The sequence below is a fragment of the Nocardia sp. NPDC047038 genome (assembly GCF_040644075.1).
GTDB classification, from domain to species: Bacteria; Actinomycetota; Actinomycetes; order Mycobacteriales; family Mycobacteriaceae; genus Nocardia; species Nocardia sichangensis.
Map to the genome: position 1 here is coordinate 57,672 of NZ_JBEYVQ010000019.1, position 50,750 is coordinate 108,421.

Consider the following 50,750-nt stretch of genomic DNA (forward strand, 5'->3'; position numbering starts at 1 on the left):
CGCCGACGATCCGCACAGCCAGCGGATCCGTGAACACCCGCGGCTCGTCGGCGACCTGATGGTGGGCCCTCGCTCGCGCTACGGCCATGGCGGTTCTACTCGGTTCCCCGACCTGCATGCCGCCACCCTACCGATCGAACCGGATCACCCACACACCAGGCGGTGACCGTCGCCGCTTGACGCACCACCACCTAAATGAGAGCATTGCTCTCAAGAAAGAGCGGTTATCACTGGAGGTAGTTGTGCTCGGCGCGGTCAAAGCGGCCAATCTCGGCCTGATGTTCTTGTTGGAGTTGAGCGTGCTGGGGAGCGCCGGATATTGGGGTTTCACCGTGAATGCGCAGTGGCCGATCAAGATCGTGGCGGGCATCGGCGCACCCCTGCTGCTCGCGGTGCTGTGGGGACTGTTCGCCGCAGGCGGCGGAACCAATGCCACATACCCTTTACACGGTTTCGCTCGAATGCTGTTCGAATTGGCCTGGTTCGGCACCGGCGCATTGGCGCTGTACGGCGCCGCGTCACTCACCCCGGCCGCGATCCTGTTCGTCTGCTACCTTGTCAACGGCGTGCTGCGCCTGGCATGGAACCAGGGGTGACGCGGCACCGACGCAGCTCCACGCCGAGAAGCCCGCCGAAGACCAGTTCCCCGCGGAGAACGGCGATTCGAATCCCGAGCGCGAGCCGGTCGTCCCATTCCGCGCTCCCGGTCGCGCGGCCCGCAGTCGGGCGCGCTGTCCACGATGGTTCACCGATCCCGGCCGCCGCTGGTGAGTAATGCCGCGCCGCAACACTATTCGACGAGAGGGTCCTCGACGACGGTGTCCAGGTGCGTCGACAGGTCGTCGACCAAGCGACCGAGCAGGCGAACGAGGTCGCGCTGATCGGACGCCGACCATCCCGACAGGGCCTGGTCGAACCATCCGTCGATGACTCGCAGATAACGGCCGATCAGCTTCTCCCCGGCCGGAGTGAGGGTAATCAATCGGGCGCGTTGGTCGTCCGGGTCCGGGACACGCTGCACCAAGCGGCGCCGTTCGAGACCGTTGAGCTGGCGCGTGACGTGCGGCCCGGCCACCTGCATCCGGGCCGCTATCTCCCCTACCCGCAACGGTCGCCCGGCGGATTCCAGGATCACGAGTATTGTGACCGCGGGCCGCTCCAGGGTGATTCCGGCTGCCGCCGTGGCTGTTTCGAACAACTGCCCACGACCCAGCGTGTTGCTCAGCTGCGCCATGCGCGGCAGCAGCCCCTTCAGCGCGTCGTTGTCGCCGCTCATTTCCCACCTTGTTCAGATACCTAAGTTAGGTATATAGTACTCGGCATCCACCCCTCGACAGCGACGACGTGCGGTCGAAAAATAGATACCTAAGGTAGGTAGATGAAAATGCGGACATCAACGGACATCCTGATCGTCGGCGCGGGCCCGACCGGTCTGGCCCTCGCGATCGACCTGGCCCGCCGAGGCGTCGGTTACCGCATCGTCGACCGCGCCGCCGGACCCAGCACGGCGTCGCGCGCCAAGACGATCCAGCCCCGGGCCTTGGAGGTCGCCGACGACCTCGGCGTGATCGATCGAGTGTTGGAGCTGGGGCGGGTGCATGTGCCGACCCGGCACTACGACCGTGACCGCGTGATCTCCGAGGCCGTGGAGGCCGCGCTGGGCGTACGCGGTCCAGGGGTGCCGTACCCGCCGGTGTGGTTGTCACAGCCGATGTTCGAGCAGATCTTGCGCGATCGGCTCGCCGAACTCGGCGGCCGGGTCGAGTGGGGAGCCGAGGTGACGGCCGTCGCGCAGACAGCTGACGCCGTGGAGGTGACCGTGTCCACGACCACCGGTGATCGGCGAATGCGCGCCCTCTACGTCGTCGGTTGCGACGGTGGGCGCAGCGTGGTCCGGGAGCGGATCGGCGCCACACTCGCCGGGGTGTCCTATGGCGACCACCGCTGGTGGCTCGGCGATGTGCGGATCGAGGGCTTGGACAATCGCTGCCAGCACGTGTGGATGAGCCCCGAGCACGGGATCCTCTCGCTGTTCCCGCTGCCCAGCACCGATGTCTGGCAATTCCAGGCGTCCATTCCCGCCGATGACCCCGATCCTGCCGCGCCGACGCTCGACCTGTTCCGGCGGCTGTTCGCCGAGCATTCCGGACTGGGGGAGGTCCGCATCGAGGACGCCGGTTGGTTGTCGCTCTACCGGATCAATGTCTGCCTGGCCGACCGTTACCGGGTCGGGCGGGTCTTCCTCGCCGGGGATGCCGCGCATATCCACTCCCCCGCCGGTGGGCAGGGCATGAACACCGGCATCCAGGACGCCTACAACCTCGGCTGGAAACTCGCCGCCGTTCTCGACGGGGCCGATGAAAGCCTCTTGGACACTTATGAACTCGAACGCCGCGCGGTCGCGCGGGCCGTCCTCGACGACAGCACCGACCGTATGCACGCACTCATGCGCTCCGCGGGCAACGGCGACGGAGCGTCGGCCGTCCGCAGGCTCACCGACGATTTCACCACCGGGCTCACCGTCGCCTACCCCGACAGTCCGCTCACCGGCCCCGGCCCGAGGACCGGCCGCGTTCGCACCGGTGACCGCGCTCCCGACGCCGTCGGTATCGAGGCCTCGTCCGGTCGCGAAGTCCGGGTGTTCGATCTGCTGCGCGGTCCCCATTGGACCCTGCTCACCTTCGACCAGGGCAACGCTCCCGACCGGACCGAAGCCCGCGGCACCGCAGCGACGCGAACGATCCGGATCACCACCGACACAGCCGCTACCGGGGCCGACACTCTGATCGATGGAGACGGCAGTGTCCACCGCAACTACGAGATCACCGGTGACACCGAGGTACTCATTCGTCCCGACGGCTACATCGCAGCCGTGTTCCGCGACGAACCCACGGTCGCGGGCCGGCGGCACCACTCGGCCGACATCGGAGAGGACGTGCGGCCGGGCGTGGAGAACCAGGACTCGACGCGATCGGCATATGGGGGATGACAGCGCAAACCCGTCCTGAGCGGCCCTCTCCCATCGCGGGTCGAGGCGGTTAGCCTGAGCGGGTGGGACCGATCGGGCTCGAGCATGACACCGGGTGGGATTTTCGCCGTTCGCCCGGTGACGCGCCGGTGGGCGGCACGGCGATGATCGGGTATCGCGCTCATGGGGCCGGCGGGTTGGACCTCCGAGTCACCGCGCTACCGGCGGTCACGGTGCTGATCGAGTTCGGGGAGAACGAACTGATCGTCGACAGCACGGCGGGCCGGCAGGCACTCAGCGGCTTCGTCTCCGGGTTTCCGCACGGGACGATGCGGGTGCGCACCGAGCGGGCCGAGTGCATCGAGGCGCGCTTGTCGCCCCCGCAGTTCTATTCGTTGTCGACTATCGATCCGGTCGATCTGGGCCGCACGGTCGTCGGCTTGGACGATCTGTGGGGTCGCGGGGCGCTGTTGCTGCGTGAGCGGCTCGCCGGTGCCGCGACATGGGAGGAGCGTTTCGCGCTGACGAATTCGTTTCTGCGGCAGTGCGCCGACCCGACCCGGACCCCGGACCCGGAAGTCGTCGCCAGTTGGCGACGCATCGTCGCGAGCCGAGGGCAGGTCTTGGTCGGCGAACTCGCCGGATCCTGCGGATGGAGCCGCAAACGGCTGTGGTCCAGGTTCGAAGCCCAGATCGGACTGACCCCGAAGCGGGCCGCGATGCTGGTCCGGTTCCGGCACGCGGTCGAAGGCCTGCTGACAGGCCTTCCTGCCGCCGACGTCGCGGCGACCTGCGGCTACACCGACCAGTCCCACCTCTGCCGGGACGTGTCGAGCTTCGCGGAGATCACGCCGGGTGCACTGACGGCGGAGCCGCTCACCGCCATCTCGAAACACCGCTACCGAGTGTGGGGAACATTCTTCCGGTGAACGGCTTCAGCTCCTATTGGGGCAGGCGGAGGGCCGATTCCGCGCATTCGACGCCCGATCACTCCCGACGGGAACGATCGCGTCGCCCGTTTCGATCCGGCTGACTGTAATGCTGGCCGCACCGGGGTGGGCGTGGTTTCCTCTGACCCGATCATCCGGTTCGAGCGAAAGGCCCTGGTATGTCCGCCGATCACACAGCCGGCATCGCATCCGCTCCGCAGGTGGTCGGGTCAGGCGGTCACGTCGGCGCGCCGGGCACCGTGATGGCGGGCAATGCCGGGCTCCACTCGACGGTCGACCCCGTCGCACAGGCGGCATAACCCGTTCTCGTGACCAGAGGACTCGTGCCCACAGAACTCCTGTCCGGCAAAGAATCGGTTACGGTCGAAAAGGAGCGCGAATTCGGCCGTGCGGCGATTCGCTTTCCGCGCGCCGCCGGAAATCGAACCCGCATTGTCCACGACTTTTCGCCGGCTCGCGCGGCTGTACACGGACAGGTACCGACCGGTCTTCGGCTGACGATGGGAATCCCGTGAATTTATGGAGCTATATCCGGGGGCGGGGCGAAGTCCTGGCGTTCCTGACCTATCAACACGCCTCCCTGGCGTTCCAAACCGTTCTGGTCGGAACCGTGGTCGCCGTCCTCATCGCGGTGGCGGTCTATCGGCTGCCGCTGCTGTCCGCGCTCTCGCTGACCACCAGCCGGGTCGCGCTGACGATTCCTTCGCTGGCACTGCTGGCGATCCTGCTGGTCCCGTTCGGGCTGGGGGTGGTCCCGTCGTTCGTGATGCTGGCGTTCTTCGCGGCGTTGCCGGTGGTCGGCAACGCGATCGTGGGGTTGCGGTCGGTGCCCGCCTCGGTCGTCGAATCCGCCCGTGGGATCGGCTTCTCGCGCCGGCGCATTCTGCTGACCGTCGAATTGCCGATCGCCTGGCCGGTGATTCTCACCGGAATCAGGGTGTCCACCCAGATGATCGTCGGGGTCGCCGCCATCGTGGCCTACGTCCTCGGACCTGGCCTCGGATCGCTGATCTTCAACGGACTCTCCCGCCTCGGCGGCGCGAACTCCCTGGAGATGGCGCTCACCGGAACCATCCTCATCGTCATCATCGCGCTGGTGTTCGACGCACTCCTCGTCCTGCTCGGACGCCTCACGATCGCAAAGGGACTGTCATGACCGACGATGTGACCACCAGGCCCGCTCCCGCGCCGACGCAACGCTCGGTGACCGGCGCGTCCATCACACTGGACTCGGTCGTCAAGCGCTACAAAGGCCAGGACAAGCCTGCGGTGCGGCGCCTCGACCTCGAAATCGAGGCGGGAGACATCGTCGCGTTCGTCGGCCCGTCCGGGTGCGGCAAGACGACCACTTTGAAGATGATCAACCGCTTGATCGAGCCGACCGAGGGCCGCATCTTCATCGGCGGCCGCGATGTCACCAGGGAGGACCCGGACAAGCTCCGGCAATCGATCGGATACGTCATCCAGTCCGGTGGCCTGTTCCCGCACTGGACCGTCGCCAGGAACGTCGGCGCCATCCCCCGGGTGCTCGGGTGGGACAGGAAGCGGATCGCCGAACGCACCGAGTACCTGCTCGATCTGGTCGGTCTGGATCCCGCCACCTTCGCCGACCGGCTGCCGAAGGACATGTCCGGCGGACAGCAGCAGCGGGTCGGCGTAGCGCGTGCGCTCGCCGCCGATCCGCCGGTGCTGCTCATGGACGAGCCGTTCGGCGCGGTCGACCCGATCACCCGGGTTCGCCTGCAGGACAGCTTGATCGCGATCCAGCAGGAACTCGGCAAGACCATCGTGATCGTCACCCACGACTTCGAAGAGGCCACCAAGCTCGGCGACAAGGTGCTCATCCTGTCCGAGGGCGGTCAGGTCGAGCAGTACGCGAGCCCGGAGGAGATCCTCACCGATCCGGCCACACCGTTCGTGGAGGAGTTCGTCGGGTCCGGCGCGAAGCTGGCCTATCTGACCGTGTCGCGGGTGCGCGACGTCGCCTACGACGACGTGATCACCGCGCGGATCGGCGAGTCGGCGCAGGGCGTGATCGACCGCGCCGAGGCCGCCGGACAGACCTGGGTCGTCGTCGTCGACGAGGCCGGGCGGCCCCGGTCGTGGCCTTCGCTCACGGAGCTGGCGACCAAACCGGAGGTCTCCGACTACCTGGATCGGCGGTTGCCCGTGGTCGCACGATCCTCGACGCTCAACGACGCGCTCGACGCCATGCTCGCCACCAGCCAAGGCGCCGCCCTGGTCACCGACGGCCGCGGCGCGGTCCTCGGCTCGCTCAGCATCGACACGGTCACCGACGTGATCCGGACCAAACTCGCCGAAGGCCGCGCCGACGCGGAGGACCTCTCCTACGTCACCTACGTCGACGGAACCGATCCGGCGCCCACGCCGGTGGTCGCCGCCGACGAGGAACCCGGATCGGACGAGCCGTCATGAGCCGTCTGCGCCGCCTGCCGATCGACGTGTGGTTCGAACCGATCGTCATCCTCGTCATCGCTGTCGGGTATGTCCTCTGGTACCGGTCGACGACATTCACCGCGACCGAGCGGGCGTCCCTCGGCTGGGACAACCTGCAGACCACGATCGTCCAGCACATCGAGCTGACCGTGGTGGCCACGGTGATCGTGGTGGTCGTCGCGATTCCGCTCGGCATCGCGCTGACCCGCCCGGCGCTGCGGCGGCTCGAGCCCATCGCGGTCAATATCGCCAATATCGGCCAGGCCGCGCCCGCGGTCGGGCTGCTCGTGCTGTTCACCTTCTGGCTGGGCACGGGATTCCGCACGGCGATCGTCGGTCTCGTCGTGTACGCGGTGCTGCCCATCCTGCAGAACACGATCGTCGGGCTCCGGCAAGTCGATCAGCGCACCATCGAGGCGTCCCGCGGCATCGGCTATTCCGCCGCGCGCACGCTGTTGCAGGTCGAACTGCCGCTCGCGGTCCCGGTGATTCTGAACGGGGTGCGCACGGCGTTGGTGATCCTCGTGGGCACCGCGACGTTGAGCACGTTCATCGGCGCGACCAGCCTCGGCACGCTGATCACCACCGGCGTCACCCTCTTCCTGCCCAAACTGCTGGTCTCCGGCGCGATTCTGGTCGGACTCCTGGCGTTGATCATCGACTGGCTCGGCCGACTGGTGGAACTGGCCGCGACCCCACGAGGTATCTCATGACGTCGCCACGAGCCCGGCTGGTCGCCCTGCTCTGCGCACTCGTCGTATCGGCGGCGGCGCTCGCCGGGTGCGGTCTGGTGAGCTCCTCGGGAACCTTCCACGACGCGCGCCTGCCCGGCGGTGACCGGCCGCTGGACGGCGCCGAGCTGGTCGTCACCTCCAAGAGCTTCACCGAGGGCGTGCTGCTTGGCAAGATCACCGCGACCTACCTGGCCGCGGCGGGCGCGAAGGTCACCGACCTGACCGGGGCGCCGGGCTCGGCCTCGTCCCGGCAGGCTCAGCTGGGCGGCGACGCCGATGTGCTCTGGGAGTACACCGGCACCGGCTGGGTCAACTACCACAACCAGACCGAGACGATCTCCGACCCGGCCGAACTCTGGCAGCGCGTGCACGACATCGAGAAGCGCGACCACGATCTGGAGTGGCTGCCGCCGGCGAACTTCAACGACACGTACGCCTTCGGCGCGTCGACCCCGACCGCCGAACGCCTGCGCGTGAAGTCGCTGTCCGACGTGGCCGCGCTCCCCGTGCCCGACCGTACGTTCTGCGTCGACGACGAATTCTTCAGCCGCTCCGACGGTTTCATTCCGATGCTGCAGAAATACGGTATCCCCTACAACGATCCGAACGGTGTCCCCTCCGGCAACGTCACGCGGATGGACGCCGGTGTCGTCTACACGGCCACGGCCAAGAGCGCCCCGTGCAATTTCGGCATGATCTACACCACCGACGGCCGGGTCAAGAACCTGAACCTGGTGGTCCTCGATGACGACCGGAAGTTCTTCCTGCCCTACAGCGGCACCGCAGTCGTGCGCGGCGCGATCATCGATCGGTACCCGCAATTGCGCGCGCTGCTCGCAACCATCTCCGAGCACCTCACCGACGAGCTGATGCAGGATCTCAACGGCCGGGTCGACATCGACGGCGAAGACCCCGCCGACGTCGCCTACGACTGGCTGAAGAGCGCGAGGCTGGTCGAGTAGGGCCGGGACGATTTCGGCCGCCGCGACATGCCCGGAATGGACCTCGCCCTTCGGACAGTTGCCATGCACATGACCGAGTTCGACAAGGACAGACTGGCTTCCGACACCGACGCGCTGGACGGCTTCAACCGCGGCATCGTGGAAGAGTTCCGCGCCAACGGCGGCGAGGTCGGCGGCTTACCAGGCGGCAGACTACTGCTGCTCCACACGACGGGCGCGAAGTCGGGCGCGCCCCGGCTGTCACCGCTGGCGTATGTGACCGTCGACGGGCGGATGCTGGTCGTCGGCTCCTACCTCGGCTCGCCCAAGGATCCGGCGTGGGTGCACAACCTGCGTGCCGACGCGCGTGCCCGAGTCGAGGTCGGCACCGATGCCTACGCCGTGATCGCTCGTGAGTTGCCGCGCGACGAACGCGACCGGTATTTCGAGCGAGTCGTCGAGCTGGCGCCCGTTCTCACGGAGTACCAGGCGAAGACCGAACGCGTCATTCCGCTGTTCGAACTCACCCGCGTCTGACCCCCTCCACCTACAACCTATAGCGCACCCGGGGGCTTGCGGCAAGACCCGGGTCGTGCCGCAGAATCGCTGGCTGCGGCGTTACTGCTCGATGTGATCAGGCGAGCAGCGGCGTCCGCGCGGGATCGTCGAGCCACGAAACGGAGGGGCCTGTGTCCACTCAGGGGTACGAGGACGAACTGCGGTCCGAGCGGAGCTACGTGGCCGGGCTCTACACGCGGCTCGACGCCGAGCGCGCGCGAGCGAGGCGCGGATACACCGCGGCTCTGCGCGGGAACGGCGGAACGCCGATGGAACGGGATGTCGCGGTGCGCACGCTGGCCAGGGAGGTGAAGCGGCTGGACGTAGCGGACAACGGGCTGTGTTTCGGGCGATTGGACGCCTTGTCGGGCGAACGTTCCTACATCGGCCGGATCGGCCTGTTCGACGCGCAGAACGAGTACGAACCGCTGTTGCTCGACTGGCGGGCGCCCGCGGCGCGCGCGTTCTACGTCGCCACCGCCGCCAGCCCGGAGAACATGCGCGGGCGCAGGCAGTTCCACACCCGCGGGCGCCGAGTGGTCGATTTCACCGACGAGGTCCTCGGCCGCCCCGGCGGCGCCGAGCGCGGCGACGCGGCGCTGCTCGCGGCGGTCGACGCGCCGCGTGGCGAGGGGATGCGCGACATCGTGGCGACGATCCAGGCCGAACAGGACGAGATCATCCGGCTCGACCACCCGGGCGTGCTGGTGATCGAGGGTGGCCCCGGCACCGGCAAGACCGTCGTGGCGCTGCACCGCGTCGCGTATCTGCTCTACACCCAGCGGGAGCGGATGGAACGCCACGGCGTGCTCGTGGTCGGCCCCAATCCGGCGTTCCTGAACCACATCGGCCGCGTTCTGCCGTCGCTGGGCGAGACGAACGTCGTGTTCACGACCACCGGCGACCTGGTGCCCGGCCTGCACGTCACCGCGGAGGACGACCCGGACGCCGCCCGGCACAAAGGGTCGCTGCGGATCCTGGACGTGCTCGCGGCGGCCGTAGCCGACCGGCAGCGGGTGCCGGAGCATCCGCTGTCGATCGAGTTGTCCGACGTCACCGTGCGAATCGACGCCGAAACCGCGGAGTGGGGCCGGGAGGAGGCGCGGGCGAGCGGGCTACCGCACAACGAAGCTCGCGCCGTGTTCACCGAGATCGTCACCTGGGTGCTCACCGAGCGGGCGATCGCCCGCATCGGCCGGGGCTGGCTGACCCGCGACGACCGCGAAGCATGGGAGAACCTGCGGTCGGACCTGCGCGCGGAACTCGCGGACAACGACCGGTTCACCGCCGCGCTCGACGAACTCTGGCCGATCCTGGCACCGGAGACACTGTTGGCGCAGCTGTACGAATCCCCGGAACGGCTGGCAGCGGCGGGCGCCGACCCGGCCCTCTTGCGCCGCAGAGGCGATGCCTGGACGGTGTCGGACGTGCCGCTGCTCGATGAATTGGTCGATCTACTCGGCCGTGTGAAGCGGGACGACGACGCCGAGCGGGAACAGCAGGCCCAGGCCGAGTACGCGGCGGGTGTGCTGGACATTCTGGTCAGCCGCGAGGACATGATGGACGACGAGGACCACTTGTTCGCCCAGGACCTGCTCTACGCGGAGGATTTGGCGGATCGCTTCCTCGAGCGCGACAGCCGGGAACTCGCCGAACGCGCGGCGGCGGACCGGGACTGGACCTACCGGCACGTCGTGGTGGACGAAGCCCAGGAACTGTCCGAAATGGATTGGCGGGTGCTGATGCGGCGCTGCCCCGGGCGGTCTTTCACGATCGTCGGCGATCTCGCCCAACGCCGGGCGGCCGCCGGAGCGACCTCGTGGGGCGCGATGCTGGATCGGTACGTACCGGGCCGGTGGGTCTACCGATCGCTGACGGTGAACTACCGCACCCCGGCGGAGATCATGACCGTCGCCGCCGAGCTGCTCGCCACGTTCGCACCCGGCGTCCAGCCACCGGAGTCGGTTCGCGCATGCGGCGTACGGCCGTGGTCCAGGCAGGTCGCCGCCGACGAAATAGGTTCCGCCATAGACGAATTCGTCCGCGACGAAGCCTCACGCGAAGGCACAAGCGTCGTGATCGGGCCACCGGACGTGCCGGGCGCGGTGGCGGCGGCGGAGACCAAGGGTTTGGAATACGACGCCGTCCTGGTCGTGGAGCCGGAACGAATTCTGGCCGACGGCCCGCGCGGCGCGGCCGAACTCTACGTCGCCCTCACCCGCGCCACCCAACGTCTCGGCGTGCTGCACCAGGGGCCTCTGCCGCAGGCGCTGACCGGCCTCGCCGAAACCTCGACGCCCGTCGGGGCCGGAGACCGCCGGCGCGATCAGCCTTCCGGGTAGAAGACGAACAGCGTGCAGCCGGTCGCAGTCCCTGGCACGTGCCACGATCCGGCCGGGGCGTGCAGGAACGTCCCGGCCGGGTAGTCGCGCGCGCCGTCGTTGAAGGTGCCCGCGACCACGTAGACCTCCTCGGGGCCGGGCTCGTGGACGTCGCGGCGCGGCCACGACGTACCCGCGTCCATCTCCAGCACGTTGGCGCTCGCACCGGACGGCCCGGTCCAGAGGTGCCGTACCCGGATTCCGGGAAACAGCTCCCGAGCCGGAGATTCCGCGACGGACACAGCGGTGTAGCCCTCCTGGGCGAGGATTTCGGAATGCATGGCTTTCACGGTGCCGCGTGGAAGCAGGCCGAGAAAGTGTCCAGTCGGACACCACCGGGTACATTCTTGCCATGCATCGCGTGGTGGCCCTGGTGCGGCCGGTGCAGTCGACATTCGAGCTGGGCTGCGCCGCGGAGGTATTCGGCACACAGCGGGCCGGGGTGCCGCACTACTACGAGTTCGAGGTGTGCACGGAGACGCCAGGGCCGGTACCGACATCGGCCGGGTACGCGCTGGAGGTGTCGCAGGGCCTTTCGGCGCTCGCTTCCGCGGACACCGTGCTCATCCCGGGCTGGGCGCCGGTGGAGGCGCCGCTCTCGGCCCCCGTGCGCCACGCGCTGCTGCGGGCGCACGCCCGTGGGGCGCGGCTCGTGACGATCTGCTCCGGAGTGTTCGCGCTCGCCCGCACGGGCTTGCTGAACGGACGCTCGGCGACGACCCACTGGGCGCGCGCCGCACAGTTGGCGCGGGAGTTCCCGGAAGTTCGGGTGGAACCGGACGTGCTCTATGTGGACCACGGCGATGTCGCCACGAGCGCCGGAGCGGGCGCGGGCATCGACCTGTGCCTGCACCTCGTCCGGAAGGACCACGGGGCCGCGCATGCCACCCTCGTCGCGCGGCACATGGTGATGTCGCCGCACCGCGAGGGCGGCCAAGCACAGTACGCCCCGCCCGCACCACCCACGGACGCGCTGGACGGCCTGCTCGAGTGGGCAGGCGCGCGGCTCGGGACAGCGCTGTCGGTAGGCGATCTGGCCGCGCACCTCAGCGTCTCGCCGCGCACGCTGGCCCGGCGTTTCGCCGATCAGCTCGGCACGAGCCCGGGGGCATGGCTGCTGTCGCGCCGGGTGGCCGAGGCGCGCACCCTCCTGGAGGAGACGAACCTGCCGGTGGAGGCGATCGCGGCACGGGTCGGCCTGACCTCCGCGGTCAACCTGCGCCGCCGCTTCCGCGCCCAGGTGGGCACGACCCCGGGCGCCTACCGGCGAGCGTTCCGTGGCTCGGGAATACGGATGTGACAGGGAAAGTCACCGAGGCGACCGCTCATCCGCGGGTAGTCGGCAACCCACGGTCGCGGTGATCGTCATCGACCGGGCATCGGTGAACACCGACAGCTCGGTGTTGCTGTCCCACTCGGCCCCATCCGAGCCTTCGAACGTGACGTACCGGTCCGGCGACGATGCCGCGCTCGGCAGCATGTCCGTCGCACCCACGGACGCGGCCAGCGCTCGGGCCGTTTCCTGGAACCCGGGCCAGGCTCCTGCGGGCAGGGAACCGTCGGCGCGATAGCGCGGCAGGACGACACGCCTGCCGCCGGTGTGCGCATAGGGCCCATAGCAAGGTCCCACGGCGCGGTCCTCGCTTCGGATCCACCGCAGCGCCGGTTCGATCGCCGAGGCGGCGTTCGCGATCTCCTCGACGACCGACGCCATCCGCTGCTCGGCCACCTCCGAAGCCGGTAGTCCGGCCAATTCCGCTGCGGCGGCGGCGATCTCCTCGGCCGAAGGCGGCGGGGCGGGCTCACCGAGCAAGGTCGCGCATCCGCCCGTCCAAGCCGCGACCGCGAGCACGGCGGACCAGCGCAGCGCTACGGTCGGCCATCGCGGTCCGGTCATCGTCTCCCACGTTTCCCGCGGCCGCACGGATCGCGAGTCCGCCTCCCGCGCAATTCTATTCGTGGCGGGTGATACGGGAGCGACAACATGGCGCGGCGACGAACGCGACCGGTGTCGCGGCCACACTCGTCGAATCATTGACTCAATGACACAGTCTTTGTATGTTTGTATCATGAGCGAGGGTTCCGACGGCGTCGACGAACGGATCATGGACGCCGCGCTCGAACGCATCCTGCAGGTCGGGATCCGCCGGGCCAGCCTGGAGGACATCGCCCGCATGGCCGAGCTCAGCCGGATCACCATCCACCGCCGGTTCGCGGGCAAGGACAACCTGATCCAAGCGGTACTGGCCCGCGAGACCCGGCGCATGCTCGCGGAGGTGACCGCGATCGCCGCCACCGCCACCGGCGTGGACGCCCAGATCGAGGACACCATGCTGTACGTCCTCTTGCAGACCCGCATCCACCGGCTGGTCACCCAACTGCTGCGGGTCGCGCCGGACGAAGCGTTGCGCTTCTCCACCGTGCAGGGCGAACGCCTGGTGTCCATCGGCATCGAGTACATCGTCGGCATGCTCACTCATGCCCAGTCCGCGGGCCTCGTCGACGAGTACGACCCGCGCCCGGTGGCCGAACTCGTCGCCCGCCTGGCCCACTCGCTGATGCTCACCCCCGGGGGCGGCAGCGTCGACTTCACCGACGACGACCGCGCCCGCGCCTTTGTCCGCACCACCATCGTGCCTTTGATGAAACACGGCATCACCCGCCCCGACGAGGAGCCCACCCATGACGACGTCCGCGACAATCCCGGCCCGGCATCCCGATCGGCCTCGTAAGGCGCCCGGCCTGGGCCCGTTCGCCGCGCTGCTGCGCATCGGGAAACCTTCCCCGCAGCGCTGGCAGCTGCTCGGCGCCTCGTTGCTCGTAGGCGACGAGCCGATGGACAGCCTCGTCGAGTGGATGTACACCGAAGGCATGGCCGTCACGCGGCCGTTGTTCGAGCAGGCACTCCGGTCGGGCATCGACAGCATCCCCGGCGCGCCCGCGCCGCTGCGCGAGTTCTTCACCGCCGTCGAGGACACCCCCGCCTGGGTCGACCCGAAGTTGTTGCGCGACGGCGAGCGTGTGTTCCGTTCCGGCGGCAACGACGGGCTGTATTTCGCCCGTGACGTCTCCTTCATCGGCGGCTATCTGGCCTCCGGTTTCAACAAGACCCTTCTGCGCACCGGCGCCCTGGAGAAAGGCCCCGCCCGCCGGTTCGCCGAGACCCTGCAATGGGCGATGGACGTGTCCACCGAGAACGGCATGGACCGTTACGGTGTCGGCTACCGCTCCACCCTGCACGTGCGCCTCATCCACTCGCTGGTCCGCAGGCACGTCGCCGCCATGCCCGACTGGCGCACCGAGGAATGGGGCCTGCCGATCAACCAGACCGACATGGCCGCCACCCTCGTCGGCGCCCTGCTCGCACCCGTCGTCGGCGGCATGGCGCTCGGCGTCATCCTCTCCCCCCGTGAGCTGGCCGCCGCCGCCCACCTCACCCGCTACGTCGGCTGGCTGATCGGCGTCGAAGAGCAATGGCTGCCCACCAGCTTCCGCGACGGCATCGCCATCCTCGACCACTGCCTGACCGCCATCACCAATCCCGACGAGACCAGCCGCCAACTCGCCCTACCTATGGCCGACGATCCACTGAACTGGTCCTATCCCAACCTGCCCACGCTGCGCGGCCGGCTCGCCCGCGCCCAGCACCTGTCCGTCAGCAGCGCCTTCCTCGGACCCAAGGCGATGCGTATCCTCGGCCTGCCCGCCTATGTCCCGCCCTGGTACCCCGCGCTGCGCATCCCCGTCAACCTCGTGCGCACCGCCTACACCCACCTGGCTCCCGGCGGCCTCGACCGCGCCGCCATCCACGGACGCGAGCAGCAGGAAGCCTTCCTGCGGCGCCTCATCGGCGAAACCAGCGCCACCATAGGGCATTCCACGCCGCGGCTGGATCGCACCGCCTGACCGCCGATCCGGCAGCGCGACCCCGCAGGCGCTGCCGGACAACCCACATCGGCGGCGCGTCGGAGAATCTCGACGAGGAACTCGACTTCCCCGAAGACGGGATACACCCTGGGACGGATTGCGCGACAACGGATCGGGACCATCGACACCGATGCCGCAGCGGTCGCCGCCTCCGCCGTCGACGGGTATTACGCAGCCGGGCTCCTGCGGACCGAGCTTTCCGGCTGACGCCGCCCGGGAAAGGCCGCCGCCGCTGGGTTCACGCTTGTCAACACGTCCTGATGCCGACGCCGCCCGCGCGGGTCCGAGCACACACGGCGGGGAGCAGGCCCGCCGCAGCGCCGACCTGGACGAACAACCCGCAGCAGTCGGCGAGACGGTGAACCGAGCGCGGTAGCGGAGGCCGTGGGTTCGGACATGCGACGCGGACGAGTATGCGCTGTTGTCGACAACGTCACCGGTCGATCTATCTACACTGACAACGCTGAGCACCACCGGATCGACGCCTTGTCCGAAACCACACTTCGACGGAGAAGTTCTATGTGCGGCCGCCGGAACCCCAAGCGCAACAACAACTCACGTCGTCCGGACACCGTACCGGCGATTCGGTATCCGGCCCGATCCGTCATCGACATCCTGCTGCCCGCCATGATCACGCGCCGCAGCGGTGCGCCCACCACCGACACCGGCCTCGTCCACATCTGGGGTTTCACCGGCACCGGCGAGGACGACAGCGCGAGCGCGGCGGGCTTCGCGGAATTCTCGCCCAACGACACCCCCACCGTGGCGGGCTCTCCCATCCTGGACATCGCCGGGCGGATGATGGCGGGTATGAACGGCCGCCTGTGGGGATTCGGGCTGGCCCACCAGGCCGCCGCGGACGCCGTCGTGCACGGGATCGACAACCAGCCCGACACGATCACCTCGTCGCCGGACGGGCCGGAAGAATCCTCCACCACCGAGGAAGTATGGGCCGCCAGCATCTTCGACGCCCGCGGAAGGGAGATCACCCAGCTGCGCTACGTGCATCTGCCGGAGCTCGAACCGATCACCTTCGACAGCGACACCCTCGATCGGCGCAGCACCATTCACGACTGGATCGACCGAGTCCAGACCGGAGTCATCTCGGCGCACGTCTGGGCGGCAGCCCTTGCTCTGGACGCGCAACGCAACCGAGCCGTCCTCGCGCAACTGGAACAGCGACTGCTGAGCTGACCGCAGCGCCCGCCGAACCCGACCCGGCGATGTCACCCACGGCGTCACCGGGTGCGGCGCGGTCCGCGCGAACATCAGGTGTGGGCGCGAGCACCGAACCAACGGGCCAGCGATTCCTCGAGGCCGTCCAGGTCGCCGCCGTCGGCAGCCCACGCGACACAGCCGTCGGGACGGACCAGAATCGCCGAAAGCTCTCGCGGCTGAGCGGCTTTCGCGGTGACGACCCGCACCCGCCCGGACCATCCCGCGGCGCGGGATCGCAAGTCGCCGGAATCGACGAGGTCGAGCAGGATGCCCTCCGCGCCGGTGAAATGCTCACCGAGGCGGGTGCCGTCGGCCAATTCGATGTCGGGAGCGACCGATCCGACGAGCGAGTGCCCCCCGCCGATGTCGTAGCGATGCCGAACACCGGAGATGTTCTTGAACACGCCGGTCGCGCCGTCGCGCGAGGCGAGCAGTTCGGCGGCGACGGCGCGCAGGGCACGGCTGCGGATATCGGTGCGCATCAAAGCGACCTGCGCGCGCGTCCAATCCAGCACCCACGCGCCGATGGGATGGCGTTCGGCGGTATAGGTGTCGAGCAGACCGCCGGGCGCCCAGCCGCGCACTTCGGCGGCCAGCTTCCAGCCGAGATTCACCGCGTCGCCGATACCGAGGTTCAGGCCCTGACCTCCGAAAGGTGAGTGCACGTGCGCGGCGTCACCGGCGAGCAGCACCCGACCCTTGCGGTAATCGGGGACCTGGCGGGTGTTGTCGGTGAAACGGGTGGCCGAACGCACGGCGGTGACGACCACCGGGACTCCGCTCACGGCACGGATGCTCTGCTGCAATTCGGCCGCCGTCACCGGGGTCTCCCGATCGGCGGGCGGGCCGTCCAGTTCGACGGTGAGCACCCGGCCGGGCATCGGGCCATAGGCGTAGATACCGGTTTCGGTAGCATTCCAGCTCATCCGAAGGTTCTCGGCTCCGGTCATGTCCACGATCGCCTGATGGCCGGTGATCTCCGGGTCGAGGCCGGGGAACTCGAACCCGGCGAGCTTGCGGACCGTGCTGCGTCCGCCGTCACAGCCGACCAGCCAGCCGGTGCGCACCCTGCGGTCACCGCAATCGACGGTGACACCCGCGCCGTCGTCGGACAGCCCGATGACCTCCACCCCGCGCCGGACCTCGACGCCGAGTTCGGCAGCGCGGCCACCCAGGATCGCCTCGACGGACTGCTGGGCCACCAGGAAGACCTCGGCGGCCGGACCGACCTCGGCGAATTCCGGATCGTCGAAGTCGACGGCGTCCGAATTCAGCATGATGCCCGCGAAGTGACCCACCGCAGGCCGCCGCCCCCGGTCGATCGGCGGCATGCCGCCGTCGCGACGGAACTGCGCGAACCGGGCGAATGCGGCGTCCTGCTCGGCGCGCAGCTGCGGCAGCAGCCCGCGCCGGTACATGGCCTGAGCGGTGGGCACATTGATCGCCCCCGCTTTGATCGTGCGGTCCGGCTCGGCGAGGCGCTCCACCACGAGCACATCCACCCCCGCGAGCCGCAGCTCACAAGCCAGCATGAGCCCGACCGGCCCGGCGCCGACCACCACCACTTCACGTGTCTCGTTCATACGAAACACACTGCGGCGAAAGCATTGCCCGGCACTTGCACCGGCTTGCACGCCGCTTGCGCGGAGTCGTCACCGCCGGAGTCGACAGACACTCGAAGCGCCCGCTGGATATTCCCGCTGGGTGAGACCCGCCTTGTCACAGCTGGGGAGAGAATGGCGGACGTTTGCGCTGGTCATGCGAGAATCGTGGACATGGGCTCCCCCTACGACCCGTTGCAGGCGGATCCCTGGGGGCGGGCACGATACGGTCTGCTCGCACTACCGGCCAAGGTACTCGGGGCGGATCCGACCCCGCAGGCGTCTTCGGCGGTCGCCGATACCCGCAAACAGATCGAGAGTCTGATCGCCCCACCACAAGCCTCCGCCACGCTGCGGAAAGTCATCGAATTCACCCGAAACGCTTTCGATCTCATGGTCGACCAACTCGGTAACGGACACCCCGAGGACATTCCGGACCTGATCGTCCTGCTCGATAAGGCCGACTTGTACGACGTGGCCAACGAGTCCATCGTCACCACGCATTACAACGAGAAGTCCGGAAAGCTGGCCCGCCTCGCCGACGATCTGAAAGCCCAAGCCACGGGAATATCCGGCAAGGTGGGCGACGTGGCGAAGGACAACATCGCGTTGATCGGAACGATCAGAGACGAGGCGGCACGTCTCGCACCGGTGCTGCAAGCTGCCACGGTGGCGGTCTCGGCGCGCTCGAAGAAATTGTCGCCGACCGAGGAGAAGTCACTCCTGACCGAAGTCGTCGCGACACTCGTGCGGGTGGAGACGAAATTCGCCGCCGTCGCCGGGCACAATGCCGACCGGGCCGGGACCACGGGCCCGCTGACCCTGGAACAACTGGAGCGGATCTTCCCCGGCACATCCCGCGCGAAATTGCAGGAGTACCTGCCCTACCTCGACCAGGCGATGCGCGACTTCGGGATCGACACGCCGAAGCGGGAAGCCGCTTTCCTAGCCCAGATCGGGGTGGAAACCGACGATCTGAAAACGCTCGAGGAATACGGTGACGACGAATATTTCAACCGCCTCTACGGGCCCGGCTCCGGCGTCGGCCGAAGCTTGGGCAACAACAGGCCCGGCGACGGCGCCCGCTTCCACGGCCGTGGCGCGTTGCAGTTGACCGGTCGCAACAACTATCAGGAGGCGGGCGAGGCCCTCGGTGTCGATCTCGTCGGCGATCACAAGCTGGCCGCCGATCCGAAGTACGCCTTCGCAACCGCCGGGTGGTTCTGGGACGCCAAGAATCTGAACGACCGGGCCGACGAATCGGATGTCGGCGCGATCACCAGATCGATCAACGGAGGTTCCAATGGCGCTCAGGAGCGCAAGGAGAACTACGACCGTGCCCGCAAGGTACTCGACGCGGAATGAACCCGAATTGTTCGCCACGCATCCGCGGCCCCGGTGAGCTCGGCGATGGATCTGCGTTCGGCGGTCAGAGCGCCCCACGAGTCGGTGCGCGGTCCCGAGCGTCTTCTGACCGTCCCCGGCGCCTACGATCCGGTCATGGCGGAGATCAGGAGTGAGCGGCGGGACAAGGTCGCGGTCATCACCGTGCACGACCCGGATCGGCGGAACGCGTTGACACCGGCGCTGTCCGAACAACTGGCCGACGCGGTGGCCGAGGCCGAGCGCGATACCGGTGTGCACGCGGTGCTCGTCACCGGAACCCCGCCCGCATTCTGCGCCGGAGCCGATCTGAGCGCGCTCGGTGCGGCACGCGAGGAGGGGCTGCGGGTGATCTACGACGGATTCCTCGCGGTCGCGCGCTGCGCACTGCCCACCATCGCGGTGGTCGGCGGCGCCGCCGTCGGCGCGGGACTCAACCTGGCGCTGGCCGCGGATGTCAGGATCGCCGGTCCCCGCGCGCGGTTCGACGCGCGATTCCTGCGGCTGGGCCTTCATCCCGGCGGCGGGATGACCTGGATGCTGCAACGCGCCGTCGGACCGCAACGGGCCGCCGCGATGACGCTGTTCGGGGAGATCCTCGACGCTCAGGCGGCGCTGAGCGCAGGATTGGCGCACCGGGTGATCGACGGCGATCAGGACGCGCTGCTCGCCGGAGCGATCGACTTCGCCGCCGGCGCGGCCGAAGCGCCGCGCGATCTGCTCATCACCACCAAGCGCACCATGCGCCACACCGCGAATCTCGACGCCCACGCCGATGCCGTCGACGCCGAGATCGTGCCGCAGGTCGCCTCCCTCGACTCCCCGGCATTCGCCGCGCGCCTGGCGGCGAAGCAGACCGAGATCGGCCGATCGAGATGAACGGCGGCGGCGCGGTGTGGGCGGAGGTCGTCGAAGCGGGACGGAAACGGTTTGGCGTTTCCGGCGGCGGGTAGCCGCTCCGAGACCGCATAGGAAGCGCACGACTCTGCGGCCGATGGTTCGTATCCGGATCGCAGGGGCCTTTCATGTGTGCCGGGTGCCTTGCGACCGCGGAGAGCGAGAGGAGGGCCCTATGCACTACATCGATGACACCAAACACCTGCTCAGCGATCTCGTGGGACGGGTGATCGAGTCGGCGACCAGCTACTCGGGCAGTCAGACCGTGACCATCGCCCGGCCACGAGCCGAGGTCGAGCAGTTCTGGCGCGACCCGACGAGCCTGTCCGAGGTACTCGGCGACGTCGCCGAAGTCAGATCTCCGGCTCCGTCGACCTACGAGTGGAGGCTGTACGCGGGCGCCGACGGACACACGACCTGGAAGACCACACTGCGCGAGGAGGACGGACACTTCCGGTTCGTCGGCTCCGCCGACCAGGACGCAGGCCAGGGTCTCGAAATCGAACTCACCTTCCGGGAAGCACCGCGGAATCTCGGGACCGAAGTGACGATGCGAGCCCGGACCCCGCTGCCCGACCTGCTGACCGGCGCGGGCATGTTCACCGCGCTCTACCGAGCCCGAGCCCGGCTGCAGACCGGCGAAATGCCCACCCTGGCCCACAATCCGAGCGCCCGCTCTTCCGCTCGGTGAACAGGAGGAGACATGCACGCGCTCTGCTGGAACGGCGTCAACGAACTCGCCGTGGAAACCGTCCCCGATCCGGTTCTGGTCAATCCGCACGATGTCATCGTCCAGGTCCGCCTGACCACCACCTGCGGGTCCGATCTGCACTTCATCGACGGATATCTGCCGGGAATGCGGGAAGGCGACGTCTTCGGACACGAATTCATGGGCGAGGTCGTGGAAACCGGAGCCGAAGTCACCTCGATCGCCGTGGGTGACCGTGTCGTGGTCCCGTCCTTCATCGGATGCGCATCGTGCTGGTATTGCGACCACGAACTGTATTCCCTTTGCGATACCACCAATCCGAACAGCGCTCTGCAACAACCGCTTTTCGGCTACCCGACCGGCGGAATCTACGGTTACACCCATCCCTTCGGGGGTTATCAGGGTTCCCATGCGCAATATGTCCGTGTCCCCTTCGGCGACACCAACTGTTTCCGGATCCCGGACGGCATCACCGACGAACAAGCATTGTTCCTGTCCGATGCCGTGCCGACGGGACTGATGGGCGCCGAATTCTGCGACATCCACCCCGGCGACACCGTCGCGGTGTGGGGCAGCGGCGGCGTCGGATTGATGGCCGGGCACACGGCACGCCTGCTCGACGCCGAGCGGATCTTCGTCATCGACCGCCTTCCCGAGCGGTTGCGCGTGGCGGAAGAGCAGTTCGGCGCGGAAACCATCGACTACACCGCCGTCGACAGCGTCCACGAGATCCTGCGCGAAAGTACCGGTGGCCGCGGGCCCGACGCCTGCATCGAGGCCGTCGGGATGGAAGGACACGGCACCGGACTCCAGCAACTCTACGATCGGGCCAAACAGTTGCTCCGGCTGGAATCGGATCGCGCGACACCGCTGCGGGAAGCGATTCTCGCGTGCCGGAAAGGCGGCATCGTCTCGGTGCTCGGCGTATACGGTCTCACCGACAAATTCCCCATGGGTGTCGTGACGAACAAGGGCCTCACCATCCGCACGGCACAGCAATACGGCCAGCGGTTCGTACCCCGCATGTTCGATTACATCCAACAGGGCGATCTCGACCCCTCCTACCTGATCACCCACGACATGCCGCTCGACGACGCGGTATACGGCTACGACATCTTCAAGCACAAAAAGGAAGGCTGCATCCGCTCCGTTTTCCGGCCCTGAGCGGGCCCATGGGGCCGCAGCGCCGAGATAGCTCGCTGGTTGCCCAGCCGATCCGGTAGCCGGATCATCCGCGCCTCGTCGGCTCCATCGAATCGCCGCAAACGCCCACGTGCTCTGCGCGGCAGTGGGTACGCTGCCCGACGAGCCCTCCGGGGCGGCCTCCGCGCGGCACGTACCGCGCAACTTCCGAACAAACTCTTGACTCGTTCCAGAAAACGGACGAGACTTCCGAGCATGCCAACGGCCTCGGAGTTCCAGCAGATGCTGCGAGGAGTTTCGCTACGTGTGACCCGCCCGCGGGTCGCGGTGCTCAGTGCGGTCCACGACCACCCGCACGCCGACACGGAGTCGATCATCCGCGCTGTTCGATCCGCGCTGCCCGAGGTGTCCCACCAAACGGTCTACGACTCCTTGAACGCACTCACCGCCACCGGCCTGGTCCGGCGTATCCAGCCGTCCGGGTCCGTCGCCCGCTACGAATCGCGGGTCGGCGACAACCACCATCACGTCGTATGCCGAGGATGCGGGGTGATCGCCGATGTCGACTGCGCCATCGGCGAGGCCCCGTGTCTGACCGCGTCCGATGACAGCGGGTTCTCGATCGATGAAGCCGAGGTCATCTACTGGGGCCTGTGCCCCGATTGTGTGGAATCACAGGCTTCCCGATCACATTCGTGATCGCAGCCCACATCACTCATTCAGGAAGGAATGCTGTGTCATCCGATAGCCGCCCGCCCAATCCTGACACCAAGACCCACAGCGCGAGCGAGAGCGAGAACCCGGCGATCCCGTCGCCCACCGCGAAGACGGACCACCGCCCCCGCAGCAACAAGGACTGGTGGCCGGAGCAGATCGATGTCTCGGTGCTGCACGCCCATACGTCCAAGTCCAACCCGCTCGGAGAGGACTTCAACTACCCAGAAGAATTCAAGAAGCTCGACGTCGACGCCCTCAAGGCCGACGTCGCGGCGGTCCTGACCAATTCGCAGGACTGGTGGCCCGCCGACTACGGCCACTACGGCGGCCTGTTCATCCGGATGAGCTGGCACGCCGCGGGCACCTACCGCATCTCCGACGGCCGCGGCGGCGGCGGTCAGGGCGCGCAGCGTTTCGCGCCGCTGAACAGCTGGCCGGACAACGCCAACCTGGACAAGGCGCGCCGGCTGCTGTGGCCGGTCAAGCAGAAGTACGGCAGCAAGATCTCGTGGGCCGACCTGCTGGTGTTCGCGGGCAACGTGGCCCTCGAGTCGATGGGGTTCAAGACCTTCGGCTTCGGCTTCGGCCGTCCGGACATCTGGGAGGCGGAGGAGGTCTTCTGGGGTCCGGAGGACACCTGGCTCGGCGACGAGCGCTACAGCGGTGACCGCGAGCTGGCCAACCCGCTCGGCGCCGTCCAGATGGGCCTGATCTATGTGAATCCCGAAGGGCCCAACGGTCAGCCGGATCCCGTGGCCGCCGCGCGCGACATCCGCGAGACATTCGGCCGCATGGCGATGAACGACGAGGAGACCGCCGCGCTGATCGTCGGCGGCCACAGCTTCGGCAAGACCCACGGCGCGGGCGACGCCGGCCTGGTCGGCGCCGAACCGGAAGGCGCTCCCCTCGAACAGCAGGGCCTGGGCTGGAAGAGCGCCTACGGCACCGGCAAGGGCAAGGACGCCATCACCAGCGGCCTGGAGGTCGTCTGGACCGCCACCCCGACCAAGTGGGGCAACGGCTTCCTGCAGAACCTGTACGGCTACGAATGGGAGCTGACCAAGAGCCCCGCCGGGGCCTGGCAGTGGAAGCCGAAGGACGGTGCGGGCGAGGGCGCGATCCCGGATCCGTTCGGCGGGCCCGCGCGTACGCCGACCATGCTGACCACGGACCTGTCGCTGCGCGAAGACCCGATCTATCGGGAGATCACCCGGCGCTGGCTCGATCACCCCGAGGAGCTGGCCGAGGCGTTCGCCAAGGCGTGGTACAAGCTCCTGCACCGCGACATGGGCCCGATCAGCCGCTACCTCGGCCCCTGGGTTCCCGAGCCGCAGCTGTGGCAGGATCCCGTTCCCGCCGTCGATCACGAGTTGATCGACGAGCAGGACATCGCGGAGCTGAAGAGCAAGGTGCTCGAGTCCGGCCTGTCGGTCGCGCAGCTGGTCAAGACCGCCTGGGCCTCGGCAGCCAGCTACCGCAGCACCGACAAGCGCGGTGGCGCCAACGGTGCCCGGATCCGGCTCGAGCCGCAGAAGAACTGGGAAGTCAACGAGCCGGACGAGCTGGCCAAGGTGCTGCCGGTGCTCGAGCAGATCCAGCAGAACTTCAACGGTTCGGCCTCCGGCGGCAAGAAGGTCTCGCTCGCCGACCTGATCATCCTGGCCGGGTCCGCGGCGATCGAGAAGGCCGCCAAGGACGCGGGTCACGATGTCACGGTGCCGTTCGCACCCGGACGGACGGACGCCACCCAGGAGAACACCGACGTCGAGTCGTTCGCGGTGCTCGAACCGCGGGCCGACGGGTTCCGCAACTACACGCGGACCGGCGAGAAGGCTCCGCTGGAGCGCCTGCTGCTCGACCGGGCGTACATGCTGGACGTGACGGCTCCGGAGCTGACGGTGCTCATCGGTGGTCTGCGCGCTCTGGGCGCCAACTACGGCGGCACCGACCACGGTGTGTTCACCGACCGGCCGGGCGTGCTGACGAACGACTTCTTCGTCAACCTGCTCGACCAGAACACCGAGTGGAAGGCGTCGGAGTCGGCGGAGAACGTCTACGAAGGCTTCGACCGCGCCTCCGGGGCGGCGAAGTGGACGGCGACGGCCAACGACCTCATCTTCGGATCGCACTCCGTGCTGCGGGCGGTGGCCGAGGTGTACGCGCAGGACGACGCGAAGGCGAAGTTCGTCGACGACTTCGTCGCGGCGTGGGTCAAGGTGGTCGAAAACGACCGGTTCGATCTCGCCTGATCGATATTCGACGATCCGGGCCGGTTCTTCGGGGCCGGCCTGGATCGTCTCGTCACCCGCCGTCCGATGGACCGTCGAGCGCAACGAATTCCGTTCCGCGCACCCACGATTCGCGGTCCTATAGCGATTGCGCGACCTCGTCGTCCGGGCGGCGCCCGGTGGTCATGTACAGGGTGCGGCGACCCACCTCGACGGCGTGGTCGCCGAAGCGTTCGTAATAGCGGCCGAGCAGAGTGACGTCGACCGCGGCCGCGGTGCCGTTGTCCCATCCTTCGGCCAGGATCGCCGCCAGCAGGTCGCGGTGTAGATCGTCCATGGTGTCGTCGCGAGCGTCGAGGTCAGCTGCGTCGCCGGGGTCGGCGGTGGTCAGCACACCGACCGCGGCGTCGGCGAGGTCGACGGCCGCCGCACCCATATGGGTCACCAGATCTCGCACCGGTTCGGGGACCACGTCGGCGGGATGCCTGCGTCTGGCGGCGTCGGCGATGTGCTCGGTCAGCGCGCTCATCCGGGTGAGGTCATCGACCAATTGCAGCGCCGTCACCACCTGCCGCAGTTCCCCCGCGACGGGAGCTTCGAGGGCGAGAAGGGTGACCGCGGCGTGCTCGGCGTCCTCGCGCATAGCGGCGGTTTCGGCGCAGTAGTCGATGGTGCGTTCGGCCAGCTCCAGATCCGCGCCGAGAAGGGCGTCGGTGGCCATCGCGATGGCCTCCCGATTGCGCACGCACATCGCTCGCAAGTGGTCGGCGAGCTGCTCGAGGTGATCGTGGAAGCGGGTGCGCACCCCTCCATCATCGCGCGCATCCCGCCGGCGCGCTGCGGGTCCGCGATCGCGCACCGGTCGACTGCCGGAACCTGAGTTAACATCGTGGTTTGCCTGAGAAAGCTGTTCGTCGGCCGTGCCGCTGCCGGTCGGGCTGGAAGGGGCCGGTGTGGATCTGCCATCAGCGGGGCCGTTGACGGCGCGGACCGGTACCGCCGGGACGTGGTGGTCGTGTTGCGCCGCCGGGATGTCGATGCCGTGGCGCACGCTGCAGCCGCGACGTCGCGACACGGAGCTGCTCGACACGCTCACCGACGCGGGATTGCCCCCGGCGCGAGCCAAGGTCCGGCTGACTGCGCTCATCCACGGTGTGCGGCCCGCGCCGGCCTACGGGGTGATCGAAGGAGCGTTGCGGCCGCCCGCGGTAGCGATCGCTATGACCAGTTTTCTGGTCGAACACCCACAGGCTCGTTTCGTGGTCGATCCGGCGATGTGCGCCGACGTACACGCCCGGGTGCTGCCGCAGCTGCGCCGCCCGTATCGCGATCTCGTCGCTCCACGTAAAACGCTTGTCGGCCTAGCTGATTCGCTCGCGATGTCCGCTGTCCCCGTGGACGCACTCGACTTCGCGATCGCGACGCACATCCACTGGGACCACGTGGCCGGACTGCTCGACCTGCCGGCATCCCTCGCGTTGCGGGTGACCACGGCCGAATTGGAATGGGCGACGAACCCCGAGACGGCCCCCATGGGCGTCGCGGAGTCGCTCGGCTCACGACCGACGCCGTCCTTCGACCTCGACGGGCCTCCCGTACTCACCTTTTCCCGCAGCCACGACCTCTTCGGCGACGGCTCGGTGCTGGCGGTGGACCTCTCCGGGCACACCCCTGGCAGCATCGGGCTCGTTCTCGCGGTAGCGGACGGGGGCACCGTGCTGTTGGCGGGCGACGCCGTCTGGCGGCGGGAGCAGATCCGGCTGCTGCGCGAGAAACCCCCGCTGCCAGGGCTTCTCGTCGACCACGACCGATCCGCCGCGTTCGCAGCGATCCACCGCCTGCACCGCCTGCCCGCGGACGTCGAGGTCATTCCCACCCACGACCACACCGCGGCGAAAAGATGGGCGCATCGATAACCGCGCGGCCGTCCGCTGCCCCGGCGGGCTCGATCGGCGCCGCGCCGGTCACCGTGCGGTGTACCTCGGTCATCTCCTGACGCGATCGATGAGGGCGGCCGGCAGCGAGCTCATGATTGAGGCTCATATCCCGGACCAGGAAACTCCACCAGTATTCCTTCGCCCAATCGAGCAGCCAGCTCACGCCGGTTTCTGATCCGTGATCTCCGAACCCGCCCGATCACACGCCGAGGACGGGGCCAAGGTCCCTCGGCAAGTGTCGGTTCGACTCTGTGCACGGTCTTTCCCGCCGCATAGCGTCCGTGGTACCCGCGTTCGGCAAGGCGCGGTGCGGAGGAGCCAGCCATGCGCGCACGAGTCGTCTACGAATCGATGTTCGGCAACACCGCGGCGGTCGCGGAAGCCATCGCGGAAGGGCTGCGCGAGCACGCCGACGTCGAAGTCGTGCCGGTGGCCGCGGCCGCCGAAGTGCCCGCTCCGAAGGTGCATCTGCTCGTGGTCGGCGGACCGACCCGCACCTTCCGGCTCAGCCGTCGGCGTACCCGCCGCGACGCCGCCAAGCGAACCGATGTGCTGATCGCCGACATCGGTGTCCGGGAGTGGCTCGAAGCGGCACTGCCCGTTCCGCGGGGGCACACTGCCATCGCGTTCGCCACCAAGCCAGCCGGTCAGTCGTGGCTACCCGGATCGACCGCACGCGGCATCGGAAAACGACTACGGCGTTTGGGCTATTCCCTCGCCGACGACCCGATGGATTTCCTCCTCGAAGACTCGACCGGCCCGCCCGGGCCAGGAGAGCTGGAACGCGCCCGTGCCTGGGCCGCGCGCATCGCCCACACCGAACTGGACCGGATCTCGCACCCGGATTGCCGGCACCGGAACGACGCACGAGATCAACGACTCGACCAATGGGCACCCCCGGCTGACGACCGCGGGCGAGCGGTGCCGCCGCACCGGCGGAAGAGCCGGTGATCATCACTCGCTCACCGAGTTCATCGGCAGCCGGACCGTCGCTCCCGCCTCGAGCCGCGCGGTCTGGTCCCGGCAGGTGACCTCGATCGGCGGCGACGCGCCGGGATCCGAGCCGATCTCGACGCCATCGCCGCTGACGCGCACGGTCAGCCGATGGCCGCGATAGATCATCGGAAACGACAAGGCGCCCAAGGACTCCGGCCAATAGGGGCAGAACACCAGCCGGTCGCGGCGCAGTTCCATACCGGTGAAACACCGTTGCAGCAGATCGACGCTGCCCGCCATCGCGGCGAGATGAATCCCCTCCGCGGTGGTTCCGCCCTGGATATCGGCGACGTCGGAGCCGAGCACCAGATCGAAGAACTCCACGACGCGCTCCCGGTTGGCCCGCGCCAGCACCCACGAATGCACCAGCGCGCTGAGCGTCGAGCCGTGCGACGTGCGCGACAGGTAGTAGTCGATGGTCCGCGGAATCATCTCGCCGGGCAGTTCGTATCCGAGATGTCCCAGCAGTTCCCGGAGTTCGTCGGCCGACAGTAGATAGAACAGCATCAGGACATCGGCTTGTTTGGCGGCCCGATAGCGGTTGACATCGTCGCCCTCGGCCTCGAGTAGCCGGTCCAGCCGCTGGATGTTGCCGTATCGACGACGGTAGTGATCCCAATCGAGTTCGGCCAGTCGCTCGTATCCCTCGAACTGGCTGATGACTCCGTCGTGGAACGGGACGTACATTCGCCGAGCGACCACGGACCAGTGCTCCGATTCCGACGGTCGCACCGACAGCTTCTCCAGCAGCTCCGATCGTTCGCGCGGTGCCAGCAGAGCGAGCGCGTCGATCGCCCGCAGGATCACCCAGGCCGCCATCACATTGGTGTAGGCGTTGTTGTCGATACCGGCCTCCGGCGCGTCCGGATAGCCGGAATGGAACTCGTCCGGGCCGATCACGCCACGGATGGTGTAGCGGTCGCGCTCGGCGTCGTAGCGCGCCAGGCTCGACCAGAAACGAGCGATCTCCACCAGCAACTCCGCGCCGCATTCGACGAGGAACTCCAGGTCGCCGGTGGCCTGGTAGTACTGCCAGACGTTGTAGGCGATCGCGATCCCGATGTGGTGCGCACGGCGGCTGGGATCCGGATTCCAGCGTCTCGACAGCGGATTCAGATGCATCCGCTGGCTTTCTTCACGGCCGTCACTGCCGGACTGCCACGGGAACATCGCCCCGGCGAGTCCCGCTTCCGCGGCCGCTCGCCTGGCCTCGGGCAGACGGCGATAGCGGTACCGCAGCAGAGAACGGGTCAGCTCGGGAAACCGCGGATTCAGCACGGGAAAGACGAACAGCTCGTCCCAGAACACATGACCGCGATAGGCCTCACCGTGCAGGCCGCGCGCGGGCACGCCCACATCCATGCTCGTGGTGTTCGGTGACAAGGTCTGCATCAGGTGCAACAGGTGCAGGCGCACGACGCGCGTCGCGTCCTGGGCACTGTCCAGGTCGATCCGCAGCCGCGCCCACAGATGCTCCCACGCCACCGCGTGTCCCTCGAACAGATCCGCGTAGCTGTCGACGGCGTCGATCCAGCGCGCGGCTTCCTCGTCGGGTCCCGCCGTGGCCGGGTCACGTCCGGTGAACACGGCGACGATCTTCTCCACGGTCACCGCGTCCCCGCTGGTGACCGGAACCGTGAAATCGTGCCCGATCAGGCCGTCCTCGTGGATCGCTTCGCATGCCGGGTCGATGGGCTCCCCGCCGCGTCGCAGACCGCTGCGCGTCGCGACGGCCACCGGCGTTCTCGAGGCGCCGGTCCGCGCCGAGAGCAGCACCGATCTCGCGGACAGGTGTGCGGCGTGTTCGGTCACCAGATGGGTGTCGGACAGGTCCCGATACCGCTGCACCAACTGATTGCGCACGGATCCATCGATCGCCGAGCGGATGGTCAGTTCGCCCGACCAGTTCTCGGCGGTGATCGTCGTCGCCATCGCGCCCGAATGCGGACGATGCATGGCGGCGAACCGGCGTTGCGTCACCGCGGTGATCCGACCCGACGGATCGCGAAAACGGAACCGCCGCACGAGTTCGGCGCGGCGCAGATCCAGCTGCTGCCGGTAATCCAGCAAATCCGCGGTATCGATGTCGAACCAGGGGCCGCGTTCGATCCGGAAGGTCAGGGGGAGCCAGTTCGGCAGATTGACCAGACTTTCGTTGTCGACCACGTGGCCGGTTATCGTGTCGGAGAGCCGGTTGTACACCCCGCCCACATAAGTACCCGGGTAGTGGACCGCTCCCGCCCCGCCTTCCGGCGCCGCACCGCGGGTGGCGAAATAACCGTTGCCGACCGTGCACAGTGACTCCCGAAGCTTTTCTCGGGCCGGGTCGTATCCATCGAAGTCGAGTGTCCACGACTCCGGCGCGGCCGCGACGGTATCGGGTCGCAGGCTGCGGGCCAGCCGATCGAGGAAGTCGCGGACCCGATGCGGCCCGTCGATCGCGTACCGGGCGGCGGTGTGCCTGTCGCCGGTCTCCCCGTGGCGCACCACGATGGCGAGCCCATCCGCTTCGACGGCATCGAACGCGTCCTCGTCGGTCAGATCGTCGCCGAGATAGACCGGCAGCACCGGGACGGTGAGATGGTCGAGAATCCACCGCACCGCGGCGCCCTTGTCCCAGTCCACATCCGGGCGCAGCTCGGCGACACGCCTGCCGTGGGTGACGCGCAAACCCGCCGTGTGCCCTGCCTCGTGCACCGCGGCGACCACTCCCCCGACGTGGTCCGCCGTGACGTTGCGGTAGTGAACGGCGACCGCGAACCGCTTGTGCTCCACCAGGATTCCGGGAACATCCCGCAGGCGACGCCGAAGTTCACCGGCCGCCGCGGCGAGCGCATCCTCGGCGCCGGGTGCGGCGTCGTGCACGTGCCCGGCGCCGTCCGGGGCCACCAGATCGAAGCCGTGACTGCCCGCGTACCAGATTCCGCCGACGCCGACGCGGGCACGCAAATCGGCGAGATCGCGTCCGCTGACGACCGCGACGGGGCATTCCGCTGCCAGCTTCCGCAATGCGGCCGCCACGCCCGCGACCGGTTCGGCGGCATTCGGATCGGGGACGATATCCGCGACGGTGCCGTCGAAGTCGAGCAGCACCGCGACTTTCTCGGTGCTCAGACGGTCGGCTATCCGCCGCCAGCCCTCCTCGACGTCCGGCAGCTCCGACATCCGCCGGAAGCCCCCGCGCAACCGCACCCGAGCGAGGTCATCGACGACGACGTCGGCTCCCCGCGCCAGCAGCCCATCCGCGTTCGCCCGCCGATCGACACCGATGACCAGCGCGAAGCCCCCACTGCGACCGGCGGCGACGCCCGCCTCGGCATCCTCGACCACAACCGTCCGGTCCGGTCCGGCCCCGAGTCGGCGCGCGGCCTCGAGCAACATCGCCGGATCGGGCTTCCCCGCCAGGCCCAATTCCTCGGCATCGTTCCCGTCCACCCGCACCGTGAACAGGTCCGCGACACCGGCGGCCGTGAGCACCTGCGCGCAATGCCGGCTGGCGGAGAAGACGCCCGTGCCGATGCCCGCGGCCGTCAAACGACGAACGAGGTCGACGGTCGACGGGAACACCCGGACACCGTCACGTGCGACGCGCTCGCGGAACAGGTGATCCTTGCGGTTTCCGAGCCCACATACGGTTTCGGCCGTCTCCGGATCGGCGGCGGTGCCCCAGGGCAACGCGATACCTCGCGCCGCGAGGAAGTCCGCGACGCCTCGATAGCGTGGCTTGCCGTCGACGAAGCGGAGGTAGTCGGTTTCGGTGAACGGCGACCGGTCCTGTCCGGCGCCGGCGGGACGCCGGGTGAGGAAGTCGTCGAACAATTCCGTCCACGCCGCGGCGTGCATCGACGCGCTGTCGGTCACCACCCCGTCCATGTCGAAGATCACCGCGTCGTGGCGGCGCGAATCGATCCGCGGCGTCGCCCGCACACCGTTGCCCACGACTTCCAGCCTGACCGAGCCGCCGGTGTCCCGTCCAGGGACGAAAGTCCGCAACAACCGCCTGACGTGGGGGCCACCAGCGACGAGATCCGGGACCAACGACTGTTTTCCCATCGGCGTGGGAGACCTACCGTCGGCCATATGAACGAGCTACCCACCGGAGAAACCATCGAGAAGGCCGTCCTCCTCGCCGGCCGGGCGCCGTCGCTGCACAACAGCCAGCCCTGGCACTGGACGTTCGACGGCCAAGCGCTGCGGCTGTTCGCGGTACCCGAACGCCGCCTCCCGGCGACCGACACCGCCGGTCGTCAGATGCTGATCAGCTGCGGTGTCGCGCTGGGCCATCTCCGCGCGGCCATGTCCGCTGCCGGTTGGCGCACCCTCGTCGCCCATTTCCCCAACCCGAATCGTCGCAATCATCTCGCCACCATCACGTTTCATCGGGCGCATTTCGTGACCGACGCCGACCGCGCCCGCGCCGACGCCATCCTGCGCAGGCACACCGACCGGCTGCCGTTCGCGGCGCCGCCCGGATGGCCCGATTTCGAAACCGTGCTGCGCAGCACGTTCGATCCCGCCGACGCCACGCTGAACGTCCTGCACGACGACAGCCGCCCCACGTTGGCCCGCGCCTCGGAGATGACCGCGTCGCTGCGCCGCTACGACCCGGATTACCACGCCGAATTGCAATGGTGGACGGGGCACGTCGTCGCCGACGCCGGTGTCCCCAAGGAGTCGCTGATCTCCGAGCAGGAACGGCAGCGGGTGAGCGTGGGCCGCAAGTTCCCCACCGTCTCCGGTGACCGGCGCGGTGAGGTCGCCGACGACCATTCGGTGATCCTGGTCCTCTCCACCGACAGCGACACCCCCGACGACGTGGTGCACTGCGGTGAGGTGCTGTCCACGGTGCTGCTGGAGTGCACCCTCGCGGGGTACGCGACCTGTCCGCTGACCCACCTGACCGAAGTCCCGCAGAGCCGCGCGCTGGTCCGCACGCTGACCGGCGGTTTCGGCTTGCCGCAGGTGCTGGTCCGGGTCGGCTCGGCACCCGAATCCGCGCAGGACGCTCCACTGACGCCGCGCCGTCCACTCTCGGAGATCCTCGAGATGTCCGGTCCACAGGGCGAGGTGGACTGAGGCCACATCGATATCGGGACGTTAGCCCCCGCTCTACGGGCAGCAGTACCCTCCCCTCGCACCCGCCCCCCGAGCAGGCTGTGTGCTATGTCACCCCGTCGTATACCTCCACGTCCATCCGACGGAACTCCGGACCCGGACTCGGTGCCACTGGCGGTTCCCGCGGTGGTGCTCGCTTCGATCATGCTGATCGGGATGCTCGTGGCGCTCGTCCTGTTGCTGCCCGATTGGGCGCGCGACTACGGCGCGGACCTGGTGTATCTGGCGGTGTTGATCTACGCCGGTCTCGCGCTGCGGCTGTTGTGGTGGGGCGTGACGACCCTCCGTGCCGGGGTGGCCGACATCGAGAAGTAGAACGCCGCGCGGAAGGTCACGGCGGCCTCGCACCGGCCCGGCGGGCGACGGTGACCAAGGACCCTGCGTCGCGGGCGGAACGCCCGTATCCGCTCCGGACGATCCCGCGAAGACTCGAACCATGACCGCGAACGACGAAGCACCCGCCATTTCGGTACCCGAGCATCGGGTGATGCTGGCTGCGTTGCGGCTGGCCACCCGGGCGCCGTCGGTGCACAACACCCAGCCGTGGCGGTGGGTGTTCGACGGAACCCGACTGCACCTCTACACCGACGCCGACCGGCTGCTGCCCTCGACCGACCCGCACGGCCGCCAGCTGGTGATCAGCTGCGGAGCCGTCCTGCATCACGCGCGAACCGCCTTCGCCGACCAAGGCTGGCACACCGACACGCTGCGCGTGCCGGATCGGCAGCGACCCGACCATCTCGCCGTGATCGAATTCCGGCCGTGGACCGACCCGCCGGAGGGGATCCACACCCGAGCACGCGTCATCGACCGGCGCCGCACCGACCGGCTGCCGATGCTCGAACCGCAGGGCTTCGCAGGCCTGCTGCCCCGGCTGCGGATGCTCACCTCCCCGCACGAGGTGGAACTCGACGTCTTGGACGACAGCGCCCGGCCTCGGCTCGCCGCCGCTTCGGAACAGATCGGTGCGCTGCGCCGCCAGGACTTGCTGTATCAGACCGAATTGGAATGGTGGGCCGGGCATTCGGAGACGCTCGAAGGCGTGCCGGCCTCCGCGCTGGTGTCCGACGCGGAATTCGCCCGGGTCGGAGTCGGGCGCGCGTTCCCCCCGGCGCCGCGTTCGGTGCGACGGGCCCGGCTCGACGATCGCGCACGGCTGGTTCTGCTCGGCACCGACGGGGATTCGGTCACACGCTGGCTGCGCACCGGCGAGTCGCTGTCGGCCGTGCTGCTGGAATGCACCGCCGCGGGTCTGGCGACCTGCGCGCTCACCCATGTCACCGAACTGCCGACGACCAGGGGACTGCTCGCCGGCCTGGTTCCCCGTCCGGCGACACCTCAGGTGCTGCTCCGTGTCGGCACCGCGCCCGACGACGCCGACATGGTCCCGCCGACTCCCCGGCGCCCGGTCACCGACGTCTTCACCGTCACCGGCTCCCGCTGAGCCCACCGACACCCGAAGGGCGGCGGCCCGCGCCCACGGCACGACGAATCGAGGAGGACGCGGTGGAATACCGGATCGCCCTGGTCGAGTCCGCACCGGAAACGGTGCTGCGGATGGCACGCAGGCTTCGTCCCGACCCAGGTTTGCTCGGCGAGGACATCGCGGAGGGAATGCGGGAAGTGACCCGCGTCGTGCAGCAGGCCGGTTTGGTCGCCAGCGGCGCGCCGACGATCACCTTCCGCGACGACACACTCCAAGGCGAAGCGGCCGCGGTGGAATTCGGCGTCGCGGTGGAGCCCGCACCCAACCTCGGGCCCAGCTCCGGCGCGCAAGTGGTCGTCCTGCCGGGAACTCTCGTCGCTCGCACCTGCCACCGCGGCAGCTACCGCGACCTCGCCGCCGCGTATCAGGCGCTCCAGGAATGGCTGCGCGACAGCGGCTACCGGCCGATCGGTCCCCCCACCGAGGCCTACCTCATCGGCCCGGACGAGGTCACCGACGCCCGGCGTCTGCTCACCGAGATCCGGTTGCCGGTTGCCCCCGCCGCCACCGTCGCGGTGCACCTCGACGCACCCTTCGAGGAGGCGGTGCGCAGGACCAGGGATGCCTTGCGCGGTGCGGAACTGGCGGTGATCGCCGAAGTCGACCTACAGGCCACGCTGCGCGAGACGATCGGCGAACAGATCGAGAACTATCTGCTGCTGGGCGTCTGCGACCCCCAGCTGACCTACCGGGCGCTGTCGGCCGACCGCCACGCCGGGGCGATGTTCTCGTGCGGTCTCGTGGTGCGCTCGACCGACACCGGCACACAGGTCGAGGTCGCCGATCCGGAACTGCTGGTCTGCGTCACCGCGCAGCCGGGGCTGCGGTCCGTCGCGGGCGAGCTACGGCGGCGGCTCGCCGCCGCATTGGCGATCCTCCGCGACTCGTCGCCCGCGCGGACGTGATCACGTCGCGTCCACGGCGATCCGGCATTCGGGGTGACCATGGTCCCGTCAGTGCGGGTAGGAGTCCTCTCACCGGCCCCGGCTCGGACGAGCAGTCTCGTGGATATCGCACCTCGACGACCACGATTTCATCCGTGAAAGGCACACGTCATGAGCTACCACCGCGACCCCCTCGCACCCGCGGTGCACACCGCGCACGAGTGGCTGCGCACTCTGACCGACGAACTCGCCACCGAAGACCGGGCATTCGCGCACCGCGCACTGCGCGCCTGGCTGCACACGGTGCGTGACCGCATCGGTGTCAACGCGGCCGCGCACCTGAGCGCCCAGCTGCCCGAACTGCTGCGCGGAATCTTCTACGAGGGCTGGGTGCCCGCACACGTTCCCTTCCCGCACGACGTGCCCTCCTTCCTCGATCAGTTCGCATTGGAAGCAGGCGTCTCCCGAGACGAGGCCTACGCTCTCGCGGGTGCGGTGACCGACGCGCTGGCCGATCTGTTCTCGCCCGGCCAGCTCGATCACGTGTTCGCGCTGTTGCCCGAAGATCTGCGGGCCGTCCTGCGCGGAGCCGACCTCGCGGGCACCTTGCAGCAGGACGCCACTCCGGTCACGCGACCGGAATCGTCTCGTCTCGACGAGTTGGACGGCCGGCTACGTGCACTCACCGACGCGGTGGCGGTGCTCGCCCGCAGCCTGGAAGGTCTTTCCGGCGGCGAACCGCCCGACAGCGCGCAGGTCTCCGCCGCGCAGCAAGCCCACCGGATCCTGATCGCCGAAGGCCTCGCCCGCTCGGAGGCGCCGACCTGATCGCTGCCGGGCAGCTCCACGACCGGTCCTACCGAATACTTCCCAGCGCGGTGCGTCGCACCGCGAATGACATGCCTGCGCGGCGAGTCCCGTCGCCACGCAGGAAGGGACTTTGGCCCGTACCGAGCGGCCTGCCCGATGCGTAGTGTCGACCCCACCCCCGCTCCCGGATTGGACACTCGATGATCACGGTGTTTCTGGTCGACGACCATGAGATCGTCCGCCGCGGCCTCGCCGACCTGCTTTCCGACGACCCGGAACTCACCGTGATCGGCGAAGCAGGCGACGTCGCCCAGGCCCTCGCCCGCATTCCCGCACTCCGGCCGGACGTCGCCGTTCTCGACGTGCGCCTGCCCGATGGCAACGGGATCGAACTCTGCCGTGACCTGCTGTCCAAGCTCGACGATCTGCGCTGCTTGATCCTGACCTCGTTCACCGACGAACAGGCGATGCTGGACGCGATCCTGGCCGGAGCCAGCGGCTACGTCGTCAAGGACATCAAGGGCATGGAGCTGGCCAAAGCCATCAAGGAAGTCGGCGCGGGCCGCTCCCTGCTCGACAACCGCGCCGCCGCCGCCTTGATGCAACGACTACGCGCCAATACCCACCACGACGGCCCCCTGGCCGGACTCACCGATCAGGAACGCAAACTGCTCGACCTCCTCGGTGAAGGACTGACCAACCGCCAGATCGCTCAGCGCATGTTCCTCGCCGAGAAGACGGTGAAGAACTACGTATCCCGCCTGCTCGCCAAACTCGGCCTGGAACGGCGTACCCAGGCCGCGGTCTACGCCTCCAAACTCCGGTCCCGGCCGTCCGGCTCCACCATCGACTCCTGACCGGTGGCGTGTCCATATCCACTCGGCGGTGGCGTTCATTTCCGGAACCGGGTGAAATATTCTTGAGCCATGGCGAGAAGCCGCGCTGACGGCGTTTCAGGGGCGCATGCGACTGATTACGCGTCGGCCGACCCCTACTCCGTGCGGGATACGCTTTCCCAACTGCGGCTGCGCGAACTGCTCGGCGAGGTCAAGGATCGCATCGAGCAGATCATCGATGCCCGTGACCGCATGGACGGCTTGGTCGAGGCAATGCTCACCGTCACCTCCGGCCTCGACCTCAATCGCACCTTGCGCACCATCGTGCACACCGCTATCTCGCTGGTCGATGCCCGCTACGGCGCGCTCGGCGTCCGCGGCCACGACCAGCAACTCACCCAATTCATCTACGAGGGCATCGACGAACCGACCCGCGAGTCGATCGGCGACCTCCCCCAAGGCCACGGCGTGCTCGGACTACTGTTCAGCCAGCCCAAACCGATCCGGCTCGACAACCTGGCCGACCACCCCTCCTCGGTAGGATTCCCCGCCCATCACCCGCCGATGCGCACCTTCCTCGGCGTGCCCGTCCGCATCCGCGACGAAGTATTCGGCAACCTCTATCTCACGGAGAAAGCAGGCGGCCAACCCTTCACCGAAGACGACGAAGTCATCGTGCGAGCCCTGGCCGCCGCGGCCGGAATCGCCATCGACAACGCCCACCTCTACGAATCCGCCCGCACCCGCCAAGCCTGGATCGAAGCCACCCGCGACATCACCACCGAATTCCTCGCAGGCACCGCCCCCGGCCAGGTCCTCACCCACCTCGTCGAAGCCACGCACCGGCTCACCGGCTCCGAACGGACCTATCTCGCGGTCGTCCCGGACTCCGAGGGGCCACCCGAAGAGATCACCGAACTTCTGATCACACATACCGCCGGCGCCACGCACGACCAGCGGCTGATCAAGCTGCCGTTGGGAGACACCACCATCGGTCAGGCCTTCCGACAGCGTTCTCCCCAGCGGGTGGACGACGCTCGCCGCGCGGATCTCGGCAAGATCTTCCCCGACGCCGGGCCCGCACTCGTGCTGCCCATGCAGACCTCCGATTCCACGGTGGGCGTGCTGGTCGCGCTGCGGGCGGTGGAATCGGCGCCCTACAACAACGAGATCCTCGAACTGACCTCCGCCTTCACCGACCAGGCCGCGCTGGCGATGCAACTGGCCGACGCGCAACGGCGCATGCGGGAACTGGACATCCTCTCCGACCGCGACCGCATCGCCCGCGACCTGCACGACCACGTCATCCAGCGGCTGTTCGCCGTCGGGCTGAGCCTGCAGGGCACCGTCCCCCGCACCCGCGTGCCCGAAGTGCGCGAGCGGATCACCGAGGCGATCAACGACCTGCAAGACGTCGTCCAAGAAATCCGCACCTCGATCTTCGACCTGCACGGCGGCGACAGCGCGCGGGTGCGCCAACGCATCGAGGAAGCCATCCGCCAGCAGACCGCGGGCGGCGGCATCCGCACCTCCGTGCGCATCAGCGGGCCACTCTCGGTCATCGATCCCGAACTGGCCGATCACGCCGAAGCCGTTGTGCGCGAAGCGGTCAGCAACGCCGTACGGCACTCCGGAGCCGACACCGTCTCGGTCGAGATCACCGTGGCCGACGACCTGATCATCGTCGTCGAGGACGACGGCTGCGGGGTGCCCACCGACGTCGCCCCGAGCGGTCTGACGAATCTGGCCCGGCGCGCCGAGGAAGCGGCCGGGACCTTCACGATCACGGCCGGTACCGAACCGGACGGGCGTACCGCGGGCACGCGGTTGTGCTGGCAGGTGCCGCTGCGCTGACCGCCGGAGCCATGTGATCGGCGACCCGGAGCCGACGAGCGAGGAGGGTTATGGCCGAGGAGCCGATCGAATGGGGCGGGGCGCTGTGGGCCGCCGCCGACCTGGTGACGCCGATGGCCATCCGCGTGGCCGCGACGCTGCGGCTGGCCGACCACGTCGCCGCGGGCAGGCGGACGAGCGAGGCGCTGGCCGCCGCTGTGGACGCGGACCGGGACGCGCTGGGGCGTCTGCTGGACCACCTGGTGACCGCCGGTGTGCTGTCTCGTGGAAGTACCGGCGGCTATGGGCTGACGTCGTTGGGTGAGCGCCTGCGGGACGATCATCCGGAAGGGGTGCGGCGCTGGATCGATCTGGAGGGCGCCGTCGGGCGCGCCGATCTGTGCTTCGTCCAGCTGTTGCACACCGTTCGCACCGGTGAGCCCGCCTTTCCACGTCAGTTCGGCCGGACGTTCTGGGAAGATCTGTCCGCCGATCCCGCGCTGGGAGCGTCGTTCGACGCTCTGATGGGCTCCCGGTTGGCGGCGGATGCCCCGGCGGTGGCCGACGCCTACTCATGGGGCGCGCTCGGTCACCTCGTCGATGTGGGTGGAGGGGACGCCAGCTTGCTCGTCGCCCTTCTTCGCGCCCATGGCGACCTGCGCGGGACGGTGCTCGACTTGGCAGGCCCGGTCGCTCGTGCACAGCAGGCCATTCGCTCGGCAGGCCTCGACCACCGGGCCGACGCGCGGGTCGGCAGCTTTTTCGATCCCCTTCCCGCCGGAGCGGGCGGCTATCTGCTCTCGGGTGTCCTGCACGACTGGGACGACGAGGCCGCCGTTCGCATCTTGCGACGCTGCGCCGACGCGGTTCCGGAGCACGGGAAGGTGCTCGTGCTCGACCACATCGGCGATGCCGACGGTGGCGCACCCGATACCGAAGGCGACCTGCGGATGCTGTGCTACGTCCGCGGCCGGGAACGCCCCCTCGGCAGGCTGCGTGAGATCGCCGAGTCGGCCGGTCTACGGGTCGGCTCGGTCATTCCGGCCGGTTCCCGCTCGATCATCGAGTTACACCTCGCCGATCCGCGTTCACCCAGCTGCCCGGCGGTGGCGCCGAGGTAGGCGGTCCCCAGGATTCGCGAATTCGGGCATCTTCCGGGTGAGCGCGTCCGTCGCGCCGATGAGTGTGCGCGCGGGGATACGAGCCAACTCGTCGACGGTGGCCCGCGCGCCCACTTCCGCGGCGATCGTCGCGGACACCGCGGCGGCGAGCCTTCCACAAAGACGTTGCGCGAAATGCTTGTCGCGGTGGGAGATTCGGAGTGCCTCAGGACTCGAAGAGCAAGTAGAGACCGGTGAAGGTGAAACCGACCATGGTCAGCATCAAAGCCAGTTGACCCGTCACCCGATGGGCCCGCGGCAGCAGTCGCAGGCAGCGGTCGTGCGCGGCGGCGACGCCGAGAATATGGCCGATCACCACGGCCAGCACCTTGATCGTCCCCAGCACCGCGGGATGTGTGGACAAGAGGTAGGCGACGTCGCGGTCGGCCAGTCCGGCCAGGTTCCATCCTCGTCCGAACGGATCCGCGAACAAGAGCACCGTCGCCTGGCCCTTCTCGACCAAGAAGGTGAGGTAGTGGGCGACAAGATAACCCGCGACGATCGGGGACAGACTGTACGCGAGGCGAGCCGACAGCAGTTTCCGCTCGGCTTCGGGCAGGCCTCCGGTCGCCCTCGCGGCGGTACAGAACAGGCCGCCGACGACCACGATGAAACCCAGCAGCCCCACCGTCTTCAGCACGGTCGGCAGGAACTCGTATCCGCCGCCACCGGCGTCGGCCAGCAGACCACGCCAGGAAGGGAAGGTGCTGAAGCTGTCGAACGCCGTCGAGCCGAGCAGCGTGGCGGCCACGGCCACCGCGGCCACCCGGACCGGAGTTCCCGCCAGATTGTTCAACGGCGATCGCAGCACGAGTTCACCGGTATCGCGACGCCCCAACGGGCTCAGCCTGCCCAGCAGACTGCTGTACACCTCCAGCGGATCGGCACGCTCGGCCCAGACGGTGCCGCACATGATCAGTCCGGCCGTGTTCACGACGAGATACGCCACGAGCCAGGTGGTCACGGCGGCCACCGAACCCGGTTCCGGGTAGGCCAGTTCCATCCACACGAAGGAGAACAGGCCCAGCACCGCGGGCCACTGCCCCCAAGAACCGGGATAACGCATCAATCCCTGGGCGGGTGGACGGCGCCGCATCAGGCACAGGGCGCGGTGCACGGCGCGCACCGGCGACAAGACCTTCCACACGGGTCCTGCGACCAGTGAGGCGACCATGACACCGACCCAGAGGTAGATGTAGACGACACCGGGCACGGGATTGCGCGCCGGATCCGAACTTCCGAAGACACCGATCGCGACGACCACGAGAGTGACGGCCACGCTCGCTCCCGAAATCACGACCCGGACCGCCCTGGAGTCCAGGATCGCACCGACCACCGAGGGAAGCGCGATTCCCGGTGATCGCGGGTCCAGCCGCGGTTCGCGCCAGGCGAGCACCAGCACCGCGAACGAGAACGTCAAGGCCCAGGCCGCTCCGACAAGCGCGTACGACAGTGGGATCGGCAGATCCGTGGCGCCGCCGATGCCGTGCGCGAGAACCGTCATCCGCGAACGAGCAATGTCGCCACCGTTCGCCGCGCGTGATGCAGTTCGATCTCCACCCGGCCCGGCACATCCACGGTGAAGCGGAACCGCTGTCCAGCTCCCGAGGTGATCGCGAACGTGTGCTGCGGCGTGCCGTGTACGTGCAGTTCGTCGTCGGCGTCGCTGTCGACCACCACCTCGATCGGTCGTCCCACCCGGGTCTCGAGGCGGACATCGGCCGGGCTCACCGACCCCGCCGCGATCCGGACCGCGACGACGAGACTCTCCGAGTCTCCAGCCGTCCCGCTCGCCGACGAGGCGGTGTCGGGATCGGAGGAGGCACAGCCGCTCACTACCAGACCGCTCAGCAGCACGAGCGCGCCCCACCGCCACACCGATGCCATCACCGCTCCTTCTCCGCGCCGTGCTCGGACGGCGAACCAGATGTGCGATCACGCGCCTCGGCGCGGCGGTCTCGCACGGCGACGAACACGACGACGGCGACCACGGCCAGGGCGGGCAGGAAGGCCGGTATCGCGAGCAGCAGCGAGTGATGGGCCAACACGTCCACGCCGTCGGCGCCCCCGGTCATCGCGAGACCGCCGGTTCGGCCACGGCCGTCCGGCTCGTGTGCGGATACCGGTCGTTGATCCGCGCCGCGCCCCAGGACAGCGCGCCGACGAGGACGAGGCTGCACACCAGGACGACCAGCGATGCCGCGCCGAACAACCAGGACGGGTAATCGAACGAGCGCTCCCGCTGCAGCACCGTGATCTCGGCGATGAACGGGCGGTTGAACGACGCGAGCGCGGGAACCTCGTCGACGCCGATGCCGGGGTCGGCGGCCATGAAGATCGGCGCGGCGGTCAGGACGCGCCCGTCCTGCAGCCGCAGAACTGTTTTCCACGACCCATGAGCCGGGACGGGTTCGGTGGAGACGTAGTGCCCTGGACCCACTCGTCGCAGGTGGTCGACGACCAGGCCGCGGCCGGGACTGTCACTGCCGATGCCACCTTGCCAGGACAGGATCTGCATCCATTCGGGGTCGGAGCCGACCAGATCGGCGGGCGTGACGCGGACGTCCGCCAGCACCATCCTGCCGCCTGAACCTGATTCGACGTCACGCAGCGCGACCGTGGCTGTCGCCTGCTCCGGCACGTCGATGAGCAGCCCATTGGCGGTGGCAGCCGCCACGATCACGACCGCGGCGACCATCAATCCGCGCCGCACCGGCGGGCGTGGCAGCGGTTCGCCGCGCAGCGTCATCGCCAGCAGTGCGCCGACGACACCACCCGCGATACCGGTGGGCACGGCCATCGCCAGCAGTTCCGGCCACATGGCGGCAGGCCACGGATTGACGTACACCGCCCGAACCCAGAGGGATTCGAGCCACAGGCCGACTGTCGCGATCCCGAGTCCGCACAGCGCGCCCCACCAGATCGGCCGCCGGATGAGCGGTAGCAGCGCGAGCAGTTCCACCACGACCGCGCAGCCGAGATACAGCGGGAAGACATTGCGCGGGGCATCCATGATCGGTCCGCCCACCAGCACGGCCACCACGGTGCGGACCAAGGCCGCGAAGCCGACTACCACCAGTGTGCTGAACGGCCCCAGGCTCGCACGGGCGGCGACGAGGGACACCGCGGCCGCGGCGGCGATGAGCATCGGCTGCAGAACGAGCCGGAATTGCTGCACCCCGAAGTCGAATTCCACCTGGAATACCGACAGTCCGATGAGCAAGCCACCGAAGGCGAAGGACCGCAGCAGCCACATCAGCCTGCCGTCGGCGCGGTCGGGCTCCGGTTTGCTGTGCCTGCCTTCGAACTCGAGCAGCAACACACCGATCAGTGACAACCCGGCGCCGCCGATGAGCATCAGATGCGTCGGCCCCCAGAGCGTGACATCTTGCCCGAAGATCCGATGCCAGATGTCGTCGAGGGGAAAGCCGATCAAGGCGTAGAGACCGGCGCCCGCGATGAGGATGCCGCCGACGGGCGCGTACCAGGTGCGGGTGATCCGCACCGCTGCGGCACCGGGCTTCTCGTCCAGGGGCAGCACGATCGCCGACATCCCGGCGGTGAACAGGAAGAACAATCCCGCCAGGATGAAATAGTGCGCCGGATTCGCCAGTGGCCCGTTGTCCCGGCCGTTGCCGACGTGCAGGCTGACATCCCAGATGAAGCCCAGCAACGCGGTGAGGATCGTCGCGAGGAACATCGCCAGCGGAAGGGCGACCCATCCGGGGCGGTTGAGCAGCCGCCCGAGACGGTCGGCGACGCGTTGTAACCAGGTGATCCGGCGGGTTCGGTGGAGATACCCGATCCACAGCAGAACGACCGCGACCAGTCCGGCGGCGCCGGTCATGATCGCCACCTGGTCCAGCGCCGCTCCCCCGCCCTCGGTGCCGGGAGCGGCGAACCATTCGATCCGTGCATGCGCGGCGTCGCGCATGGTGACCTCCATCACACGAGCGAGTATATGTTACTAACGGTATCATGAAAGTGGCGGACAGCGGCCGTAATCGCGCCGCCGTTTCGGGTCAGCCGACGATCGGCAGGTCGCGCTCTTCGTCCAGCCTGGTCAGCGCCCCTTGCATGATTCCGGTGACGTGCCGGTAGGCCTCGTCCAGATCCAGTTCGGGCCCCAGCACGTCGCGAAGATCGATCGGGTCGAGGAACTCGACGGTGATCTTGCTGGGCAACGGCAGATGCCCAGCGAGATCACCGAGGTCGAGTCCCCACGGCAGCGCGATCGAGATCGGGAACACCTTCAGCCGCAGCATCCGATCCAGCCGCAGCACGCGCGCGATCCGATCACCGCGGGTGAGCACCAACTGAGTCTGCTGCGCACCGATGTTCACCACCGGCACGATCGGAACCCGCTCGTTCCAGGCGAGGCGGAGAAATCCGGTGCGACCCGCGAAGTCGATCCGGTCCTCCTCCCACGTCGGACGGTGCACCTCCCAGTCACCGCCGGGGTAGACCAGCACCGCCGCGCCGTCGCGCAGCACTCGCTCGGCATTACCCGGGTCGGCGTTGACCGTTCCGAAGCGGCGCAGCAACGAGCCGATCACCGGGTAGGCCATCACCATGTCGTGGGCGAGCTGGAAGAAGGGCCGCTGCGGTCCGAAACGCCGGACGAAGGCGAGCGTGGTCACCAAGACTTCCGGCGATACGTTCCCGCCGGAATGGTTGCCCACCAGTAAGACCGGCCCCTCTTCCGGAACCCGCTCCAAGCCGCGCACCTCCGCCCGGAAGTAGAGGCGCACGAGAAGCCAGCCCAGATCGACGGTGTCGGCGATGAACTCCGGGTCGCGATCGGCGGGGTCGGCGGTGGGCACTCGCGCCTTCACCTGCCGGGCGACCCAGTCCGTCGCCCGGTCGACCGTCCCGCCGGCCAATCGGAAGACCTTCATGACCAACGGCTTCCGGCTAGCCGCCGATCGAGAGCAACTGGTCGAAGAACGCCCGGTACCCGCGCAGCGCCTGCCGCAGCCCCTCGGTGTCGGACGTGTCGCCGAGCCGCTCGTCCAGTTCGCGTTTGCGCTGGTCGTAGGTGGTGGTCAGCTGGTGGATGGTATCGCCGAGCAGCTCGTCCGCGCGAGCGACCGCGTCTTTGGGGTTGTCGACGAAGGTAACCTGCACTTCCCGCCACTGGGTGCGCAGGCGATCGAGATCGGCATCGGGCAACAACGGCGCAGGCCCGCCCGCCGCGGTTTCGGCCGTCGGCGCACCGTGGGCGGCGGTTTGCCCAGTCGTGCCGGTGTCGCTCCACTCGCTGTCGATCACATCCCTTCGCGAGGCATCCGCGCGGGCCGGCTCCGATCCGGGCGCTGCGGGCGTGTTCGATTCGGTCGCCGTACCGGTGGTCTGCGCGGGCTCGGCCTCGCCGATCCCGCGGGACGCCTCGGTCTGCCCGGGATCGCGCCGCGCCGCTGACGTTTCGCCTTCCGGTCCGGCTTGCCGACTACGGTCCGCCTGCTCGGTTCCTCCGTACTGCGACTCGACCCGCCGCTCACCTGCTGTCGGCGAATTCTCCTCCGCCCCATCGTGATAGGGGCGACGCTCGGATTCGGTGCTCATGCTTTCACGTCCTTCTTGCCTTCGCCGCCAACGCCGATCAGATCTTCGAACACTTCCCGGTAGTGCACGATGGCCGTGCGCCGGTCCTCCGTGGATACCGCCGTGCCCGCGGGGCGGGTCGCGATGTCGTGCGCGGCGCGATAGTGGCCCAGCGGCTCGGCATGCTCCACGGAAAGATCAGCCACCTGCTGCTCGTAGTTCTCCGTGGGGTAGCCGCGCTCGGACATGATCGTGGTGACGAGGCGGTCGGCTTCGGTCAACGCCCCGGCGGGGTCGTCGATGAATCGCTCCTGCACCTCTACCCAGCGGGTGGAATAGACCCGCTTCTCGTCGTCCGACAGGTCGCGTAGCCGCAGTTGCGCGTGCCTGCGCTCGCGCTCTGCGAGTTCCCGCTCCGCGGTCTTGCGATCCTCGTGCTCCTGTACCGTCCGGTCGTATTCCGGGCCGAATCTGCGGCGTAGTCGCTGTCTGCGCAGCATCGGCCACACCAGGAGCGCGACAACGGCCGCGACGACGACAATGGCGATGACGACGATGATTACCCATACTCCAGCCGACATCTGAACCTCCTTGTCGAGCTTGTCCGCTGGGGTAATGCCTCCTGACCGTGGTCCCAAACATATGTTCGCCACGAGGCTTCGACGTGGTGAAGTCAGCGAACCAGAACTCGTTCGCGGCGGCGACCTGTTCCTCGCCGAGCTCGACGCCGAGACCGGGGCGCCACAGCAAGGTGCGCAGCTTCAGGAAGAAGTGTTCGGGCCCGGCGGCGCGTGGACGGGGCCATCACGCGGGACCGAGACCCGGTCCGCGCGTATACGAAGCCGCGCGGCCGCCGCTGAGGGCGAAATGAGCGGCTTTCAGCGACAGCGATGGTGAGCAGGTCCAGGCGGTGCATTCACCGAGGTAACCGGCTCACGCCCAAGCCCGTTGCCTGGTCACCACGGGCAGTGGTGGGATGAGTTTGTCCCAGAATTCGCGGCGCACCGCGTCCCAGAGCCGCGTCAGCTCCGGAAGAAGTTCTCGTGCCTGCGCGAGGTCAGGGTAGTTGCCGGGGCCGAACGCGACCAACGGAGAAGCATCCGATGCCTTGTCCACGGCGACGATCGCGATCAGGTGGTGGTGAACGAAACGCCACGTCACGCATACACCGTCGACTTCGGTATGGCGTATGTCACTCATCGTCGAAACCCCGGCGTCGTCCGCTCGGCTCGCACTTGCGCCGACCCGCGCCCCCGGCCGTATTCCCCTCCGCGCCGCCTGCCGGGCCGTCGACTCGGCACGGTCGCGGCGAAGCGACCGTAGTGCATGCTATGGCTGTTCTGGTTCGTTTCGAACATGGGGAAATCCTGTTTCGATCGTGACGCCGCCGCGTCCCGGTGCCCAGAAAGGCAGTTCCACACGTCTGAACATAAGACATTAGATTTCATAGTTCAACGCGTGGCAGGTAATGATTGCGTTAAGTTCACTGCCAGGCCGGTATGCGACCGAGACCTTCGGGGACGAAGCCGGAGCCCACAGCGTCAGGCGCGACCGCGATCGGCGGCGGACCGGGGGCAGGATCACTCGGTCGCACCGTGTACCTCTAACTCTAGAGTTCATAGTTCAAGTGTTCGTTGGCTAGGATCGAGTTACATCCCCCACCGAGGAGTCGCGTTGTCCAAGCAGGAGAGCGCCGGATTGACCGCTCTCGGCGCCGTGCTGGCCCCCCTCGAGGGCGGCGGCCCGAAGACCGAGGCCGTGGTGCAGCGACTCTGTGCCGCCATCAGCCTCGGCCTGATGGTGGACGGCCAGCAGTTGCCGAGCGAGACCGATCTCGCCGGTCAGCTCGGGGTGTCGACGATGACCCTGCGCGAGGCACTGGCCGTGCTCCGCCAGCAGGGAATCGTGCAGACCAAGCGCGGACGCGGCGGCGGCAGCTTCATCCGCGGTGCGGCGGAGATCCTCGAGAGCAGCTCACTGGTGCGCTTGCAGGAGATGAGCATCCAAGAATTGCGCGATCTGGGGGACGAACACTTCGCCGTCACCGGAGCCGCCGCCGTGTTCGCCGCACGCCGCGGGTTGCGAGCCGATATCGCGCGGCTGCGATCCCTGGCCGACCGGCTGAAGGACAGCAGCGAGCCCATATCGGCCCGCCGAGCCGACAGCCGCTTCCATATCGAAATGGCGGTGTGCGCGCAATCCACCCGTTTGACTCGCGCCCAGGTCGCGCTACAAGCCGAACTCTCCGCCCTGCTCTGGTTACCCCGACTGAAACTCGACCCCGCCGCCGAAGCCGCCGTGCATCGCGATTTGGTGGACGCGATCGAAAGAGAAGACGACGCCCGGGCGAGAGAACTGGCAGAATCACAAATCGAATCACGCATCCGCCGCCTCGTCGCCCTACGTTTGGAGCTCAGTTGATCGATGAGGGATACCGATAGTTCTTCCACCCCGGTGACCGTCGAATCGCTCGTCCACGCCGTCACAGAACTGGCCGAGGAGGTCTACGGATCGCTGGGCGTCATCGGGGCCGAATTGGCGGCACTGTGGGCGAGATCGACCGAGAAGCTGCAGCGCCCGCCCCGATCGACCGACCTCGCACCGCTGCGCGACACCATTGTCGGCGAGCTCGAGCGGCGTGGAAAACTGCTCGAAAGCGCGGGCGTAGTGATGGCCGACGGCGTTCTCGCGGATCGCCCCCGATTCCTGGAGTGGTGGTTCCTCGACACCGACCGCGGACCGCAACGTCTTGTGCTGGAATTGAATCCGCACAATGAGTACTTCTACGACTACACGGCCATGGAATGGTTCACGATTCCGCGCGACCAGGGTCGGCGCTGGGCGTACGGGCCGACCGTCGATTACGCGTGTACCGATCAGTACATCTGCACCTTCGCAATTCCGGTGACGAACGATTCGGGAGCCTTCGTCGGAATCGCCGGTGCCGATGTTCCGGTCGCTTCGATCGAGGCAGTCCTGCTTCCGCGACTCCGGGCATTCGGTCAGCGGGTGGTGCTGGTCAACAGCGAGGGGCGCGTCATCATGGGCACCGATCCCGAATTCACCACCGGATCCAAGATCAGCCGCATGGCCCGATCCGCCGCGGCGATGCCCATCGAGGCCACGTCGTGGTCGTTGCAGCCGCTGGACTCACACTGATGCGACGCGACAGCGCTGCTGGGCGCCCGCCACGAGCCGGATGGCACGCGGTGCGCCCCGATGAATGGGGTCGTGCGGCACGGAGGGGTTCGCCGAATACTCGTCCCCATGAAGGCGATCACCGCGGGCCTCCTTGCGCCGGCCACACTCCTCGCACGACTGTCGACCGCGCACGCCACGCCATTCGAGCAGGAGGCGACCATCGCGGTACGGCAACCGTTGTAGACGCAACCCGAACTATCGCCGTGATCGCCTGTCGGGCCTGCCATCTGGGAATTTCGGGCGGAACCTTCGCGGCGGAGCCGCATTAGCCACGGAAGAAGTCGACCGGAATCATCGTCTGGGTCGGTGCCGCATTGGCACACTTGATCAGTGAAAGGTGTGAAACACAGCATAATTCGCCGGCGCCGCCGTATGCCGTGCCGTAAGCGGGTTACCGGCTGTGTACTGTCCCGACGGGGCCGAACAGTCCGGGCCTTCTCGCGAGAGAGCTCCCGGGCTGTCTGCGACACCAGTGCGAGCAAGTAGCGAGGTTGTGGGTTGGATCGTTGGTGTGCGGCCGCGAGCGCCGGCACCACCTGAAGGAGAAAGCACGGAAATGAAGATGGACCGCCGTTCTGCGCGTGGAAACCGCCGTCGCCGTTCCGGCGGTCTGCTCTTCGGGCAACTGCTCACAGCCGCGGTCGAGTCCGCCGCCGACACGGTGGCGATCCGGTTCAGTCCGACAGGCGATCCCGCCGATACCACCCAACTTACCTACCGAGAGCTCGACGAATCCTCGTCGCGGCTGGCGCGGGAGTTGATCGACCGGGGATTGGGCCCCGGCGACGTGGTGGCGATCGGCATTCGGCGCTCGATCGAGTCGGTGCTGTCGGTGTGGGCCATCGCCAAGACGGGCGCCGCGTATGTGCCGATCGATCCCACCTACCCGCCGGAGCGGATCGCCTACATGGTGTCCGATTCCGGAGCGGCGCTGGGCCTGACCACTTCCGCGTACCGCGAAGCGCTGGGCACGTCGGTCCCGTGGATCGAACTCGACGACCCGCAAGACCGGGAACGGATCGAACGGCGGCCCGCGCACCCGGTCTCGTACGCCGATCGGGTGCGACAGCTGACCGAACAGCATCCCGCCTACGTCATCTTCACCTCGGGTTCGACCGGTCGGCCCAAGGGAGTCGTGGTCACCCACTCCGGATTGGGCGCGATGGTGGCGTCCGAACGGGAGCGCTACGACGTCACCGAGGGCTCGCGGGTGATGCACATCTGCTCGCCGAACTTCGACGTGTCGGTACTGGAATTGCTGCTCGCCTTCGCCACCGGGTCCACCCTGGTGATCGCGCCGCCGACCGTATTCGGTGGATTCGAACTCGCCGATGTGCTGAGGCGCGAACGCGTCACGCACATGCTGATCACGCCGGGCGCGCTGGAATCGGTCGATCCTGAGGGGCTCGCGGACCTGCGCGTCGTGATGGTCATCGGCGATCGGTTCGGTCCGCACCTGGTCAGCCGGTGGAGCGGGAACGGTCGCGCGATCATCAACGGCTACGGCCCCACCGAAGCCACGGTCATCGCGACCAGCAGTGCGCCGCTGGTTCCCGGCGAGACCATCACCATCGGCGGCGCGATACCGGGCTTCGGTCTGTTCGTGCTCGATTCCCGCTTGCGCCCGGCCCCGGCCGGAGTGATCGGCGAGTTGTATCTGTCCGGCCCCGCGCTGGCGGAGGGCTACCTCAACCGGCGCGGTCTCACCGCGGCGCGCTTCGTGGCCAACCCGTTCGGCGGCGAGGCGGGCAATCCGGGATCGCGCATGTACCGCACCGGCGACTTGGCCCGCCGACTCGGCGGGGGCGGCATCGAGGTACTGGGACGTTCCGATTTCCAAGTGAAGGTCCGTGGTTTCCGCGTCGAACTCGGCGAGATCGATGACGCGCTGAGCCGCCATCCGGATGTCGAGTTCGCGGTGACGTTGGGCAAGCGGCAGCAGAACGGCACGACCATGTTGGTGTCCTACGTGCTTCCCGAGGCGGACGCGGTTGGCATCGGGGGCGAGTTCGACACCACGGCGCTGCTGGACTTCATCTCCGAGTCGTTGCCGGGGTACATGATTCCGGCGTCGATTGTGGTGTTGGACGAGATTCCGTTGACGCCGGTGGGGAAGTTGGATCGGGCGGCGTTGCC

Annotated in this window: 47 protein-coding genes (1 of these 47 only partly in view); 32 read left to right on the forward strand and 15 right to left on the reverse strand. The window is 68.2% G+C overall.

What is annotated here, in order from left to right; genetic code table 11:
* Positions 1-118 carry the beginning of an SAM-dependent methyltransferase gene (locus ABZ824_RS34515; protein WP_356968449.1) on the reverse strand. The gene continues 728 nt to the left of window position 1, outside the view, so the window shows 118 of its 846 coding nt (coding positions 1-118); the start codon lies at positions 116-118; its stop codon lies beyond the left edge, outside the window.
* A 58-nt stretch (positions 119-176) separates the two neighbouring features.
* Here ABZ824_RS34515 and ABZ824_RS34520 point away from each other — a divergent pair, with 58 nt between their 5' ends.
* On the forward strand, positions 177-596 hold the full coding sequence (locus tag ABZ824_RS34520; RefSeq protein ID WP_356968451.1) for a YrdB family protein: 420 nt from the start codon (positions 177-179) through the stop codon (positions 594-596).
* Between the two features lie 194 nt (positions 597-790).
* Here the strand turns inward: ABZ824_RS34520 and ABZ824_RS34525 are convergent, their stop codons facing one another.
* Positions 791-1,276 carry a MarR family transcriptional regulator gene (locus tag ABZ824_RS34525; protein ID WP_356968453.1) on the reverse strand — a complete coding sequence of 162 codons (486 nt, stop codon included), beginning with the start codon at positions 1,274-1,276 and terminating at the stop codon, positions 791-793.
* A gap of 108 nt (positions 1,277-1,384) precedes the next feature.
* Here ABZ824_RS34525 and ABZ824_RS34530 point away from each other — a divergent pair, with 108 nt between their 5' ends.
* From ABZ824_RS34530 to helR, 8 genes are all read left to right on the forward strand, one after another.
* The gene (locus tag ABZ824_RS34530; protein ID WP_356968455.1) at positions 1,385-2,989 is read left to right on the forward strand and encodes an FAD-dependent monooxygenase; all 1,605 of its coding nucleotides are present in this window, start codon (positions 1,385-1,387) and stop codon (positions 2,987-2,989) included.
* A 62-nt stretch (positions 2,990-3,051) separates the two neighbouring features.
* Positions 3,052-3,897: a helix-turn-helix domain-containing protein gene (locus tag ABZ824_RS34535; protein ID WP_356968457.1), complete on the forward strand. Its 846-nt coding sequence runs from the start codon at positions 3,052-3,054 to the stop codon at positions 3,895-3,897.
* A gap of 532 nt (positions 3,898-4,429) precedes the next feature.
* Positions 4,430-5,074, forward strand: coding sequence for an ABC transporter permease (locus ABZ824_RS34540; protein ID WP_355079357.1), 645 nt, complete (start codon positions 4,430-4,432; stop codon positions 5,072-5,074).
* Positions 5,071-6,354: an ATP-binding cassette domain-containing protein gene (locus ABZ824_RS34545; protein ID WP_356968460.1), complete on the forward strand. Its 1,284-nt coding sequence runs from the start codon at positions 5,071-5,073 to the stop codon at positions 6,352-6,354. Before ABZ824_RS34540 ends, ABZ824_RS34545 begins: the two co-directional genes overlap by 4 nt.
* Positions 6,351-7,088: an ABC transporter permease gene (locus ABZ824_RS34550; protein ID WP_356968462.1), complete on the forward strand. Its 738-nt coding sequence runs from the start codon at positions 6,351-6,353 to the stop codon at positions 7,086-7,088. The genes ABZ824_RS34545 and ABZ824_RS34550 overlap by 4 nt, the downstream gene beginning before the upstream one ends.
* Positions 7,085-8,071: a glycine betaine ABC transporter substrate-binding protein gene (locus ABZ824_RS34555; protein WP_356968464.1), complete on the forward strand. Its 987-nt coding sequence runs from the start codon at positions 7,085-7,087 to the stop codon at positions 8,069-8,071. Before ABZ824_RS34550 ends, ABZ824_RS34555 begins: the two co-directional genes overlap by 4 nt.
* A gap of 69 nt (positions 8,072-8,140) precedes the next feature.
* The gene (locus ABZ824_RS34560) at positions 8,141-8,587 is read left to right on the forward strand and encodes a nitroreductase/quinone reductase family protein (protein WP_356968466.1); all 447 of its coding nucleotides are present in this window, start codon (positions 8,141-8,143) and stop codon (positions 8,585-8,587) included.
* Positions 8,588-8,739: 152 nt separating this feature from the next.
* The gene (helR, locus tag ABZ824_RS34565) at positions 8,740-10,950 is read left to right on the forward strand and encodes an RNA polymerase recycling motor ATPase HelR (RefSeq protein WP_356968468.1); all 2,211 of its coding nucleotides are present in this window, start codon (positions 8,740-8,742) and stop codon (positions 10,948-10,950) included.
* On the opposite strand, the gene ABZ824_RS34570 is transcribed toward helR, so the two are convergent.
* Positions 10,935-11,270 carry a cupin domain-containing protein gene (locus tag ABZ824_RS34570; protein ID WP_355079368.1) on the reverse strand — a complete coding sequence of 112 codons (336 nt, stop codon included), beginning with the start codon at positions 11,268-11,270 and terminating at the stop codon, positions 10,935-10,937. The genes helR and ABZ824_RS34570 overlap by 16 nt on opposite strands.
* 71 nt (positions 11,271-11,341) lie before the next feature.
* On the opposite strand from ABZ824_RS34570, the gene ABZ824_RS34575 reads away from it, so the two are divergent.
* Positions 11,342-12,289 carry a helix-turn-helix domain-containing protein gene (locus ABZ824_RS34575; protein ID WP_356968470.1) on the forward strand — a complete coding sequence of 316 codons (948 nt, stop codon included), beginning with the start codon at positions 11,342-11,344 and terminating at the stop codon, positions 12,287-12,289.
* Between the two features lie 9 nt (positions 12,290-12,298).
* Here ABZ824_RS34575 and ABZ824_RS34580 read toward each other — a convergent pair whose 3' ends face one another.
* Positions 12,299-12,886 carry an LppA family lipoprotein gene (locus ABZ824_RS34580; protein ID WP_356968472.1) on the reverse strand — a complete coding sequence of 196 codons (588 nt, stop codon included), beginning with the start codon at positions 12,884-12,886 and terminating at the stop codon, positions 12,299-12,301.
* Positions 12,887-13,058: 172 nt separating this feature from the next.
* Between ABZ824_RS34580 and ABZ824_RS34585 the strand changes: the two genes are divergently transcribed.
* The 3 genes from ABZ824_RS34585 to ABZ824_RS34595 all read left to right on the forward strand — a co-directional run bounded on the left by ABZ824_RS34585 (position 13,059) and on the right by ABZ824_RS34595 (position 16,110).
* Positions 13,059-13,721: a TetR/AcrR family transcriptional regulator gene (locus ABZ824_RS34585; protein WP_356968474.1), complete on the forward strand. Its 663-nt coding sequence runs from the start codon at positions 13,059-13,061 to the stop codon at positions 13,719-13,721.
* Positions 13,672-14,895 carry an oxygenase MpaB family protein gene (locus tag ABZ824_RS34590; protein ID WP_356968476.1) on the forward strand — a complete coding sequence of 408 codons (1,224 nt, stop codon included), beginning with the start codon at positions 13,672-13,674 and terminating at the stop codon, positions 14,893-14,895. Before ABZ824_RS34585 ends, ABZ824_RS34590 begins: the two co-directional genes overlap by 50 nt.
* Positions 14,896-15,435: 540 nt before the next feature.
* On the forward strand, positions 15,436-16,110 hold the full coding sequence (locus ABZ824_RS34595) for a hypothetical protein (protein ID WP_356968478.1): 675 nt from the start codon (positions 15,436-15,438) through the stop codon (positions 16,108-16,110).
* A gap of 74 nt (positions 16,111-16,184) precedes the next feature.
* Here the strand turns inward: ABZ824_RS34595 and ABZ824_RS34600 are convergent, their stop codons facing one another.
* Positions 16,185-17,717, reverse strand: coding sequence for an FAD-dependent monooxygenase (locus ABZ824_RS34600; protein WP_356968480.1), 1,533 nt, complete (start codon positions 17,715-17,717; stop codon positions 16,185-16,187).
* Between the two features lie 192 nt (positions 17,718-17,909).
* On the opposite strand from ABZ824_RS34600, the gene ABZ824_RS34605 reads away from it, so the two are divergent.
* From ABZ824_RS34605 to katG, 6 genes are all read left to right on the forward strand, one after another.
* A complete protein-coding gene (locus ABZ824_RS34605) occupies positions 17,910-19,100 on the forward strand; it encodes a glycoside hydrolase family 19 protein (protein WP_356968482.1) in 1,191 nt (396 codons plus the stop codon).
* Between the two features lie 135 nt (positions 19,101-19,235).
* Positions 19,236-19,997 carry an enoyl-CoA hydratase gene (locus tag ABZ824_RS34610; protein ID WP_356968484.1) on the forward strand — a complete coding sequence of 254 codons (762 nt, stop codon included), beginning with the start codon at positions 19,236-19,238 and terminating at the stop codon, positions 19,995-19,997.
* A gap of 193 nt (positions 19,998-20,190) precedes the next feature.
* Positions 20,191-20,706, forward strand: coding sequence for an SRPBCC family protein (locus ABZ824_RS34615; protein WP_355079388.1), 516 nt, complete (start codon positions 20,191-20,193; stop codon positions 20,704-20,706).
* Positions 20,707-20,718: 12 nt separating this feature from the next.
* Positions 20,719-21,888 (forward strand): zinc-dependent alcohol dehydrogenase, encoded by a 1,170-nt coding sequence (locus ABZ824_RS34620; protein ID WP_355079390.1) that lies wholly within the window; start codon positions 20,719-20,721, stop codon positions 21,886-21,888.
* A 234-nt stretch (positions 21,889-22,122) separates the two neighbouring features.
* Positions 22,123-22,566: a Fur family transcriptional regulator gene (locus tag ABZ824_RS34625; RefSeq protein WP_355079392.1), complete on the forward strand. Its 444-nt coding sequence runs from the start codon at positions 22,123-22,125 to the stop codon at positions 22,564-22,566.
* A 35-nt stretch (positions 22,567-22,601) separates the two neighbouring features.
* Positions 22,602-24,833 (forward strand): catalase/peroxidase HPI, encoded by a 2,232-nt coding sequence (gene katG, locus ABZ824_RS34630; RefSeq protein WP_356968487.1) that lies wholly within the window; start codon positions 22,602-22,604, stop codon positions 24,831-24,833.
* Between the two features lie 118 nt (positions 24,834-24,951).
* Here katG and phoU read toward each other — a convergent pair whose 3' ends face one another.
* A complete protein-coding gene (phoU, locus tag ABZ824_RS34635; RefSeq protein WP_356968489.1) occupies positions 24,952-25,617 on the reverse strand; it encodes a phosphate signaling complex protein PhoU in 666 nt (221 codons plus the stop codon).
* 148 nt (positions 25,618-25,765) lie between these two features.
* Here phoU and ABZ824_RS34640 point away from each other — a divergent pair, with 148 nt between their 5' ends.
* Together ABZ824_RS34640 and ABZ824_RS34645 are read left to right on the forward strand one after the other, a co-directional pair.
* On the forward strand, positions 25,766-26,728 hold the full coding sequence (locus ABZ824_RS34640) for an MBL fold metallo-hydrolase (protein ID WP_356968491.1): 963 nt from the start codon (positions 25,766-25,768) through the stop codon (positions 26,726-26,728).
* Between the two features lie 345 nt (positions 26,729-27,073).
* Positions 27,074-27,700, forward strand: a complete 627-nt coding sequence (locus ABZ824_RS34645; protein ID WP_356968493.1) for a flavodoxin family protein — start codon at positions 27,074-27,076, stop codon at positions 27,698-27,700.
* 3 nt (positions 27,701-27,703) lie between these two features.
* On the opposite strand, the gene otsB is transcribed toward ABZ824_RS34645, so the two are convergent.
* Positions 27,704-31,684: a trehalose-phosphatase gene (gene otsB / locus ABZ824_RS34650; RefSeq protein ID WP_356968495.1), complete on the reverse strand. Its 3,981-nt coding sequence runs from the start codon at positions 31,682-31,684 to the stop codon at positions 27,704-27,706.
* Positions 31,685-31,825: 141 nt separating this feature from the next.
* Between otsB and ABZ824_RS34655 the strand changes: the two genes are divergently transcribed.
* The 8 genes from ABZ824_RS34655 to ABZ824_RS34690 all read left to right on the forward strand — a co-directional run bounded on the left by ABZ824_RS34655 (position 31,826) and on the right by ABZ824_RS34690 (position 39,830).
* On the forward strand, positions 31,826-32,821 hold the full coding sequence (locus tag ABZ824_RS34655) for an NAD(P)H nitroreductase (protein ID WP_356968497.1): 996 nt from the start codon (positions 31,826-31,828) through the stop codon (positions 32,819-32,821).
* Positions 32,822-32,965: 144 nt separating this feature from the next.
* Positions 32,966-33,175: a hypothetical protein gene (locus ABZ824_RS34660; protein WP_356968499.1), complete on the forward strand. Its 210-nt coding sequence runs from the start codon at positions 32,966-32,968 to the stop codon at positions 33,173-33,175.
* 121 nt (positions 33,176-33,296) lie between these two features.
* Positions 33,297-34,304: a hypothetical protein gene (locus ABZ824_RS34665; protein WP_356968501.1), complete on the forward strand. Its 1,008-nt coding sequence runs from the start codon at positions 33,297-33,299 to the stop codon at positions 34,302-34,304.
* 62 nt (positions 34,305-34,366) lie between these two features.
* Entirely contained in the window at positions 34,367-35,251 is an 885-nt protein-coding gene (locus tag ABZ824_RS34670) for a DUF302 domain-containing protein (RefSeq protein ID WP_356968502.1), read from the forward strand.
* A 150-nt stretch (positions 35,252-35,401) separates the two neighbouring features.
* On the forward strand, positions 35,402-36,058 hold the full coding sequence (locus tag ABZ824_RS34675) for a DUF2267 domain-containing protein (protein WP_356968504.1): 657 nt from the start codon (positions 35,402-35,404) through the stop codon (positions 36,056-36,058).
* A 182-nt stretch (positions 36,059-36,240) separates the two neighbouring features.
* Complete coding sequence (locus tag ABZ824_RS34680; RefSeq protein WP_355079413.1) at positions 36,241-36,897, forward strand: response regulator transcription factor; 657 nt, start codon at positions 36,241-36,243, stop codon at positions 36,895-36,897.
* 69 nt (positions 36,898-36,966) lie between these two features.
* Positions 36,967-38,730, forward strand: a complete 1,764-nt coding sequence (locus ABZ824_RS34685; protein ID WP_356968507.1) for a GAF domain-containing sensor histidine kinase — start codon at positions 36,967-36,969, stop codon at positions 38,728-38,730.
* Positions 38,731-38,780: 50 nt separating this feature from the next.
* A complete protein-coding gene (locus ABZ824_RS34690) occupies positions 38,781-39,830 on the forward strand; it encodes a methyltransferase (protein ID WP_356968509.1) in 1,050 nt (349 codons plus the stop codon).
* 205 nt (positions 39,831-40,035) lie between these two features.
* Here the strand turns inward: ABZ824_RS34690 and ABZ824_RS34695 are convergent, their stop codons facing one another.
* The 8 genes from ABZ824_RS34695 to ABZ824_RS34730 form a co-directional block, all read right to left on the reverse strand.
* Positions 40,036-41,373 carry a hypothetical protein gene (locus ABZ824_RS34695; RefSeq protein WP_356968511.1) on the reverse strand — a complete coding sequence of 446 codons (1,338 nt, stop codon included), beginning with the start codon at positions 41,371-41,373 and terminating at the stop codon, positions 40,036-40,038.
* Positions 41,370-41,756 (reverse strand): hypothetical protein, encoded by a 387-nt coding sequence (locus ABZ824_RS34700; protein ID WP_356968512.1) that lies wholly within the window; start codon positions 41,754-41,756, stop codon positions 41,370-41,372. The genes ABZ824_RS34695 and ABZ824_RS34700 overlap by 4 nt, the downstream gene beginning before the upstream one ends.
* On the reverse strand, positions 41,756-41,944 hold the full coding sequence (locus ABZ824_RS34705; protein ID WP_356968514.1) for a hypothetical protein: 189 nt from the start codon (positions 41,942-41,944) through the stop codon (positions 41,756-41,758). Before ABZ824_RS34705 ends, ABZ824_RS34700 begins: the two co-directional genes overlap by 1 nt.
* On the reverse strand, positions 41,941-43,803 hold the full coding sequence (locus ABZ824_RS34710; protein ID WP_356968526.1) for a hypothetical protein: 1,863 nt from the start codon (positions 43,801-43,803) through the stop codon (positions 41,941-41,943). Before ABZ824_RS34710 ends, ABZ824_RS34705 begins: the two co-directional genes overlap by 4 nt.
* Before the next feature lie 88 nt (positions 43,804-43,891).
* Entirely contained in the window at positions 43,892-44,767 is an 876-nt protein-coding gene (locus tag ABZ824_RS34715; protein ID WP_356968516.1) for a lysophospholipid acyltransferase family protein, read from the reverse strand.
* Between the two features lie 16 nt (positions 44,768-44,783).
* Positions 44,784-45,434, reverse strand: a complete 651-nt coding sequence (locus ABZ824_RS34720) for a hypothetical protein (RefSeq protein ID WP_356968518.1) — start codon at positions 45,432-45,434, stop codon at positions 44,784-44,786.
* Complete coding sequence (locus tag ABZ824_RS34725) at positions 45,431-45,994, reverse strand: hypothetical protein (RefSeq protein WP_355079429.1); 564 nt, start codon at positions 45,992-45,994, stop codon at positions 45,431-45,433. Before ABZ824_RS34725 ends, ABZ824_RS34720 begins: the two co-directional genes overlap by 4 nt.
* A gap of 352 nt (positions 45,995-46,346) precedes the next feature.
* Complete coding sequence (locus ABZ824_RS34730; RefSeq protein ID WP_355079431.1) at positions 46,347-46,613, reverse strand: hypothetical protein; 267 nt, start codon at positions 46,611-46,613, stop codon at positions 46,347-46,349.
* 474 nt (positions 46,614-47,087) lie between these two features.
* Here ABZ824_RS34730 and ABZ824_RS34735 point away from each other — a divergent pair, with 474 nt between their 5' ends.
* From ABZ824_RS34735 to ABZ824_RS34745, 3 genes are all read left to right on the forward strand, one after another.
* Positions 47,088-47,834, forward strand: a complete 747-nt coding sequence (locus ABZ824_RS34735; RefSeq protein ID WP_356968520.1) for a GntR family transcriptional regulator — start codon at positions 47,088-47,090, stop codon at positions 47,832-47,834.
* A gap of 3 nt (positions 47,835-47,837) precedes the next feature.
* On the forward strand, positions 47,838-48,572 hold the full coding sequence (locus ABZ824_RS34740; RefSeq protein ID WP_356968522.1) for a cache domain-containing protein: 735 nt from the start codon (positions 47,838-47,840) through the stop codon (positions 48,570-48,572).
* 598 nt (positions 48,573-49,170) lie between these two features.
* Positions 49,171-50,750: amino acid adenylation domain-containing protein (locus ABZ824_RS34745; protein ID WP_356968524.1), on the forward strand; the 1,580-nt coding region annotated here is incomplete at its 3' end.

Bases quoted from the DNA above. Each gene is read 5' to 3' on its own strand.
- ABZ824_RS34740 (WP_356968522.1), top strand. From the start codon at position 47,838: ATGAGGGATACCGATAGTTCTTCCACCCCGGTGACCGTCGAATCGCTC.
- ABZ824_RS34700 (WP_356968512.1), bottom strand. From the start codon at position 41,756: ATGGCATCGGTGTGGCGGTGGGGCGCGCTCGTGCTGCTGAGCGGTCTG.
- ABZ824_RS34715 (WP_356968516.1), bottom strand. From the start codon at position 44,767: ATGAAGGTCTTCCGATTGGCCGGCGGGACGGTCGACCGGGCGACGGAC.
- ABZ824_RS34625 (WP_355079392.1), top strand. From the start codon at position 22,123: ATGCCAACGGCCTCGGAGTTCCAGCAGATGCTGCGAGGAGTTTCGCTA.
- ABZ824_RS34675 (WP_356968504.1), top strand. From the start codon at position 35,402: ATGAGCTACCACCGCGACCCCCTCGCACCCGCGGTGCACACCGCGCAC.
- ABZ824_RS34585 (WP_356968474.1), top strand. From the start codon at position 13,059: ATGAGCGAGGGTTCCGACGGCGTCGACGAACGGATCATGGACGCCGCG.
- ABZ824_RS34595 (WP_356968478.1), top strand. From the start codon at position 15,436: ATGTGCGGCCGCCGGAACCCCAAGCGCAACAACAACTCACGTCGTCCG.
- ABZ824_RS34575 (WP_356968470.1), top strand. From the start codon at position 11,342: ATGCATCGCGTGGTGGCCCTGGTGCGGCCGGTGCAGTCGACATTCGAG.
- ABZ824_RS34725 (WP_355079429.1), bottom strand. From the start codon at position 45,994: ATGTCGGCTGGAGTATGGGTAATCATCGTCGTCATCGCCATTGTCGTC.
- ABZ824_RS34555 (WP_356968464.1), top strand. From the start codon at position 7,085: ATGACGTCGCCACGAGCCCGGCTGGTCGCCCTGCTCTGCGCACTCGTC.
- ABZ824_RS34690 (WP_356968509.1), top strand. From the start codon at position 38,781: ATGGCCGAGGAGCCGATCGAATGGGGCGGGGCGCTGTGGGCCGCCGCC.
- ABZ824_RS34620 (WP_355079390.1), top strand. From the start codon at position 20,719: ATGCACGCGCTCTGCTGGAACGGCGTCAACGAACTCGCCGTGGAAACC.
- ABZ824_RS34685 (WP_356968507.1), top strand. From the start codon at position 36,967: ATGGCGAGAAGCCGCGCTGACGGCGTTTCAGGGGCGCATGCGACTGAT.
- ABZ824_RS34550 (WP_356968462.1), top strand. From the start codon at position 6,351: ATGAGCCGTCTGCGCCGCCTGCCGATCGACGTGTGGTTCGAACCGATC.
- ABZ824_RS34610 (WP_356968484.1), top strand. From the start codon at position 19,236: ATGGCGGAGATCAGGAGTGAGCGGCGGGACAAGGTCGCGGTCATCACC.
- ABZ824_RS34680 (WP_355079413.1), top strand. From the start codon at position 36,241: ATGATCACGGTGTTTCTGGTCGACGACCATGAGATCGTCCGCCGCGGC.
- ABZ824_RS34730 (WP_355079431.1), bottom strand. From the start codon at position 46,613: ATGAGTGACATACGCCATACCGAAGTCGACGGTGTATGCGTGACGTGG.
- ABZ824_RS34705 (WP_356968514.1), bottom strand. From the start codon at position 41,944: ATGACCGGGGGCGCCGACGGCGTGGACGTGTTGGCCCATCACTCGCTG.
- ABZ824_RS34525 (WP_356968453.1), bottom strand. From the start codon at position 1,276: ATGAGCGGCGACAACGACGCGCTGAAGGGGCTGCTGCCGCGCATGGCG.
- ABZ824_RS34580 (WP_356968472.1), bottom strand. From the start codon at position 12,886: ATGACCGGACCGCGATGGCCGACCGTAGCGCTGCGCTGGTCCGCCGTG.
- ABZ824_RS34645 (WP_356968493.1), top strand. From the start codon at position 27,074: ATGCGCGCACGAGTCGTCTACGAATCGATGTTCGGCAACACCGCGGCG.
- ABZ824_RS34720 (WP_356968518.1), bottom strand. From the start codon at position 45,434: ATGAGCACCGAATCCGAGCGTCGCCCCTATCACGATGGGGCGGAGGAG.
- ABZ824_RS34655 (WP_356968497.1), top strand. From the start codon at position 31,826: ATGAACGAGCTACCCACCGGAGAAACCATCGAGAAGGCCGTCCTCCTC.
- ABZ824_RS34665 (WP_356968501.1), top strand. From the start codon at position 33,297: ATGACCGCGAACGACGAAGCACCCGCCATTTCGGTACCCGAGCATCGG.
- ABZ824_RS34590 (WP_356968476.1), top strand. From the start codon at position 13,672: ATGACGACGTCCGCGACAATCCCGGCCCGGCATCCCGATCGGCCTCGT.
- ABZ824_RS34545 (WP_356968460.1), top strand. From the start codon at position 5,071: ATGACCGACGATGTGACCACCAGGCCCGCTCCCGCGCCGACGCAACGC.
- ABZ824_RS34570 (WP_355079368.1), bottom strand. From the start codon at position 11,270: ATGCATTCCGAAATCCTCGCCCAGGAGGGCTACACCGCTGTGTCCGTC.
- ABZ824_RS34615 (WP_355079388.1), top strand. From the start codon at position 20,191: ATGCACTACATCGATGACACCAAACACCTGCTCAGCGATCTCGTGGGA.
- ABZ824_RS34560 (WP_356968466.1), top strand. From the start codon at position 8,141: ATGACCGAGTTCGACAAGGACAGACTGGCTTCCGACACCGACGCGCTG.
- ABZ824_RS34530 (WP_356968455.1), top strand. From the start codon at position 1,385: ATGCGGACATCAACGGACATCCTGATCGTCGGCGCGGGCCCGACCGGT.
- ABZ824_RS34600 (WP_356968480.1), bottom strand. From the start codon at position 17,717: ATGAACGAGACACGTGAAGTGGTGGTGGTCGGCGCCGGGCCGGTCGGG.
- ABZ824_RS34695 (WP_356968511.1), bottom strand. From the start codon at position 41,373: ATGACGGTTCTCGCGCACGGCATCGGCGGCGCCACGGATCTGCCGATC.
- ABZ824_RS34605 (WP_356968482.1), top strand. From the start codon at position 17,910: ATGGGCTCCCCCTACGACCCGTTGCAGGCGGATCCCTGGGGGCGGGCA.
- ABZ824_RS34710 (WP_356968526.1), bottom strand. From the start codon at position 43,803: ATGCGCGACGCCGCGCATGCACGGATCGAATGGTTCGCCGCTCCCGGC.